Source organism: Sphingobacterium sp. UBA3519 (genome assembly GCF_002377215.1).
GTDB lineage: Bacteria > Bacteroidota > Bacteroidia > Sphingobacteriales > Sphingobacteriaceae > Sphingobacterium > Sphingobacterium multivorum.
The window spans coordinates 562,779-620,449 of record NZ_DFPI01000024.1; the positions used below are offsets into that span (position 1 = coordinate 562,779).

Sequence of the window (57,671 nt, forward strand, 5' to 3'; positions counted from 1 at the left end):
TGTAGCGTAGTAGATGATACCGCCTATCGATGCCAACCAGACTAAAAACAAGGTGGTTGTCAAATAGTTGTTCATTGGTTTTTTCTCGAAGAGAACACGGAGAAGCAAATAGAACAACCCGGCAAAAGGGATAAAAATGGCCAAGAAACCCGCGATCAAAGCGAAAGGTACATCGCTCGGATTCATGAGGTAGAAAGGACCAGAATCGTCCATGACGTCAGGAATTACGTTCACAATAGCCAGTGCAAAGAAGATAAGTCCAATGATCAATCCGATGAGCGTTAACCCGACGATAATAACAAAGAATACGCCGATAACTTTCACAAAGACCTGCAATAATTTAGCAACACCATCTCCGGTGCGGTCCATTCCCCTCGAGAACGAGTCCCTTACCCCGCTCATTTCTTCATCAAAAGAACGTTTGAAGTTCTGAATATTCGGTGCTTCACCACGCATTTCCATCTTATCTGCACGGGTTACAGCGAGCGGCATTACGATCCATAGGATAACATAGACCAATACGCCCGATCCACCGATCACAACAAATAAAGCAAAGAGTAAGCGTACCCATTTCGCCTCAATACCAAAAAAGTGCCCCAATCCACTACATACTCCACTGAAAACTTTGTCATCGGGATCGCGCATCAGCTTCTTCCCTACTTTAAAATCATCTGCATTTGGCTGGCGCTGAAAAGACGCATAACCATCCTCAGACTCGAAATCGCTGACGCTCCCCATTTGCTCGATAACGGCATTAACATCGTCCATATTCAGAACTTCTTTGCTGCCAGCCTGAATCTTCTCGGTAAACATTTCAGAAATACGATTTTCGATGTCCTCCAAAATCTCCTTACTATCTTCCGATTGTCCAAAGTGCTTCTTTATATCAATCATGTAGGAGCGAAGCACCTCATAAGCATCCTCTTCAATATGGAAGACGATACTATTTATGTTGATAATTATTGTCTTATTCATCGTTATTATCTTTAACTGGTTTAGTTGAATCATTGTTTCTACCCACCAATGACGTGTTTACAGCAAACACGAGCTCATTCCAGGTAACATCTAGTCGCGAAAGGACTTCTAACCCTTCTTGGGTAATTTCATAATATTTTCTAGGCGGACCTGAAGTTGACTCCTTCCATATATAGCTTAACAGTCCATTGTTTTTTAGACGTGTTAGAAGCGGATATAAGGTTCCTTCCACAACCAATAATTGAGCTTTCTTCAGTTCGCTGATAATATCGGAGGCATAAATTTCTCCTCGAGAAATTATGGATAGGATACAATATTCAAGTATCCCCTTCCTCATTTGGATTTGTGTATTTTCAGCTATCATAACAATACAAAGATATATGTATTTTATGGTACCATGCAATACATAGTACCATATAAAACAAAACAATATAACTAAACAACTGATTTACAGTGAAATAATTTTTAAATAAATAATATTTTTATTTCTATCAGGAAATTTTTAGATATTTATCGCCATGATTAAAATCTTATTAGACTATAAGTGGTGTTTTATTTGGGCCATAATAGTTATTGTTTTATGCACCCTCCCGGGCAATAATTTTGATGCAGTTCCCGCCTATCCAGGTATGGATAAATTAGTCCATTGTGGGATGTTCTTTGTTTTCTGTACATTGCTATACAACGGTGTAATCCAGCAATTCCATGGGAAACCGACCCGTTGGCTTCCAATCTTTGTCGTTTCCATCCTTGGTTTTTTATTTGCAGGACTGACAGAGTTACTTCAGCTTTATATTTTTACGTATCGCAGCGGTGACTGGTGGGATTTATTTGCAGACAGCATCGGAATCGGCATGGCAGGATTTGCCTATCTCCTAAACTATGTCAACCGACGTCGCAAATAACGTGTTGAATTCGTTTTGACCTGGTCATTACTATTGAAGGCATGGCCTGCTCGTAATAGTGGTTACCGTAATTATTGAAATTCGCTTTATCCGGACGGAGAAGGGTATAAGTTATGGGATAGACTTTCGAACTAGGCTCTTGCCAGCGTAGCAACAGATACCCTGCAATCAACTGCATCTAAGAGTGTCAATGCTGCTGAAACAACCGTTGCTCCCGTGGTCAATACATCGTCAACCACAAGGATATGTACGTTAGCCGGCAACATAGTGCCTTTGTAATCGAAAATATCACTTACATTGTCGTACCGGTCGATCCGCCCCTTACCCGTTTGGCTCATTGTCGCTTTCTTCCTGACTAAAATATCTTCCCGCAAGGGGATTCCCATTGCTCTGGACAACCCTCTTCCGAAGTAAGTGGATTGGTTGTAGCCTCTTTTTCGGAATTTGCTACGGTGCAATGGCACAGGAACAATACAATTGATATCCTGATAGGCCTTTATTTTGATTAATTTTAAGCCGTATAGATAACCAAAATATTCTGCAAGAAAAGGTTGGTTATTGTATTTAATCTGATAAATGAGGCGCTCTACGCGACTATCCTTTTGCAATAATAAGAATGAACAGGCCTCTTCCACAGGAGCTTTCCCCCAGAGCTGTCTTGCGGTATCATTATCCGAATATTCGTGAAAGTTAGTATAAGGCAAATGGAAATCGCATGCTGTACAGACAAACTTTTCCTGATATTTTAGCACACAGCCGCAACAGCCACATTCCCTTGGAAAAAATATGGCTATAAAATCGCTAAAAACCTTATTTAATTCGGATTTCATCTGGTTAATTCCCTATTAAAGATAGGAACTATCCTTCAGATTATGCTTCGGATTCCTCTTTTTCCTTATCTTTAATTGCTAATTGTCCGCAGGCTGCATCGATATCTTTACCACGGCTACGTCTCACATTCGTGATGATACCTTGGCTTTTTAAATAATTTGCAAATACCTCGATTTTATCTGCTTCAGCGTTCAGGAAATCGGCCAGTGCGATAGGGTTGTATTCAATCAGGTTGACCTTACAAGGAACATGTTTACAGAACTTGGCCAGTTCTTTTGCATCCTCCAACTCATCATTGAAATTGTTAAAGACAATATATTCAAATGTAATTGGGCTCTTTGTTTTCGCATAAAAATATTTGAGTGCTTCTGCCAATGCTTTCAGTGAGTTCTGCTCATTGATAGGCATAATTTCATTCCGCTTTTTATCATTTGCCGCGTGCAAAGAAAGTGCTAGGTTAAAACGTACCTGATCATCACCCAATTTCTTAATCATTTTTGCGATACCCGCTGTGGACACCGTGATCCGCTTGGCGGCCATATTCAATCCATCTGGCGCTGTAATGCGCTCAACAGACTTCATCATATTGGCATAATTCAACAAGGGCTCGCCCATCCCCATATAAACGATATTTGTCAGTGGCTGCCCATAGTACTCTTCGGCTTGCTTGCTGATAAGAACGACTTGATCATAGATCTCATCGGCATTAAGGTTCCGTTTACGGTCCATATAACCTGTTGCACAGAACTTACAGGTTAAGCTACAGCCCACCTGTGAGCTGACACAAGCGGTCATTCGTTCCGGAGCAGGTATTAACACCCCTTCAATGATGTTGTTGTCATAGAGCCAAAAACTACTTTTAATTGTTTTATCTGAGCTGATCTGAGATTCTTTGACTGTAACTGCATTGATCGTAAAATTCGCTTTCAGCTTCTCACGAAGGGGCTTACTCAAATTACTCATCTGATCAAAATCTACGCAAGATTTCACCCAAATCCATTCATAAATCTGCTTCGCACGAAAGCCCTGCTCCCCCAACGCGGTAAGTTGATCTTTGATCTGATCCAAAGACAAACTCCTGATATCTATTATTTTACTTTTTTCAATCACGGTACAAAGATAAGAATAAATAAGTGACAAAAAATCCCGTTCTAAGAAATAGAACGGGACAACTGTTATGTATGTGTTTTAAAATAGGTAGGAGCGAGGTTCAATTAGCCATGAATGGCTTCTTTACTTCCGTACGACTGAATTAGCTTCCCTTCAAATTCCAACCACTCCTTCCAACGCTTTTCTACGTCGACGTCTACGGAATATTTGCGTGCAAAATTTAGAAATGTGGTGTAATGATTTGCCTCAGACACCATTAAATCATAGTAAAACTTCGCAAGATCTTTATCTTGAATATTTTGTGAAAGCACTCTAAAACGTTCGCAGCTACGGGCTTCAATCATCGCCGCGAATAATAAACGGTCAATAAAAGCCATATTTCTACTGCCATCTTTTTTAGAGAATTTCATCAATTGACCGACATAATCATCTTTCCGTTCACGACCCAAGGTATAGCCCCGTTCTTTGATGATATCAATAACCATCTTAAAATGTTCCATTTCTTCGATTGCGATTGCTGTCAGCTCATGCACCAAATCTTCGTGTTCTGAGTTGTTGGTAATTAAGGATATGGCATTTGAAGCAGCCTTTTGTTCACACCAGGCATGATCTGTCAAAATCTCTTCTAAATTTCCTTCTGCAATGTTTGCCCATCGCGGATCTGTCAACAACTTTAATCCAAGCATCTTACTCTCTAAAATGATTTACGACACAAAGGTAGCGAATATCTCAGCGTTAAAAAAATGATAATCGCTCTTTAGGCATCTTTATGAAGAGCCTTTCGAATTTCAGGTGCTATTTTCTCACCAAAAATCTCTATAGAACGCAGCATTTCTTTATGCCCAGGGGCGCCCACATCCATATGTGCAGAGAAGCGTGTCAATCCAAATTTCTCCTGTATTTGCAATATTTTATCCACGGCATAAGCAGCATCCCCAACAATGAGGTGCCCTCTCGAAGACCTTCCGAAGTCATATTGAGTCCGTTGATATGGCGGCCATCCACGACTTGCACCGATACGATCCATCTGTGCAGAATAAATCGGATAGTAATAATCTGCTACCTGAGCGCTGTTGTCGCCAAAGAACGCATGCATATGTACCCCAACCTGAAAGTTAGCCATATCGTGTCCATTATCCTCATAAGCCTGACGATACATGTCAAATAAATGATCGAAGCTTTCATACATCCCGCCGATGATGGCAAACATAACCGGTAAGCCCAACTTTCCGGCACGGATCACAGAAGATGTTGTGCCACCTACTGCAACCCAAATCGGTAGTGATCCATTTTTAGGTCTTGGGAAAACTTCCTGATTGATTAATGGTGCTCTAAAATTACCGCGCCAAGTAATTGGATTTTGCTTATTCAGGCGAAGCAAAAGCTCTAGTTTTTCCTCAAACAACTCGGAATAATCTTTTAGATCATAACCAAATAAAGGGAAGGATTCAATGAAGGATCCTCTTCCTGCCATGAGCTCAGCACGTCCATCGGATAAAAGATCGACGGCTGCGAAATCCTGAAATAATTTAACCGGATCGGCAGAACTTAATACCGAAACTGCACTGCCCAATTTAATATTTTTGGTAACAGTAGAAGCCGCAGCCAAGATAATTTCGGGTGCTGCAACCGCATAATCTGCACGGTGATGCTCCCCTATTCCAAAGAAATCCAATCCTACTTGATCCATAAGCTTGATCTCTTCGATAATTTCTTTCATTCTATCTTGTGCTGCCTGGATTTGACCTGTAACAGGATCTATCCTCGAGTCGCCAAACATTCCTATTCCTAATTCCATTTTTATCTATTTTATAAGTCATTCAAAAGTAACACCTTCTTTCCCTGAATTATTTGATCTAGGATAAGAAAATGATACCGCACCATACCCTGGATCACAAAAAAATAAAGAGCTGTCTATTTGGTCGCCTACTTGATCTGACCATCAACAAAGTTATACTAGGCTCCTCGGCTAAAAGAGTGCAACAGTATTCTTCGCGACCTGGTCTGCATTGCCACTAAAATGATGGCCTCCGGGGAGGTATTTTTTTGTAAAATTCTTAAGTGTTATCTTCTGTATCGGGAAATCAGCTTCATCATCACCAAGAATAACGCCCGTTTTGACTGCACCCATTCGATTGATTTCCGCGATCACGTCAAGACTCCGTTTTGTATTACTCCGACCCAAAATATCCGCTATATGGATCTCCAGATCTGTTGACACAGATGGCTCCAGCAGGACAACACTCTTAAGATTCTTCTTAATGACGGGATCCAGGCGATTAATAATAAAAGGAACCGCGTCTGCGCCAAATGAATACCCCACTACAAAAAGACGCATATTTTGCCGTGCTAAGAGTACGTTTTTCAGTGTATTCGAAACATCGGCAGCAATCTCACTCGGGCTTTTCTTTTTCCAGAAATAGGTTTTCGAATCGATCGCTGCCACAGTATATCCTACTCCAGCAATCAGCTCACAAAGCTTGTTAGAGAATGAATTAAATCCACCATCGCCACTCAGATAGAGAACCAAAGGTAATGCAGCTTTATTGTTCCAATATTTCATGTCAATCAAACGCTGTTGTGCAAACGCATGAAACGCCATGCCAGCAATTATTAATAAGGTAGCTATTTTTTTCATCTGTACAGCATCTACATGAAGCTATTCGTTCGGTTTCATTACTTTGACCAGTGCTACAGGAAGTTGTATGAGATCAAAATCATTATCAAATATAAGGTATTTATTTTCCCAAAATGTCGCATACTTCTCTTTAAAGTCGCGCAGGCTATGGTAATGTTTAAAGTTACCCAATCGTGTTGAGGCAAATTTCATAATCTTTTCTGCGGGACTATCTGTCGCCCCCAACCCCGTCATCGGTACCATACCCAAATTTAGATAGACGTACTTTTTGGCCTTAGCATACGCAATAAGCTCAACAATCAATGCATCCATGCTACCACCCGGCGCATCAAGAGACTTCCGAATCATATCGTAGGTGCACTCATCTTTCGCATAGTCGGGGATGATATTCAGAAAGGCTACGATAGTATTCTGCTCATTTTTCAGTACAATGATATCTTGCAAAATAAGCTCATTTTCATCAAACATCCCTTGCGAAAAAACCATTTCCTTTTTATCAAATTCTTTTAACCATTCGTTGGAAATTATCCTTAACTGATCTATAATTGCCTTTTCCTGCGGCGCTTTCAACACTTCTGTTGTAAAACCCTTTTTTTGAATTGCATTAAGTCCATTGCGTAATGACTTACGTTCTTTTCCTTCGAGCTTGAATGTTTCCAATTCTAATACAGCCTCTTGTCCAATGGTGATCTTCTGTTTACGTAGGGATGAAAAATGAACCAAACTATTTTCATCAACACGGTAATAAATGGCCTTTAAACCATTCGCATAACAGTATTGATCGAATTCCTGGACCAACTCTTCCTTATCCCCCTGTTCACAGACAGGCTCATCCAATACAATAGCAAATTCATTCGCCAAGCGATAAGCGGTAAATCCCTCCGAGACTTCTGAGAAAAACAAACTCTTATCTTTTCCCAATTTAAAGAAATCCATGGGAGACTGACCAAACTCAATCAATAATTGTTCTGCACGTTCCAATTCAGATTGGCTGGAGTCTTCATCTGCGAGGAGACGGGGACGAGCTAACGCGTAGATTAGTAGGAGCCAACAAAAAAGTCCAAGTACTTGCGTAATCCGCAGGAATTCTTGTCCAAATGCCGTTTGGGGCATCAATTCATCATCAGCAAACAAGAGGAAGCTTCGTGCTGTATGATAGATAGATTGTCGCCAGGTGAAGTCGACACCGAAATGCTGTTTATCAATGAAGTAGAAGCTCAATACGTCAAACAGGCATATGGCTAGGAGAGCAACAAAAAATGTGATAAACCCGATTCGCACCCAGCGAATATTACTCTTGATCCGATATTGCTTATAGCTCACGGCCAGTAAAATCAAGGTCAATAAAGCAACCGAAGCTTCTTCATAGTCCAATGCCTTAAACACGTGCCCAAAAAGCGACAAGGCGCTAAACACTACGGCGATCCAAAATGCAATTCGGAAACCTTTGATCAAGTAAGCCGAGGTCACCAACAGCCCTAAGCCTAACACTAACACCATAAATTTGGAAGCGTGAATTGCTTCTAAAGGCAAATAGAAACGATCAAGTTTCATCCGGTCGGCCAAAGGAGGCGTCAATACAGATACGAGATTTACCATGCCCAAGAAGAAGATAAGCAGCGCTGGGCCAATACGTGCCAGCAATTGTTTCCCACGCCATGCAAAAGCCAGAAGCCCCAGGACTAAAGGTAACCAAAATTCGAACGCCCGGTAGAGAATTGTAATGCCCAATCCTTCTGCCTGCGAGTAGCCGTACGCTTTAAAAATATACAGCATAGTCAACTCTACAGCCCCAAGCCCCCGTAGAAAAGGAGAAACAATCATCAATACCACCGAAACAGTATAGGCAATAGCCGCAGCCTCGAAAGAGTGGTCCAAACCAAGGGCATACATACTTACAAAAGCATGGGCAATACCGCAGCATTCAACGACCATCGATGCCAGCATGGTACCCAACAAATATTTTAGCTTGACCTCTCCTGAGAATATTTCATCGATATTAGAGGCTACAGCAGGAAATTTTAGTTCAACCCAGCGATAGACGCCTTTGTGTGTTCTAAAAGACCAAACGAGCCAAAATACGACGCCCAGAAGCAGCCCCAAAACCACCAATGAGATCCAGGCATCATCAAAATTTTTATTGTGCCAAATCGTATACAATATAACAGGTACACCGATCAGAAAGACCGTCAGTAGTCCGACATAGCCATACAGCGCCCCTGCTTGATGAATTTGCGTCGTATTCAAATTTCTTTTTCGCAACTGCGTTGTGGTATAGGCCAAAGAACTAATCCCACCCGCAGGCAGAAACACACTGAGTAAATTTCGCTTGAGGAAAAGATCAATAGCGATTCTCAGGTTAATAGAAAGGCCTATCGCTTTAAAACTCTGCACATACATCAATCCCTGAAGTACAATATAGACGAGAGTAATTCCAACGCCGACCAAAACCCAGGTTAGATTGGCCGCACGCAAATGTGGAATGATGGCAGCAAGCTCTTTTCGTTCATTTCTAAAAAATACAAAGGCCAACAAAATAACCAAAACAGCTATTAGTTCCTTCCAATAGGTCTTTGGTGAAAAATGTCGAATTCGTTGCGCAATAGTTTTGGCCATATAATCGTTTAATGATGAATAACCTTGAGTTATAGTATAAACACGAAATAAAGCTAATCGTTTGAAAATGACTAATTGTTAATTTTTCGTCAATTCTTTTCACATTAATCAGTAATTTTCCGGCATGAAAGAGAAAAAGGTTTTGTTCATCGGACTGGTGTGGCCAGAGCCAACATCTTCAGCAGCGGGCTTCCGTATGATGCAATTAATTGAGACGTTTATTAATCGCTCTTATCAGATTACATTTGCTTCTGCTGCTGCCAAATCGCCGTATAGTGCACCTTTACAGTCTCTCGGGATCCAGGAACAGGCCATCGTACTGAATAGCAACAGCTTTGATGAATTTATTGCGCAACTTAAGCCCGACATTGTTGTATTTGACCGCTTTATGGTAGAAGAGCAATATGGTTGGCGTGTTGCACAGCATTGTCCAAATGCACTCCGCGTACTTGACACGGAAGATTTGCATTTTTTGCGTCAGGCGAGACAGACATCCGTCAAAAATAACGGTGATTTTTCCTTTCAAGAGTTATTTACCGATACGGCCAAACGGGAAATTGCCGCGATATTGCGCAGTGACCTCTCGTTGATCATTTCCGAATCCGAAATGAAGATTCTGATCGAAGAATTTCGCATTTCACCCGATATCCTTTATTATCTCCCTTTTCTTGAAGATGAGATCACTGCTGCCGATGTGGAGCAATGGAACACCTTCGAAGAGCGCAAGAACTTATTATTTATCGGAAATTTTATCCATGAGCCGAACTGGCATACGGTACAATACCTAAAAACACAAATCTGGCCGCAATTACGGAAGATGCTCCCAAAAGTAGAATTACACATTTATGGCGCCTATGCAACCCAAAAAGTACTACAGTTAAACAACCCAAAAGAGAATTTCCTGATCAAGGGCCGAGCGGAATCTGCTCGTCTGACCATGGAAAGTTACCGTCTACTGGTGGCTCCAATTCAATTTGGTGCCGGTGTGAAAGGGAAGTTTATCGACGCCATGCAGACAGGTACACCATCTGTCACCACGAAAGTTGGTGCAGAAGCCATGAAGGGCAATTTGGACTGGAATGGCTTTATCGAAGACGATCCCGAAACGTTCTGCCGAAAGACTGTTGAGCTCTACGAAAATGAAGATCTTTGGAAAACGGCCCAAGAACATGGTATCCGTATTATCAACGAACGTTATGAAAAACGAAAGTATCAGTCCGATTTTATGACTAATCTATCTTTATTAAAAGTACAGATTGACAGGCATCGTCAACAAAACTTTATTAGTCAGATATTATTGCACCACACGATGCAGAGCACAAAATATATGTCTTTATGGATCGAGGAAAAAAATAAATAGATCCTTAGTTAACTTCCCGCCACCAAGGCGCGTATACGGTATCTAATTTATTCAAATGGATCATTTCCCCTATTTTTGGCGTAAGCAGTGTGATCTGTTCTTTGTTCGCCGTCTCGTAAAATTTCTCCATGGGTTCTTTCCAATCGTGCATCGCCAACGCGAATTTAGAAGAGTGAACGGGTAAAATAGCTTGGGCCTTCAGATCCTTCGTTTCAGCAGCCCATTCATCAGGTAAAGAATGGATATAATGCCAGGCATCGTTATACTGGCCATTTTCCAAGATCGCTAAATCAAATGGACCGAATTGGTCACCTATTGTTTTGAAGTGCTTACCATACCCACTATCTCCCCCCAAGAAAATGCTGTACTTAGAAGTTTTTAACACAAAAGATGTCCACAAGGTATTATTCCGTGTAAATCTACGTCCCGAAAAGTGCCTTGCGGGTGTGAAGGTTACTTGAAAATCGGGCGCCAGTTTTATCTGGTCATACCAATCACCCTCGATGATCTGATCGGCCTTGTATCCCCAAGATTCAAAATGCGCCCCTACTCCGAGACCACAAATCACCTGACCGACTTTATCCCGCAATTTCACAACAGTCTCATAGTCCAGATGATCGTAATGATCATGCGAGATAAACAAATAGTCAATTTTCGGAAAAACCATCGCCGCATAGTCGACCGACATCTTAAATGCTTTATTGCTACCTGGTATGGGAGAAGCATTTGAGCTGAATACTGGATCTACCACTATTAATTTTCCATCTAACTTCAATAGATAGGAGGAGTGACCAAACCAAATCAGTACGTCATCTGCGGGAAGATGTGCTAAATCGCATTCCATAGCTGGCAATACACTGATAGGTTTTAAGTGGGAATTCTTGTTGAAAAGGAAATCCCACAACAAAGAGACCATATTCACATCGCCTTTCAACGATGGCGTTACTTCGAGGTTATGAAAAATACCATTTTTAAAATTGCGGGACTGTTTCATACGTTCAAGCCGAGCTCCCTTGAAACTTCCACCAAACATTGGATGAACAAAATAATAAAGCACGCTACTGATGAGCGCAATCAATAGCGTCGCTAATACAATCCATCCAATCGTTTTCATTAGAAGTTATTCTTCCACATCATCGACTCCACCGGACGGATGGTCTTGCCATTGTATTTTGCATTACCTTTGGTGTTATAAAATGTCTCGATATCGCCTTCTACAGCAAAATAGATCAATTGTCCAATTGGCATTCCCGCGTAAACCCGAACAGGCTGAGCAACCGAAATTTCCAAGGTCCAGGTATTACAGAAACCGACATCGCCCTTTCCTGCAGTTGCATGAATATCTATCCCTAAGCGACCAGTACTCGATTTGCCCTCTAAAAAAGGAACATGTTTATGCGTTTCGGTATACTCTTGCGTAACACCTAAATAAAGGGTGTTGGGTTCCAAGACGAAACCTTCTTCCGGGATTTCAAAATGCTGAATTTCATTGTGCTTCTTGGCATCAAGTACACGGTCTGCATACGTTGCCAAATATTTCCCCAAATGCACATCGTAGGAATTTGTTCCTAAACATTTACGATCAAATGGTTGAATGACAATGCTGCCATTTTCAATCTCTTCGAGAATTCTTTTATCAGATAAAATCATGTGTATCAAAATAGCAAAAGCATCAGGCAATGCTATACAAATTCAAAAATACAGTTCTCCCACTAATTTTACTTCATTTTTCAAAACAAAAATCTGCGATTTGTTTTTTAAATTTGGGTATGAGTCTAGTGTATCTACGTGAAATTGATAGCCAAACCAAATTTGCAATTTGGCGAATTGAGGAATCGGACGACGATTTACTGTCGAAACTTCAATTGGATGAACGTGAAAAAGCGAAATTAGGGTCTTTCAACAAAGGGAAAAGACGGTTACATTGGCTTGCCACCCGTGTGCTGTTGCGCACCTTATTAAACACATCCCGTTATATAGAATGTCCATCTGATGCAAATGGCAAGCCTTATCTCGCCAATTTCCCCCAAAAAATATCACTTTCACACTCATTTGATTATGCCGCAGCTATGATCAGTACAAAAGGAGAGGTGGGTATCGACATGGAAATCATCAAAACAAAAGTAGAGCGTATCCAACATAAGTTTCTAAAACCTGCGGAGCTTGCATTCATCGCACAGGATGAGAACCGATATGAGCAGCTTTATGCTTGCTGGTGCGCTAAAGAAGCGATTTATAAACTTCAGGGAAATGCAGGGGTCTCCTTCTTGAATAACATGACCATACAACCATTCGACTACCAGGTGCAGGGCATATTAAAACTCGAACTCCACAGCGATCAACATACACATCTATATGACGTACATTACGAGAAGTTCAATGAATATATGCTCGCCTACGCTGTAGAATAGGTCCTTTAAAAAAATAATTTTTCTCAATTTCAATGAATTAGCACACAGACAGCACTTTTTTTTTGTGCTTTTTGAAAAAGCTTCTATATTTGCATCATCGAAAACGATATGGCCCGTTCGTCTAGGGGTTAGGACGCAAGATTTTCATTCTTGAAACAGGGGTTCGATTCCCCTACGGGCTACAAAAAGCGACTTCAAAAGAGTCGCTTTTTTTATTTAAAGCCTATACCGTTTATTGTTCCCTAGCATCCTGAAAAACGTAGTACATATCCAGTGTTATCCTCTTCAAAAGGATACAGCCTAATCTAGTGGCCTTTCTCTTCAAAATTTCCAAGTCGCATCCCCTGTGCGAAGTACGTCAGCTCAGCTTCGCTAAACAGCAAACCAGCATAAGGGAAGTAGAAACTTCCGGTTTACGCAATTAAGCACCGTCGCACTTCAAGCAAAAAAGTCACTCCGGAAAATGGAGTGACTTTCAGATCTACCAAATTGTATATTAGACTATACTTGATGTTGTATTATAGCTAATTTCGGATGTATTTTATAATCCTTTGACATATACTTCTGCTATAGCAGATGAAGGCGGACGATTACTTGCTGTTACCGTACATTTTAAATAACGGGCCTTTGTCGTCGGAACATTCACGGCCAACGTCGATTTGGGACTGTTTGTTCCGAAATCAATCTTCCCTATTGGAACATATGTTTTATTGTCATTACTAGTCGAGAACTCAACGACTTTTAAGTCATTATTCCATAACCTTCTTGTTAATTCAATCATCATCACATTATATTCCTTTCCAAAATCTATTATGACATAATGCGGTAATGGGGGTTCTCCTCCCATCCATACATTATGCCAGTAGGTATCGGGATTCCCGTCCAATATATTTTCCTTTTCACCACCGCCAATCCATTCGGAAGAAGCCGCAATTACTTTCCAGCCACTACGGGGGATATCTGGCGGTTGAAAGGACACTGGAACCAATATTGTCGAAGCATCGGGGTTAATACCATTTTTTGAAACAGACTTAATCCGTAAAGGCAACGCATACTCCCCAAATAAATTGGTTGTTCCATCAATAAGTCCTTTTTTCAGAATAGTGTATGAAAAACTCGTTTTATTCTCCTTTTCAGCAATTTTATAAGGTGCGGGTAAAAGCTGATAGGCCGCTTTTGGTAGTAATTTCAACTTCTTATCGTCTGATACCGTTCCGTTGTAATTGTCCAAAATCACGGGATCCACTTCAATTTCATAGTCAAGATTCCATTGATTGGGATAATTGGTGACCAATGTCGCTTTTCCTACGACCTGTTCAGCTCCTGTGGGGCTCAGTTTGATCTGATCAAGCTGCAGACCCGGTGAAGTGAATTCCAAAAATGGGTCTTTAACATTAGGAATCAACAATGTCGTTGCCATTTCAGGTTTCAGCGCATGTAACACCCCTCCCTCTGCTTCAATGTGGCACGGAAGCACATATAATTCCTTATATTTTCCTTGCAGCACTTTTATGCGCTCAGTATCAAAAGCAACTGCAATATCCTGCAGATAATCCTTTTTTTCAAAGGCTAGTGTTGTATTTGCAATTTTATAGCAGTCAGCAGGAAGCAGCTTATAATTTGTCCCTTGCTGCGCGTTATAGGCTGCTAGGTACGCTTCGTCAATCTTGAAGTTTATCTTTGCTCCCTGTTGTCCAATTCCAGCCTTAACAACAGTTACATTATAATCAAATTTTCCCCAGTCAAATACCGTTATTTTATTCTCTTTGAAATCTCTGAAATAAATGGTGTCGTCGACCATGTTGTTCATTCGATCATCCTTTTGACATCCATTCATCAGGAAAAAGTGTCAACAGGAGAACACAATAGGATATATAATTTCTCATCGTTTTCAGTATTATTTAATAAGTACTACCATCCATAGTTCTGTGTAATGTTGATCATCTCGCTCAGTTGCTTTTGCTGTATCGGGAAGAAATAATGTTTGGCCTGAAAACTTCGCTTTCCAGGAAAAACATCTTTGGTCCGTTCCCAAGAGGATTCATAAGAAGTTGCGGCAACATTACGGGTATAATAGGGCTCATTCATTTCTTCCTCTGCAATCATCCAGGTTCTCAGATCGGGGTAACGATGGCCTTCAAATGCCAATTCGACCATTCTTTCTTTTCGCAGCAATACCCGCAGGAGTTCTTTATTTCCCCGAACCTCTGGATAAGCAACTTCCAAGTCGTTCAAGCCGCTCCGTTTACGTACCAGGTTGATATATTTTAACGCCTCCACTTCATCACGAGCAGGTTTTTCATTGCAAGCCTCCGCGTAGTTTAGATAGATCTCAGCCAGACGATAATATGGCCATGCAAACTGCCCCCAGTTACCTGCTTCGATGTCATTTGTTGGATCACTCATTCTCCGCCACAAGTAACCTGACTTTACGCAGTCCCCTGTTTTCGTATACGAAGATGTTCCGCCGTCAAAGAATGTCACCTGTCTGGGTTGAGGTTTTGGATTGGTCCAATACATTCCATTTGCCAAAATGGATGCGTAGAAACGTGCATCCCTTCCGACACAACTGTTGTGCGCCTTAAAGGAGGCAAAATTGTCTAACGGATGTACATAGTTATCTGTAAATCCCGTTTCTTGGTATCCTGATTTTTCATCAATTATAGGCTGTCCATTACTACTGTAACCTGTAATCGGGTAGCGTCCTGAACTTGCCATCGGATAGCTGTCGACCAGTTTTAGCGAAGGTGCATAACCGCCCCAGCCCATCGTCACAACTCGCGGTGGAGCTGTACGGACGTTATAATTGAAGCCGTCATCAGACCATCTTCCCCAAATAATTTCCGAATTCCACTTATCAAAATAAATACCCATGTAGGATTTAATTGCACGTCGAAAAGAGTTCGTCTCTTTGTTATCTTGGTAAAGTGCATACACATTCAGGTCAATCAACGCTTTGGCAGATTTGGCCGCAAGCTCCCATTTATTGGGATCTGCGGTTTGTGGAAATAAGAATTCACCGCTTTTATTCCTTATCCCTATATAAAGTTTCGCTCCGTTAAATAGCGGCCTAGCCATATACAGCAGTAATTCAGATTTTGCGGCCATCACAGCCCCTTTTGTCAATCGACCATACCAGGCTTGATCAGTTATTTCCTGTGGCAATACGGCACTTGCTTTATCAAATTCAGAAACTATGAAATCCACATTTGTCTGCAAAGACATACGATCTACTGTTGTTGGATCAATTTTACTATCGGGAGCACGATCGCCCCATACAAATATAGGTCCATATCTTTTTAAAAGCAGATAATAAAAATAGGCTCTTAAAAAACGGGCTTCGGCTTTCATAATATCTTTAGTAGCAGCACTCAATTCCACATTTCTATCAATATTTTCAATGAAAATGGTTGCCTGATTAATCCCTTTATAATTCTGTTCCCAAGTTGTATAATCCTGGGTTGTCACGCCCCATGCCCCATTCGCAAAGTTAAGCCATGGAACCCAGGCTACCCATGAAAATAAGGCTTCATCACTCAGCGGAACATTTCCGCCTTCACCATTGAACATATCATGTTCTATAGGCAAATAGCCATACACCTGAGCCAGATACTGTTCCGTGGTTTTCCGTTTATTAAAAACCTCTTCTAAAGTCATTTGATTTTCTAGATCCACGTCGAGATATTTGCTACATGCCCCGAGGGAAAATACCAGTAATAGGCAGGAAATCGAGTATATATACTTTTTCATTATTATCTTTCAGATTAAAGTGTTACACTTAAACCAACATTAAATACACGCATTTGGGGATAGCTGCTTCCTGAAACTGTTTCCAGTTCAGGATCCCACAACTTGAACTTACTGAATGTGAACACATTTACGCCTTGTGCATAAATACGCACGATTGACATTTTCCATTTTTCCGTGAGCTGCTTTGGCAACGTATAGCCCAATTCTAGATTCTTCAAACGGATAAAGCTCATATCGCGTTGCCATAAAGTGGAAGCCTGAGAGTTATTGGCAATATTAAATGAGAGCCGTGGATAAGTTGCATTTGGATTAGGGTTGTCTGCACTCCAGCGGTGATCAGCGACATCCGAATAGATCTGTCCATAGCCCCAGATGTTGCCAGTCTGACCATATAGAGGTCCTCCCGCTATAATCCGGGATATTTGTCCAACGCCATGGAAAAAAGCCGATAGATCAAATCCTTTCCAAGATACACTGGCGCCAAATCCATAATTCCATTGCGGCATATCTGTATCACCTATCGCTACTTTGTCTTCTTCTGTAATTTCGCCGTCTCCATTGATGTCCCGATATTTTACATCACCGGGACGTATCACATCGCCATAGCGTTGAATCGGGCTATGCGCGATTTCCTCTTCTGACTCAAACAGCCCCAAAGCAATTAATCCGCGCTGTTGTCCCCAGCGTTGTCCTATTTCAGACTGATATGCCCATCTTGGAATCGGCTTGTCATCAAATAATTTTTTATTTCGATTGTAAGTTAGATTACCCCGGACCTGTATGCCGACTTCTCCCTGGCGATGATTAAATTCCAAGGATCCTTCGGCCCCTTTATTTTGCATCTGTCCAATATTAACATAGGGTTTTACATTAATTCCCACGATGGAAGGCACACTTTCCTGAAGAATGTAAATTCCATCACGTTTCTCCGCAAAATAATCGGCCTGTATGGTCAATTTGTTGAAAATGCTTAACTCAAGCCCGATATTACGCTTTAATGCACTTTCCCAGGCAACCAGTGGATTCCCTGGATAACCGGTTGCTATACCCTGAAGATAATTTTTGCCACCAATGCCGAAAGAATAGCCACCATCGAGCTTCATTTCTGAATTGTAAGCAAATCGACGTGAACCACCGATTTTATCGCTACCAATCCGACCAATTGATCCCCGAATTTTCAGAAAGTTAACGACAGGCAATAGCGACTTAAAGAACGCTTCATTACTAATAACATAGCCCATAGCCAGGGAAGGAAAGAAACCAAAACGTTTCTTTGGCGCAAAGTTCTCAGATCCATTGTAGCCAAAGTTACCTTCGATAAAATAGCGGTCCTGGTAGGAATAGGTCAAACGTGAAGCAATCCCCGTATTACGATAGGGGAATGCTGCGATATAATCCCGTTCTGGAAAGTTATTTGTCCGCTCGCGCATGGAGAATAAAAATAGTCCTCCGACGCGATGCTTGTTTCCAAACAACTGGTCATACATCAGGGAACTTTCAAAATTAGTCGCACGCTCTCCCGAATGATAGTCGGCTAAAGCAAGATAATCGCTGCCATTACCGTTATCTTTTAAAATAAGATTCCCTTCGCTGTCCCGCGGTTTTGTTTTGTCAACATAATAGGTGGTTGGTGCCTTTCTTTTGTCTAATGTCGAAGAGTTCTTTGCATCCCAGGAAAATTTAACATTCGCTTTTAAACCGGGAGTTATCAACTCCGAAAAATCTTGAGTGATACCAATCAACGACTGCGCATTATTCCAGAAATCCTTCGAGAATCCAGTAGTATTGAGCGAATAATAGGGATTTTGTCCTCCTTGTGGCTGTGCATAGGCGCCATTTGAAAACTGGGTAGGTGTTGCCACTGGTGTGGTGTGGAGCACAATATCATACATATCACCTAAATTTACACCTAATCGGTTTTTTGTTTCGTATTGATTGGAGAGGTTTAGGTTTACTTCAGTCGATCGAGACAGTCTAATATCAACATTCGATCTAAAATTAATCCGGTCGAAATTCACAGATGGATCATAATTCGATGTTTTTCGAGGCTGAAAGATCCCATTCTCTTTCATATAAGAACCCGAAACGTAATATTTAATAAAATCTCCTCCTCCAGTCACATTTACATTCAAACGTTCATTTGATGTTCTCTTTTTAAAGATCTCTTGCATCCAATCCACATTTGGATAGACATCTGGATCTACTTTATTCACATATTTATTTATCTCTTCTTGTGTCAATGGGGCTTTTCCAGAAGCTTCAAAATTGATATCGTTATAATAATCTAACCATTGAGCAGCATTTGCCAATTTCGGTAGGACAACAGGTTCCAACATACCGCGCTCAACACGTGCATTGATACTCGGTTTAACACTTTTCTTTCCCCTTTTTGTTGTAATGATCACAATACCATTTGCTCCCCTTACGCCATACACGGCTGTGGCAGTTGCATCTTTCAAGACAGAGAATGACTCGACATCCTCGGGGTCTACGAGGTCCATGGGACGTTCGATCCCATCCACCAATACCAGTGGACCGGTCCCCCCCGCAAAACTGCTCACCCCACGTATCCAAAATGACGTTGCAGAGCCGGGCTCTCCCGAACCTTGAACCGTAACAACGCCCGCCATCTGTCCCGCCAATGCGCTGCTGATCTTAGCAACGGGAGTTTTTAATTGTTGCGGGGAAACGCTACTAATTGCACCCACTACGCTAATTTTACGTTGCTTTCCATAAGCAACAACTACAGCTTCCTCCAGATCGCTTACCGCAGGCTCCAAAGTGATCTTCAGCTGATTTGACGCACTAATATTCCGCTCAAACGACTGAAATCCTACGAGCGAAAACTGCAGCACCTTATGCTGATCTTCAATTTCCAAGGCAAATTGCCCCTGCGCATCGGTCTTCGTTCCAATAGTTGTCCCCTTAACCGAAACCGTGACACTTTCCAATGGCGCTCCCTTCGTATCAGACACAACTCCTGTTATTCTACGCCGCTGCAAGAACACCGCGGTGCTGGAAGCAACTTGCGGAGAACCCACTTTGGCCATAATCAATACCGTGTTCAGATTCAATTCGTAAGTCAGGTTTCTTTCCGACAGAAACTCTTTTAGGACCTCTTTAAAGTTTTTGTGATTTGCTTTAATAGTCACTCTTTTCTGTTTATTAATCAAACTGTTATTGTACAAAAACTCGTACCCCGTTTGTTTTTGAATCTCATCCAGGACGTCCACCAAACGTCCATTTTTTATATCCAATGTCACTTGTTGACCAAAGCTAGATGCATGAACATGCACCATGGAGATGATGAGGATTAGTATGCATACTTTCATCCTGATAAATGCTTTTACAAAGAATTTTTGTGTAAAAAAGCAACTTTTGCTATTCCTTTTATACATTTGTATAGGTTTGGTGTTAAATGGTTTATAACTCAATTAGGTTTATTTAATTGCTAAACTACGATCGGGAGTGTTGCGAGCACTTCCGATTACTTTTAGCTCAAAGTCTCATTGTTACATAACAAGGACCCTCCCATCCTGAATTTTAAATTTATAATTGGATATTTTTTCCAGCTGCCGGATTAAATCCGAGAGCTTTTTGGTCCGCTTTATCATCCCCGTAAATTTATCGGTGGACGATGAATTCACCTTCACTTCTTTGATATCATACCATTCGCCCACTTTTTGCAAGACAGTCTCGATATTATCTTCTGTAAAGCGGAAGAGGCCATCCCGCCAAGCGAGAACCTCTTTTAGGTCGGCTTCCTGTACGGAAATTTGTTTCGTATGCAGATTGGTTTGTGCTTGCATTCCAGGGCTTAAAATCTGCTGATTATGCCCCGCACTTACAGCAACCTTACCTTTGATTAAAGTGGTCAGGATTTTAGTTTTGCTGAGATCAGAGGCAATATTGAATTGTGTTCCCAACACTTTGACCTGGGTTTGTTTCGTCTGAACAATAAATGGTTTTCTACTGTCATGAGTGACATCAAAATAAGCTTCACCATCCAAGAATACCGTTCGGGTATGTTCATCAAAATGTGTTGGATAGGTCAAGCTCGCGCCCGAGTTTAGTTGAACCTGTGTGCCATCAACCAACTTCACGGTCAATGCGCTACCTTTTGGACTCAGGAAAGTTCTCATCTCAGATTTGCCCTCGACATTATTTTTAACTTGATATACCACTGTACCATCTGTTGCTTTAATGATGCTCAGACCGTTTTTATCCAAGGTTTCAGGATGATCTTCTGAAATTGAATATTGGTCACCATTGGAAAGTTTAAGTATAGGCGCACCGTTTTCTGGCAAGGCGATTTCCCTTGGTGAGACGGCTTGTTGAGAAGTTCCTTCCTTCGCGCTTTGTTGGACCAGAAACAGAATTGAAAAACAAAAGACAACAATTGCGGCAGCAATCCCCCCCCATTTGATGTAGCGCAGCTTTGATTTTCTTCCATCTCCTATCTCTTTATGATGTCCGCCTATTCGACTTGAGATCTGATTTAAAACCTGATCCCTGTTAAATAGCTCCGAGCGTTCAGGAACTCTTTCGCCCATACGTTCAAAAAGATCGGAGAACTCAGCTTCTTCCAGCTGATCTAATTGATCGAGCATCTCTTTCAATTCCGAACGAGAGATTGTATTCCTAAAATAATGGGTTAGCAAATAGCGTAGTCTTTCTTCTTGCATGGTCAAATTGGTTCGTACTTTCTAAGTATTTATTTCAGTACACCGCAAAAACAGAAAAGGACTACAGGAAGAGATATTTTTTTTATTTTTTTTTAGATCCTTATGAAATTGTTATAGGTATAAAATTTCCAATGGAACTTCAGTCCAACTGTTTAGCATATCGATAAGCAGTTGGGAGGATTCCATCAATCCATGAAATCCTTTTCAAAAAAAATAGAAAAATAAGGATAATAGCCGATTTCGTCCAGAACGGACTTGTTTTAAATGTTTCGATGCTCTCGCAAGATGGTTTTTTACTGTGTTCTTAGAAAGATTGAGTTCCGCTGCGATTTGATTGTGGGGTATTCCTTCAATTCGGCTTAATGTAAAAACAAGTTTTTGTTGTTCAGGAAGTTGAGCAAGGTAATTTTCTATTTCATCGGCAAGTTCCTTTCGTTCTATTAAACCATCGGCCCTATCCGAATGATGTTCAATATGGTAATATAGAAGCTCAAAGGCCGAATGAGAACGTTTGATGCTTCTTAGTTTATTGAGACACTCTCTTTTAGTCAATACATAGAGGAACGGCCAGAGATCCACATCCTGTTTTATAGTTTCTCTATTGGTCCACAGTTTCACGAAAACTTCCTGCACAACATCCTCGCTCCAACCTGTATCTTTAAGCAAGTGAAAAGATACATCGAAAATGCGGTCTGCATATCGTTCGTAAAGTTTTGGTAAAACAGCCTGCTTCCCTATAGAGAGCGCTTGGATCAAATTGGCTTCATCATTTTCTTTTCTCATAACTAAAGCTCCCAATCTTCAGTTTATTGGTCATTGTGCTTTTCAGGTAACAATTAGATTACAAGGCCAAGTTAACAATTATTTCTACATATTAATCAAGCATATTAAATTTTTCCAAAGCGATCTTATCGTTAATAGATCGCTTTAGGTTCGGATTTTTCCTGTGCTTCTTTGTAGCGTAATACCTGCGATAGTATAGCTGGATTTTCGATCACTTTAGGCCTAAACTTTGTACTGTTCATATACGTTAAGATAGAGCCCAACAGCTGTCTTGCAACGGGTCTGTTGGCTAGATCTGCCTCCAGATCAAACGAAGCAATCATCAGTTTGCCCGCTCCGACTGTCCCTTCAAAAAGAGATGCTAATCTCCTATTATTAGCAAAGTTGTCAATGAGCTCTACAATTGCATTTCCGCCTTTGATCTCATCCGTAATTAGCGTAGTCGATTTAATTTGGAGATCCCACCATTGCCAGTCTGTGTGATTATCTGTTGGGAAATCGGCAAATACAGGGTGTTTAGGGTCACAAAGCAATCCCATGGTACCGGCCTGTTTTGGAAAATGTACGGGGCTCCAAAAAACAGGAACGAACTTCCCTTCAATACCGTTTATTTTCTTCCAATCGGGATTTAAAAGCACCTTTTTCCCATCTTTCAGCAAGCGCATCGCTTCCGCCAGATCGCGCGTATAACTCACGTCCCCAAAATCAACAGCGAGCTGTTGAGGGTATACCCAAATATTCCAATGATTTTCATAGGATGTACCTTCCAGTTTAAGTTGAATCGTCAATTTCTTCGCCTGTCCAATTGCTTGTAATGGCACTTCTAAATGCCCCACATGCCCTTGATGTCTCTTTCCAATGGTCGACTGGAAATGTCCTTGTTCGATTATTTTCCCCCCATCCTTCAGGAACCAGCTAATCCCCTGATTCTTCAAAACCTCTTGGCCGTAATTACTCACATCGATAGAAGCTTCGAACGTTTCATTGTTGGTATATACAGCTTTCGCAAACTGGAGCAAAGGCACTACTGGAGCGCTAAATTGTCGAAATTCTGCCGCAGGAAGTATATCTTTACTGTCCCAAAAAGCATCTAATAAGCCTACCAGCGCCGTTCCCTCACCAGGGAAATCGTGAAGATCAAGGAGCTGATACCCGCTGATACCAGGTGTCTTCAACGCTCTTTCCATCTCCTCCTTATATAGAATAGCAGCCAATTTTCCTGAAGACATCGTATATGCTTTGGCCTTATGTAATAATCCCTTTTGTTTCAGATCTTCTGCTACAGAAATGAAGTTTAGCGGTTTTAAAACACCTTTATATTTTTTGATTTCGGCGAGATTTGGATAGACAGCATATTGTCCAATTTCATGCGTCACGACCGGAATCGAAATTCCTTCCAAAGAATTGCTGTAATTTTTATTGAATGTGGGTGCTTCGCTATTAAATACACCTTGTCCCCGTACCCAGCCCTTAGCTGTCCACTGGGTAATCAGATAATCATCATAAGGTTCTTCCTTCACACCATGCCCTTGCTGGAATGTAAAAGAAGTTGCCGTATAAAGATGCCGTCTGTCTTTCTGCTTTAGGTGTTTTACCAAAGTATTCAGCGCATTGAAATCACCACTCAACTCATTACCCATACTCCAAAAACAAAAGGACGGATGATTTCCGTAAGTCTGCATTATTCGATCGGCCTCTTCATAGAGAAAACTCATCACTCCTTCATCTTTACCAATATTATTCTCCCAGATTGGCAACTCAATTTGAAGATAGAATCCCAATTCGTCGGCAACAGCAAAGGCCGCCTCCGGAGGACACCATGAATGAAACCGGAGATGATTTAGTCCCCATTCGCGCGCTGTCAGAAAGACTTTCCGCCAACCGGCCTTATCCATTGGCGGATGTCCCGTTAACGGGAAAATACTGCATTCCAATGTTCCTCTCAAAAATAAAGGCTCACCATTGACTTTTAGGATTGTCCCATCAGTAGAAAGCTCACGCATACCTATTGAGGTACACAACGTTGATACGGCATCTGCAGCTTCCAATTCCAGACCGATGTCATACAAATGCGGCGAAAATTCGCTCCAAAGTTTCAGTCTATCCCCAAGAAGGTAGCTTAGGTTGATCGTTGAATCCCCTGGCGAGAGCTGAATAGTTTTTTCAACCGGTGGTAGGGAACCCCTATTGTCTTTTACCGCTATTTTCAGTTTACCGACAATGCCTTTTGCTAGTTTATTACGGAGATTGATCTGCAGATTGATTTCCTTCTTCGCTAGTTTAGGGCTAGCGTACACCGACTTCAGACGCACCGCATCATAGGCCTGAATAGCAATCTTTCCAAGAATACCATTCCAGATAATTTGGGTGTGATCGGTATAAGCATGCGCCATATCATCAACGCTGATTGGAAGCTTCTTTCTGTTATCTACGCGGATTGTCAACCGATGTTTCTTCCCAGTTTTCAGAAGTGAGCTTAGGTCAAACTCATGCGGACTGACAAGGCTACGTTGCTTTTGTACCACTGCTACCCCGTCGATCCAAACCATGGACTCCCAAAGAACACGCTCGAGGGTTAAGATCATCTCCTTACCAGCCCAACTTGCCGGAATTGAAAGTTCCCGCGTATACCATGCTGCCCTAACATAACGATGTGCTCGCGTTAAATGCGAAAGCTGAGGTTTGGCAAGAGCAGGTGTCAACGTATTTAAGGTTCCTAAACCCGCATCATCTATTGTTCCTGGTAATTTGATCGATGTTTCGAACGATTTACCAGCCCAGCCCTGCTCGATACCGACATCTTCGGGATCAAGCCGAACTTTCCACTCACCTGCAAGGTCAAGCCGATTTAGTCCATCTGCCGAGACCATGTAACTTTGAAATAGAATGACGAATACTATGATATAGCGATACATACGAAATTAATTCTTTAAAGAAGTTTCACCTAAGAAAGAATGCATGATAGCCTGGCTCCCCTGGTGATTGGGATCCAACTGCCGAACTTGTGCAAAATAATCCATTGCTAGAGCACGATCCCCATTCCCCAAATACCCCAATCCCATGACATACAGACAATGTATTTTATTCTTATCATCCAGATTTTCCTCCCAAATATCCATATCAGGTAAGGAAACTGCAAAATAATCTATTTTAAAGGGCTTGTCAATAAATAACTTTCCATGATCTATTAAACATTGAAAACGTTGCTCAGCTCGCCCTGGATCACCAAGCTCATGCCAGGCTAAACCTTGATAGAATATCTTATCTGGTTGTGGATCATTATAGAAAAGGGCTTGCTGGGGTTCATCAGCACCTTCTGTTGCTTTATAGAAATAAACCTTAGCTTCTTCTTCCCGACCCAATAAACGATAGACAAGCCCTTTATAATAGTGAATGTCGTTTTGCTCCATGGTAATCAGCTTACCTTCACCAAGATTATGTGGATAATAATCAATTGCCTCTAGCAAGGAAAGCGCCTGCTGCGGTTCATTTTGCAATATCGATTTTTTGGCCAATTCCAGCTGACATATCGTGTATTGACGAGAGACCTTACCTTCTCCTCCTTCCCAGGGCTTAAACTGCCGGGAAGCAAGCAACGTTTTCGCGCGCTCGTATTCGCCCAACAGATTAAACAGGGTGATCCGCTCCAAGAATAGATCATCTCTAAGCGTCACCAAATTTGGATATCGATCGAGTAACGCCAACCTCTCTTTGTAAGGACGGCCCTCCTTTTTGTAAAGCTGATGAAGCTCCATGAGTAAACGTGCATCAGTTTCATCCAATGAAAATGCCTGCTCCAATAAAGTCACGGCTTCCTTCTTCTTACCTATCCGATTATAATAAGCTAAAGCCAAATTGCGAAAAACGGTAGGAAACTCTCCATCCAATTGGATCGCATGCTCCCAACAGTCTGCCGCATCCTGATGCTGTCTTTTTCCATACCAAAGATTGCCCAAATAATACGAGGCTTTTGCGTCAGCACTATTTAAACCGATGGCATGTCGGAGAATTGCAATCTCTTCCAAACGATTTGGAAAACAATAGGTAGGATCCATAGTCATGGCCTGATCACAGTAACTCTTTGCCCTGTCGCGCAAGCCTAACTGGGTCGCAAAATAACCTAGTGTATAATATACCATAGGGTATACTAAGCTTACGTCTTCAATGGTTTTTTCCAGCAGTAACGATGCTTCTTCATACAGACCGGCATGCGCAAAATCCAATGCGTACTCAATCACACTATGAATATTTACACGCGCTAAATCGAGAATAGGAGAAAAAATGGATTCTTCTTTATTTAACAGGTACCATTCGAATCGACAGCCCATATTAAAGGGATCCAATTCCATTGATTCCTGAATAAATGCTAAAGCGGCATCTTTTACCCCAAGTTTTCTTAAAATAGAGGCCTTCAGCTGTCGTCCTTTGTGGTGATACCAGTTTCGGCTCAATGAGTGATCTATTTTTTCCAAAGCAGCTTTCCAATCGCCTCTCTTTGCATCAATTTGTGCCAAACCAAAATAGCCAGAGTCCTTCCAGGCTGCATTCCATGTTGCTTTGTAGAAAGCTGAATAAGCTCCATTCAAATCCCCAGATAGTTGCAGAGCTACACCTAGGTTGTAATAAGGTTCTCCATCATAAGGATTGGGATTACGCTCCGTAGCGCGTGCGATAGCGGTCTCAAAATAAGGAATAGACTCCTTTATCTTACCGCTTCGCAACAAGAAAACACCCATTGCATTATTACATCGGATATCGTTCGGTTCACGTCGCAGCGCTTCCTTATAATAATCCAATGGATTATAAGTTGCATGTCGGTACTGTTCCAAATGCTGTCCCGTCAAAAACAATTCTTCGATAGAACGAATATCTTCGGGTAGCAATGCTGCCTGTGCTGGTTTGGGTATGTCTTTAGCATCCTTTGCCTCCTCTTGCTGGTAGAACAATATTTCATGGTTATTTTTATCGTACACAGTCAATAGGAGTTCGGTTGGATCACTGTCCAATCCAGCAACACTTTGGGTATAAATATTCCGAGGAGAACAGTCCGTTTGTTCGTCCAAATAGATTTTACCTGCCGTATTGCGTAACAAAATACGTATACCTTCATACGTCCCCGTTGTATATAAGACAATGCGAGCGGTCTGCTCCCTAACCTCCATATTGAGCACCACACCTTTTGTTGCATTTTTCACCTGTCCGACTTCTGCGTAAGGCATAAAATACTGAGACCAGGATTTCACTTCATAAGGTTGTAACCAAGCAAAATCAGGCTGATTATCGGTATATACACCGGCCATCAATTCAATGTACGGTCCATTTTCATCGGTCAAATTTCTATCCCAGGCGACACCAAAATCACCATTTCCCCAGGTCCACTGTTTTTTCCCGGGTGAAATGTGATGATCGGCCACATGCAACATCCCCGCATTGGTCTCACCGGCCTCATAGCCGCCAACGAAATTGTATTTCGATTGAATGGCCATATAGGATGTCGGAACAGGAATATTCTTGTATTGTGCTATATCAACACCAGCTGAGTAGTCGTACTTGTAGTAGGTCCCCGTAGCAATCGGAAAAGAGGAAACCTCTCGCTTTCCATGATCAAAAACGGCATTGACATCGGGAGGGAAGACGGAAAAATAGTCATCATTCACAACAACAGCCGGATTGGCCCACCACAGAAAGGTTTGTGGCAATGCTGTCCGATTATATACCTGAACCTTAATTTCTAGATATGCTTTATCGGGATGCAAAGTAAATCCCTGCATGGCCTTCATCCGAAACATACGTTCGATTTCGTTGCACCAAACCGTAATGCTTCCGTCGCTATTGTGTTCGATTAAATGCTCTGTTGGCATAAAAGTAGTCGGTCGATGATGCTGTGGCCAATTAAATTCAATCCCTCCCGAAATCCAAGGGCCAGTAAGCCCTACCAGAGCCGGCTTGATCACTTCGTTATAGTATACAAAATGCCGTTCTCTGACTTTATCATAAGCCATATGAACCCGCCCACCTAAGGCTGGAAGAATCATCACCTTGATATATTCATTTTCAAGAAATAGCGCCTGATAGATCTTGTTTCGCTTCTGATCGCTAATTTTCTCTATGATTGGATAGGGATATACTCCCCTGAGCTACCTTGATATACGCGTTTTTCTGCAAATATGGGATTCTTCTCCATCGTTCCAATCTCGTATGTTGGAATAGCAACTTGCTCCTCCCATGCTTTTACGATCCCTTTTTGATCCACTGTTGATTTTATGAGGTAACGAGTCAATTCTGTCATTTTCTTAATACGCTAATAGGTTTATATAGGTCGAGTTGATTCAGTTGATTATCCGGGTGCCAATTATCCTTCCAGTTCCTGTTCAATTTCTTCTAAGCTTTTTCCTTTGGTCTCTTTCAATCGGCTCCATAGAAACAGACAACCGATAAAACAGACTCCACCATACAGCCAGAATGTACCAGCTGCTCCCAGGTTTTGATTCAGTAAAGGAAACGTATAGGTGAGCACAAAACATGCAATCCATAATAACGATGTTGCAATCGCCATGGCCTGCGCCCTTACAGCGGTAGGGAATATTTCGGCGATAATTACCCAAGTTACAGGAGCCAAGGTCATCGCATATACCGCAATTCCGGCCAGTACAAGGAGAAGCACAAAAATGCCCCTGCAATTGAAATAATAACATGCTCCTAAGGCAATATAAATCACAAAAAGGCCTGCTGATCCGAAAAGCATCAATGCGCGACGACCAATTCGATCAACCAGATACATGCCAATGAATGTAAAAATGACATTGATCACGCCAGTGATAATAATATTGAAAAGCATCCCCGAAACCGTATATCCAGCAGCTGTAAAGATTTCCTGGGCATAATTAAAAATAACATTAATCCCACACCATTGCTGAAAAACCGCAATAAAGCTTCCTAGCAACAACAACCGTAGCAGCTTCCCCTGAAATAAATTTCTCTTTCGGGATTTAGCCTGACTTAGTTCAGCCGCCTCGGCAATAGAACGTATATTTTCTGCTGCATACTCCTCTCCACCCATGCGTAAAAACACACGTTTTGCCTGTTCGTGCTTCCCTTTTGTATATAACCAGCGCGGACTTTCAGGAATCAGGAAAAGTAGCAATAAAAAAATAACCGCCGGGATCGCTCCTGCCCAAAACATCCATCTCCACCCCTCTTGCGCATTCCAGGTTTCTAGCATAGATTCTCCGCCTAAAACCGGCTTTGCAATGAGCCAATTGACCACTTGTGCTGCAAGGATGCCCAGTACAATGGTCAACTGATTGATCGATACAAATTTCCCTCGACTTTCTGCGGGGGCGATCTCAGCAATATACATCGGTGCCAAATTGGAGGCTACACCAATACCTATCCCGCCCAAAATCCGATAGATAATAAAAGTGTCCAGTTCGGACGCCATACCGGTTCCCACTGCAGACATTATAAATAAAATTGCAGCAGTATAAATCAGCGGTTTTCTGCCATAGCGATCGGCCAATCCCCCCGAGAGTAGTACACCAACGAAGCTTCCCACAATCGCCGAAGACATGGCCCAGCCCTGCAATGCAGGATCGGACTCCAAATGAAAATAAGCCTCGTAAAATGGCTTTGCACCACCAATAACTACCCAATCATACCCAAATAGAAATCCACCGATAGCAGCCACAAAAGTGATCAATAGCAGATAGGTCGTCGCAGTCTTTTGCATAAGAGTTTACATATTTAGATTTACTTAGGTAAAATTAATGGAATACTTGGGGAGAATCATGTAAGTGAACACGATAAACATGTAAAATATTACTATTTTTATACGAATAACCAAAAATAAGCCCGATTTATGAAACAAAACCAAGATGTCATCGCTGAAGGATTCAAAGGAGAAAAGGCGATTGTCCTTCCCTATGCCGTATGCAATTACCTGACAAGCAACAACATCACATCAAAATTACACATCACACATATCGGCTATTATCCCAATGCTAAAAAACACTACCGTGATCGTCAAGAAGGATGTAAGGAATATATTCTGATTTATTGCGAAGAAGGAAGCGGTTGGATAAAACAGGATAAAACAACGCACAACCTTAAAAGAAACGATATATACATTATCCCGAGAGATAGCGCTCATTGCTATGGCGCAAAATCAAATGACCCCTGGAGCATCTATTGGATTCATTTCGACGGCACAGATGCAGTTCTTTTTCAACATATCATGGGCGAAGTGATTCATATAGATGACGCGGATTCAAACAAACATGCCAACCGCATCCAGCTCTTCGAGAGCATCTACAAAAACCTGGAAATGGGGTATAGTCCAGAAAATTTGGAGTATACGAGTTTTTGCTTTCAATATTTTTTAGCGTCCATTCAATATCAGGCTCATTTTAGAGAAGGTAACCGAATTCAAGTAGATAATATCATACAGGACATCATTATATTTATGAAAGACAATCTGGAAAACAATATCAACTTGGATGATATTTCAGCACATTTCAACTATTCCAAGTCACATCTTATTAACTTGTTCAAGCAGAAAACATCTTACCCACCCATGGTGTATTACAATCAACTCCGTATGCAAAGGGCTTGCTCCTATCTGCAATTTACCCTACTTAAGATTAAAGAAATCGCATTCAAACTCCATTTTTATGACCCCTTTCATTTTTCAAAAGCGTTTACACGGGAAATGAAAATGTCGCCACAGGAATATCGCAAAAAATATCAAAAATAATGTCGGTTAAAGCTTTCTGATTCAGATTCATGAGCCATCTTAACCAATGCCGCAAAACGATTGGCGCTCAATCCGAACCTCCTTTCTTGGTCTTATTTTACCTCTTCATCGATACTCAAACCTGACAATACACGGCGTATGGCGTTTCACGAATTACAGCGGCATTATTCAAAATTGGGTGTCCTTTTCGCTAAAAATGCGGAAACACCTTCTTTGAAATCTTCTGTTCCGAACAGATGTCCGAAAGCATCCATTTCCACCTTACTCCCGTTTTGTTGTTTATCTTCAGCAGCGTTAATAGCAGTAATAGCATTTGCCACTGCAACGCGAGAGCGCGTAAATATCTTATGGAGTATTTCCTCCGCACGGGCAATTAGTTTATCCTGTGCGATCACCTCATTGACCAATCCTAGTTCATAGGCTCGCTGCGCGTCAATCATATCACCCGTTAAAATCATTTGCATAGCCTGTCCTTTTCCGATCAACTTGGGTAAACGCTGCGTACCACCATAACCCGGAATCAGTCCCAAAGAAACCTCCGGCAGTCCCATTTTTGCATTGTCAGACGCTATACGAATATGGCAGGCTAAAGCCATCTCCAGCCCTCCGCCTAAAGCATACCCATTTATTGCAGCAATAACTGGCTTCGGAGAACCTTCAATAAGGTCCGAAAAAATAATATGTCCTCGTTCACTGAGCCACCGTGCTTGAATTACAGATAAATCCATAAATTCCTTAATGTCTGCCCCTGCAGCGAATGCTTTAAGCCCAGCGCCTGTCAGGATAATACCTCTTACGTGGTCATCGGCATTGAAATGCATGAAGATATCTTGCAATTCGTCAAGGGTTTCCTGATTCAACGCATTCAGCTGGGGTTCGCGATTAATGATAACATAGCCGATGCTATCTTTAATCACATAATTTAAATTTGAATATTGGACCATAATTGCTAAAAATTAAAATGTAAGGATGCTGTAAAGGTATCAGAAGGTATGCCTTCACCACCACTATAGCTTAATCTCTTTTTATACTCTAATCTAATCAATTTAAAGATATTATCCACCCCCACTAGCCCTTCTACATACGGTTTGTTACGCACTGCTTTTGTTTGGATAATACCATTTTTGTCCGCTTCAAACTGAATATTTTCGGGCGTTACAAAGGGGTTGTTGGCATCGCTTAACTTTCCATAAAAAGCCTTAAATCCCGTCACTTCACGCCATTTTAACCGCCTGAACAACGGAATTCTATTGAAAAAGAAACCATTCCAGTTGTGGTAATAGGTCAGTTTCAAAAACTGGTCTGAAACAAATTCCGAGGTAGCCATCAAGTCAAAATTCACCAACGGTCCCTGCTTATCTCTATTGACATCAGGGAGTTCCAGTAAGGTATAAGGCAGATGTTTCCCCCAAATTCTTCCTCCTGAAAACTCAAAATCCGCCTGCCCCGCTGGGGATAAAAATAGTCGTTTGAAAATGCTAAAGCGTAATGCATCATAACTATAGTCTGCGCCCCAAAATCCTTTCAGTCCTTTATTATATTGCAGGGTAAAAATGGGATATTTGTTTTCTACGGTTCCTCTGTCGAGATTATGATAAGTAAATTCTTCATTCGGAGCCCAACGTAAAATCAGCTGTAGGTCATTTGTATTGACTTGTCGGACAGTATCAGGTAAAGGTAGGCTATTGATATAAAACAAGTCAGCGCGCGGTTGTCTGCGGGTATGCGTAAACGCCGTTCCTACGCTAACATGGTTCCCAAATTCGATCAGATGATCGATACGATAGATATCATTAAATTGCCATTTATTAGGCCTGTTTTTCCCAAAAGAACGGAAGAAACCATCCCCTTTTAAAAAACCCAAACCTCGCCCCGGTTCCATGACGTCATGCTGTACTGTAAAGCGTAAATAATTTGCCGGAAACTGAACAATACGTTCTCCATTTAAAGTAAATGCCGTACTCAGGTAGTACTTTAGCTCTTTGTCCTTATCGCCATAGGCTGTGTATCCTTCAATGTAGGCTTTTTCCGAAAATAAACGCGTCGTCCGACCACTCAGGCGCACACGATTGCCCTCGTAATTATTGCGGCTATAAAGATATTCCAGTGGACCAAACTCAACTTTCCCGGCATTATAATATCCCTTTGCTAACAAATAACCCAGTGCTACTAACTGATTAAAAGAACGCATATTCTGTACCGAATCAACCTTTTGATAGGCTCCTAATTCAGCATGGCTTAACGGAGTTGGTCTAACCCCTACAATGGGTACCTGCGGTGCGGACTGGAGGAGATACCTCTTTTCAACTGGTACACCAGCAAAATTCTCATTCGAAATAGAATCTGTGCGATGTCCCAAGTATTGGGTTTCCCTGCGTCCATACAATACATCTGACTTGCTCCCACCAAATAACATTTTTAGATCTGCACGAACAGGGAGCATGCTACCATTTTTAAATTCACTATAGCTGAGATCTATTTGCACGTCATTGATCCAATTGATATTTGCAGAACGTCCGATATTCAAAGTTGCGCTATGAACAGCATACCTTGTATCATCTGAGATCAGAAGATCACCGTAGAAGAGCAGATCAATAGCCGATTTACCTTCAAAATGGAGCTCAATATAATCCTTGCCTTCGATCTTGACCGTATCTTGAATTTTGTACCTATAAAACGCTGTAGCACCTGCAGCAATTGGGCTCAAGACTCCTTTGTTTGTGATCTGAATTGTATTATCATAGAGATCAACATCACGGAGTATCGTTTGAAACCGCGTCTGCCAATTGTCATTGTTAAAAAAGCGTGGATTTAATTCGGTCTGATTGTGGCTGATGACAATCTTCTTACTACGATCTGGATTATGGGATGAATAGATATTGGCATAGTTTTCTTCCAAATAAAAGGGTGCAATGGTCTGCCCCCTAAAAGCTGTAGAATCGACATTTTCAAAGAGGAATCGGAATGGTTTCGGAAATTTTTTCGCTTTATCCTCAGGATTGACAAAACCAAATTGCGTCTTCTCATATTCGTCAAAACGAATTTCAGGTATACGGGTATAATGATTTTGTGGTCGATGTGCTATCACCTGTTCGATCAGTGCAATAGCTGGATCTTTAGGCTTTTTGTTTCTTCTATTGACCACGACCTCCTCTAATGTATTATTCGAGGCAATTAAGTGCACGGTCAGCATTGAATCCTGTAAACGACGAACATCCACCGTACGCCGCTCATACCCCACCGCTCCAAAGACAAGCTGTCTGTATTTCTTGATATCCAGAATCTTAAAAAACCCAAGGGTATCGCTGCTACCACCGCTATCTCCATCAAGCCAGTTAATTGAAACCCTTGAAATACCCTTGCCTGTTTGTGCATCAATGACCTTTCCACGAATAAAGTCCTGTGCAATTACTTTTCCACCCATACAGAAGAATAGTAACACACTTAAAACACGAATCGAAAAAGATTTAACACACACTTTAAACGCCATCTGCAATTTGATAGGATTTCTTTTTTACAATATACAATTTGTATGCAAGAGTTATACCAATAAAAATAAAAAAAGCACAGCGAAATCGCCATGCTCTAATAAACAACAAGTATTTTAACAGAAACTTTATATTAATTTTAAAAGGCAGTCTGGATATACCCCAATTAAGATTGTAAGCGCTACGGCAAGGAATAATACAAATGAATAATTCCACTGTACATTGACACAGGATTCGTCACTGTCTCTAAAGTACATCGCAACAACAACTTTCAAGTAGTAATACACGGCAATTCCTGCATTGATTACAGCCAATACAAGCAAAACAATATGATAATTTTCCATAACAGAAGAAAACATCATAAACTTACCGATAAATCCAGCTGTCAGTGGTATACCCGCAAGAGAAAGCATTGCTATCGTGATGGCAAATGCGAGCAAAGGATTTCTCTTGCCCAAGCCATTGAAAGCTTCAAAATGTTCGGAGCCGGTCGTTTTCTTGACTAGGATCAATCCTGTAAAAGCAACAATGGTGGCTAGAGAGTAGGCAAGGCCATAAGCAAAGATACTATTAGCCGAGGTAGCCCCAACTGCTACAATCGCAAATAACATATACCCGGCGTGCGAAACGCTCGAATAAGCAAGCATACGTTTGAAGGAAGACTGCATTAATGCAGAAATATTTCCAACAAATAAGGTGAGAATGGCGATCACTAAGAAAACCGGAGTCCAAAAATCTTGTAAAGGCAATAGACTATAACTGAATAAACGTAACAATCCAGAAAAAGAGGCAACTTTAACCACGGTGCTCATATAACTGGTAATCAATATCGGAGCCCCATCATAAACATCTGGTGTCCAGAAATGAAAGGGAACAGCGCCCACTTTGAACGTCAGTCCCACAATGAGAAGCAATATACCTCCATAAAACAAAGGCGAAATTGCCTGTGGGTTATTGACAACATAGTCTTTGATTTCACTTAAATCAAATGATCCTGTGGCCCCGTACAAAAGGGCAATACCAAACAATAGAAAGCCCGTAGAGAAAGCCCCCATCAAAAAGTACTTTAATGCAGCTTCATTTGATGCTTTGTCTCTTTTACGTATACCCACCAAAATGTAAAGCGCTACAGACATAATTTCAATACCTAAAAAAAGCATTGAAAAATTATGATAACTATTCACAAGAACAGCACCTGTGAGGGAGAAAATTAATAAGGAATAATATTCCGCAATTTGTCCCTCCTCATCAAAATAGCCCTTTGAGATAACAAAAATGCACAAGGTAACTGCGATACATAAGATTGAGAAGGCAATAGCAAAATGATCAAAATGAACCATCCCACTATAGAGCGGTCCACTGGTCGAAGTCCAATCATTCCATAAAAAACCAATAGCGACCAAGAAGCCAAGAATAGAAACAGGCAGTAGCATAGATTTCATCTTGAATAAACCAAGATAAAGGACGACTAATGCTAATATCGAAAGTGTAATTATTGCACCCATACAATTAAATATATCTATTATCTGCCTAAAAATGTACTTAAAACTTCCACGGAACCTGCAGAAAGGTTCAATAGGAAATTAGGGAATATACCAATATAAAGGATCAAGACGGAGACAACCGTCAATACAATAAGTTCCGTTCCTTTTACATCTTCAAATTGTACAGTTTTTTCGGTCGTTTCCCCCAACATCGTTCCTTGGTAAAGCCTAAGGATATAAACTGCGCCCAGAATTAAGGTTAGACCCGCGAAAACAGCAAACCAAAATCCATACTGAAAAACGCCTTTCAATAATAAAAACTCACCAATGAATCCATTCGTCAATGGTAACCCCACTGCCCCCATACAAATAATCATAAAGAAGATGGCCAAACGAGGCGCCTTGCTTGCTATTCCGCCAAGCGCTGTGAGACTACGCGTCTGTGTGCGCTGCTGTATAATATCCAACACATAAAAAAGCCCGATCACAGAAATACCGTGATTTAACATTTGAATAGTTGCTCCACTCAGGCCATTCGTATTCCATGTGAAGACACCGGCACTAATTAAGCCAACGTGGGCTATTGAGGAATACGCGATCAATCGCTTCACATCGTCCTGTTTAATTGCGATAATGGAAGCATAAACGATCCCAATAACGCATAAGATCATTGCAAAATGCCCATACAGCGCAACACCAGTTGGTGCAATAGGCAATAGCCAACGCATTAAACCGTAAACCCCCATTTTGAGCATGATACCTGCCAACAACATCGTGCCCGCTGCAGGTGCGTTTGTATACGTATTGGGTTGCCAAGTATGAAAAGGAAAAATTGGTATTTTGATAGCAAAAGCAACAAAAAATGCCCAAAATAACCACCGCTGCGTATTTTCTCCCAAATCTAAGGCAATAAATGAGGTCCATTCAAAATCACGGTTGGGCACTTGTTGATAGAGATAAAGAATACCGATCAACATCAAAAGGCTACCCAAAAAAGTATAAATAAAAAATTTTAAATTGACACGAATACGATCTCCTTCACCCCAAAGCGCGCAAATAAAATAAATCGGTATCAAGGCAATCTCCCAACCCACATAAAAAGTAAAAGCATCCAGGGCCATAAATACGAGCAATAAGCCCGCTTGCATAAAAGCCATTAATGCATAAAAGTTTCCTTTATACTCCTTCTTAAAGGTTGTAGCAATGATTAAAGGCATCAATCCATTTGTCAATAAGATCAACGGCAAGCTAATTCCATCAACGCCGATATGAAAATGAATATGCAACGAAGAAATCCATAGCCAATTTTGTTCAAATTGCATTCCGCCATTTGCGTCAAAAGTACAGAGGAACGGAATAGTCAAAGCCAAAGACAGTAATGATAAAATCAAGGCAATAGACTTTGCAGCATTGGTCTTTAAGAACGTTAGAATCAATGCGCTTATTAACGGCAATAAAATAAGTAAAAACAAGTTATCCATCGATTATACCAAAATTAAAGACTCAACAATCCATAGATGAAAATGGCAATCACCCCAATTACCATCATCAATAAATAAAAACCAACATTACCATTCTGGAGCAAACGCAATACCTTTCCCGTATCAAATGTTGCCTTACCGGCCCCATTAACAACACCGTCAATACCACGTTGATCCACGACATTTCCGAAGAAAGCCGAGAGCCAATTGATGGGACGTACAATGATGCTATCATAGAGCTCATCCACGTAAAACTTATGGTAAGAAAGATTGCCCAAGAAACCACGCGTACCTTCGCCCTCTTCCTGTAACTGTTGTCGTTTAACGTATTTATGAAAAGCCAAGGCAACCATAATCAATACTCCAACAACAGAAATGCCCATGAGTAAATATTCCGTACTATGTTCCAAATGATGAGTTGCAGGCATTATCGCTTTTCCCTCTGAAAACACTGGCGTCAGGAAATCCTCAAGCCAATGGTTACCACCTAAAACAGCTGGTAAATTGATCACTCCTCCGATCACAGAAAGTATAGCCAATACGATGAGTGGCACTGTCATACTCTTTGGAGATTCATGCAAATGATGTTTTTGCTCTTCCGTACCACGGAATGTTCCAGAAAAGGTCATAAACAACATCCTGAACATATAGAAAGCCGTCATTAATGCACCAATAAAACCTAAACCCCATAAAACTGGACTCGCAGCAAATGCCCCCGCCAATATTTCGTCTTTGGAAAAGAAGCCGGAGAAGGGTGGAATTCCTGCAATCGCGATTGTCCCCATCAACATCGTCAGATAAGTAATAGGCATTGCTTTCTTCAAGCCCCCCATTTTTCGCATATCCTGTTCTTCACTCATACCGTGTATAACAGATCCCGCCCCCAGGAATAGTAACGCTTTGAAAAAGGCGTGCGTCAATACATGGAAAAACGCTCCCGTAAATGCTCCGACACCAAGGCCAAGGAACATATAGCCCAATTGCGAAACGGTGGAATAAGCCAATACTTTCTTAATATCATTTTGTGTCAATGCTATCGCAGCAGCCAATAGGGCTGTACAAATAGCGATCACAGAAATGAGCTGCAAGGTAAACGGTGAAAGGATAAACAGTACATTGGAACGTGCAATCATATAAATACCGGCCGTAACCATCGTTGCCGCATGGATCAGGGCCGACACGGGGGTTGGGCCAGCCATGGCATCTGGCAACCAGGTAAATAAAGGTATCTGCGCCGATTTACCTGTTGCAGCAATAAACAACAAAATGGTAATGCTAACGACTGTGATATCACCAACAGCAAAATTCTTGGCCGCAGGAAATACAGTCGAAAATTCCAAGGATCCAAAAGTTCCAAGGATTAAAAATACCGCAAGTAGAAAACCTAAATCACCTATTCTATTCATCACAAATGCTTTTTTTGCCGCATTTGCATACGAACTATTCTTATACCAAAAGCCGATCAATAAATAAGAACATAGCCCTACACCCTCCCAGCCGATGAACATGACCAGGTAATTGGATCCCAATACCAATAGCAACATAAAAAAGATAAAGAGATTCAAATAGGCGAAGAACTTACCAAATCCACGATCATGATGCATATAACCAATCGAATAGACATGGATAAGGAAACCAATCCCTGTAACGATCAGGAGCATGATGGCACTTAGTGGGTCTACCAAAAAGGACAGACCGATCTTGAGATTGCCCACCGCAATCCAGTCAAATACATGTTGTTCTATAATACCTGCTTGTCCAGCTTGCCTCGCTTGGTAGACTTCGGAGAAAAGAATACAGCTGCATACAAAAGAAATAAGCACTACAGCGCTGCCAACAGCACCTATCATACCTTTGGAGAAGGCATTCCTACCCAATCCGTTCACAATAAACCCGATTAAGGGCAAAAGGGGAATCAACCAAACTAATTCACTCATCGTATTTATTTCTTAAGTTCTACCAACGAAGTTTATTTAAGGAATCGATATCCACAGACTTCGTATTCCGATATACCATAATAATAATCGCTAGGCCTACGGCAACTTCTGCCGCTGCCAATGCCATGATAAAGAAGACGAAGACCTGTCCTGACGAATCGCCATGCTGCACTGAAAAAGCAGCTAAAAGAAGATTCACCGCATTCAGCATCAATTCAATAGACATCATAATAATAATGACGTTACGGCGAATAAGAACACCGATAACACCAATAACGAAAATAATCGCACAAAAAATCAGATAATGATTTATTGGCACCCCCTGCAACTGTTGAACAACTGTTTCCATTAGATTTGTTTAGGTTCTTTCTTAGCTAATAATATTGCTCCTATCATTGCTGTCAATAACAATAATGATGATAACTCAAAAGGAAGCAAAAATTCGTTAAACAACACCTTACCCAGATTCTTAACCAACCCTATTTCCGGATTAACAACAGTTAAGGGATTAGAAATGTCAAATACGCGGTATACACCGAAGAAAGTCACCAATAGGCAACAACCGGCGATAGCACCCATAAACTTAACCAGATTGGATTTCATGGGTTCGGTATCCTTGTTCAGGTTGAGCAGCATCAGTACAAATAAAAACAACACCATGATGGCTCCCATATATACGATGAAATTCACCACAGCCAAAAACTGTGCATTCAAAAGAATATAATGTATTGTAAACGTAAAAAACGTAATGACCAGATACAGTACACTGTGTACAGGATTTTTTGTAAAAATGGTCAGCAGCGCAAAGAAAATAGACAAGAAGGCTACAAAATAAAATACTGTCATAATTTCCTGGTTTAGCTCTTTAATTTGGTAATATCAAAAGTTGGTTCTACCAATTTATCTTTTCCATAGATAAAATCCTTACGGAGATAATCTGCTGTCACATGCGGTCCATCCAGATAAATCGCTTCTTTAGGACAGGCCTCTTCACATAGACCACAGAAAATACAACGCAACATATTGATTTCATATACCGACGCATACTTTTCCTCGCGATAAAGATTCTCTTCACCTTTTTTCCGCTCGGCGGCAGTCATTGTAATCGCCTCTGCCGGGCAGGACAAAGCACATAATCCACAGGCTGTACAGCGCTCACGCCCTTCCTCATCACGTTTGAGCGAGTGCTGCCCCCTGAAGTTTTTCGAATAAGGTCTTATTTCCTCCGGATATTTAATGGTTGGAATTTTCTTAAAAAAATGCCTTAATGTAATGCGCAAACCTTTGATAATAGCCGGAAAGTATATTCTTTCCGAAAATGTCATCGGTTTTTGTTCAATTACTTTTTTACGATTGGTTAGTTGCATAAAAAGTCCTTTCTTATGAGAAATAAGTATCTTTAATCAATGTAAATACACCTGTGAGTACAATATTGGCAATTGCCAATGGAATCAGCATCTTCCAGCCCAGATTCATCAATTGATCGTAGCGGAAACGTGGTAAAGTCCAACGCACCCACATAAAGAAAAAGATAAACAGCAATATTTTAATGAAGAATACCACTACCCCGATGATCGTGATCATATTGGCCGACCATCCCAGATCATTCATAAAGGGGAAATTATAACCGCCAAAATAAAGTGATGCCATCAATGCAGAGGAAACGAACATGTTAATATATTCGGAAAACATATAGAGTCCCAATTTCATGGAGGAGTACTCCGTATGGTAACCACCGACAAGCTCTGTCTCACATTCCGGTAAATCGAAAGGAACCCGATTACATTCGGCAAAAGCACAGACCATAAAAATGATAAACCCTAGCGGCTGCGCCCAGATATTCCAATTGACAAAACCCGACTGCTGCGCAACGATTTCCTTTAAGGAGAGACTTTGTGTCACCATCAATAAAGCGATAATTGAAAGTCCCATGGCGATCTCATAACTGATGCTCTGCGACGCAGCGCGAATAGCACCCATAAGTGAGAATTTATTATTGGAAGCCCAGCCGCCCAACATAATACCATATACACCTAATGCGATCACACCAAACATATACAATATCCCAACATTAACATCGGCCACCTGCAAGGAAACGACCCGTCCCCCAATTTGCAATTCCTGTCCCCAAGGGATAACCGCCGAGCTAATACAGGCCGTAATAATGGCAATAGTAGGCCCTAAGATAAAAAGTACCTTGTGTGCCCCTGCAGGGATAATTTCCTCCTTAAAGAAGAATTTACCACCGTCACAAAGCGGTTGCAAGATACCAAAGAGACCAGCCCGGTCAGGACCATATCGATCCTGCATAAAACCTGCAATTTTACGCTCAGCAAGTGTCGAATACATCGCAATCACCAGGGTGACAACAAAAATAACAGACACCAGTATTAATTTTTCTATGACAAAAGACCACTCCATGTTTGTGATTATTTCAATTTTTCCGTTCTAGCTAACTGTTCCCGATTTTGTTCCTGCAATATTGGATTTTCTTTAATGACTTTTGGCGGATTAAATAACTCGTAGTGATTGGCAGAAATAACAGAATGTGGATCTATTTCTGTTGGTTCCTCCAAAATCCAATCGCTTGTTTTTTTCTGATCAAAGCGGCAGGTATTACAGATAAATTCTTCCACTTCACCAAACTCATCCTTTCGAGCAGTTACCCGAATGACTTCTTCTCCCTTATACCATAAGGTTACTTTACCTGAACATGTCGGACAATCGCGATGTGCATCGACAGGCTTTGTAAACCATACCCTGTTCTTGAAACGGAAGGTTTTATCCGTCAAAGCTCCCACAGGACAAACATCAATAACATTTCCGGAGAAATCATTGTCGATGACATTTTCAATATAAGTCGATATTTCGGCGTGATCTCCTCTTCCTAGGATACCGTGTACACGCTGGTCGGTCAACTGATTGGCGACATAAACACAACGGTAACATAAGATACAACGGTTCATATGCAATTGGATCTTATCGCCCAGATCAATGCGTTCGAAGGTACGTCGATCGAATTCGTAGCGTGTATGAGCACTACCGTGTTCATATCCAAGATCCTGCAATTTACATTCACCAGCCTGATCGCAGATTGGACAATCTAAGGGATGGTTAATCAATAAGATTTCAACAACACCTTTTCTTGCTTCCACCACCTCTGGCGAAGTAATATTTTGTACTTCCATACCGTCCATCACCGTTGTACGACAAGAAGCCACCAATTTTGGCATCGGCCTCGGATCTTTTTCAGATCCCTTGGAGACTTTGACCAAACAGGTACGGCATTTACCGCCACTTCCCTCCAGTTTGGAGTAGTAACACATTGCCGGAGGGACTATATCTCCACCGATCTGTCTCGCTGCATTTAATATGCTTGTCCCAGGAGCAACCTCTACCGGTATACCATCGATGGTGACCTTAAACTTTACATCTTCCGCTTCTGCCATGATATAATTAATTTATCGTTACAGCTTCTATTATGATACTATTGGTTGTAAAGGATCAGCATAATGTGCCAGTCCATAATTCCGTGTTTGTGACTCTTCCGGATGAAGGATATGCCATTCAAATTCATCCCTAAAATGTCTTATTGCTGCTGCCACAGGCCATGCCGCAGCATCCCCCAATGGACAGATTGTATTCCCTTCAATTTTTCGCTGCACATCCCACAGCAAATCAATGTCTGACATCGAGCCGTGACCGCTCTCGATCTTATGCAGCACCTTCTCCATCCAACCTGTTCCTTCACGACAAGGCGAACACTGCCCACAGCTTTCATGATGATAAAAACGTGCAAAATTCCAGGTATTACGCACCACGCACTGATCCTCATCAAATACGATGAAACCACCCGACCCGAGCATTGTCCCTGTTTGGAAACCACCATCCGCCAATGACTCATAAGTCATCAACCGGCTATTTCCTGCCGCAGTTTTCAAGATCAAGTTAGCGGGTAGGATTGGAACCGAAGAGCCTCCAGCTACGACAGCTTTCATTCGTTTCCCATTGGCAATACCACCACAATATTCATCCGAGTAAATAAACTCTTCCACAGGCAGACCGAGTTCGATCTCATAGACCCCTGGTTTTACAATATTTCCGCTAGCGGAAATTAATTTTGTCCCGGTACTACGCTCCACGCCGATTTTAGCATATTCTTCACCGCCCAAATTGATAATGGGCACTGTGGTCGCAATAGACTCCACATTATTCACCACTGTCGGGCAGTTATATAAACCTGCTATCGCTGGAAAAGGCGGTTTAATACGCGGATTACCCCGTTTACCTTCTAAAGATTCTAATAAAGCCGTTTCCTCACCACAGATATACGCTCCACCTCCCGGCTGAACATAAATCTCCAGATCATAGCCCGAGCCTAAAATATTTTTACCCAAAAAACCTTTTTCCTTGGCTTCAGCAATGGCCCGCTCCAGAATTCTGATTTGCGGCATCATCTCTCCACGCACATAGATATACGATGTATGAGCTCCTAAGGCGAAGCTGGATACAATCATTCCCTCAATGAGCGCATGTGGGATGTGCGTCATCAAATAACGGTCTTTGAATGTTCCTGGTTCAGACTCGTCGGCATTACAGACCAAATAGCGTGGCACCCCTTCAGGTTTAGCCAAAAAGGACCATTTCATGCCCGTAGGAAAACCAGCTCCCCCACGTCCACGTAATCCAGACTTCTTAACCTCTTCAACAACATCCTCAGGAGACATTGTCTTTACTACTTTTTCAACAGCAACATAACCACCTTTTTGTCGATAGACCTCAAAGGTATTGATGCCAGGAACATCGATATGAGTCAACAAAAGTTTACGTGCCATATTATTCTGTTTTAGCTTTTAAATTATCAATCAATTCGTCGACTTTATCTTCTGTCAGATTCTCATAGAATGTATATTCAGGGCCGATCTGTAAGACTGGTCCAAAACCACAGGCGGCCAAACATTCTACACCCCGCCAAGAGAAAAGCCCGTCAGCGGTGACCTGACCTTCCTTTACGCCGAGCTTTTGCTCTAAATGCCCCATGATACGCTCTGCACCGACCAAACAACAAGGTCCGGTACGACAAATCTCCAGTACATATTTTCCTTTAGGTTGCAACAGGAACATGGTATAGAAGGTTGCCACCTCATACACCTCAATAGGCAATATATTCAGGTAAACAGCAACCTTATCCATCGCATCTGCGCTTACCCAGCCATATTCCGCCTGAACCAGATGTAAAATGGGCAATAAGCCTGATTTTTGCTTTCCTTCGGGGTAACGACTTACCACTTCTCCAAACTTGGCTAACAATTCTGGAGAAAAGTTTACGTTTTCATTATGTTGTTTTACACTAAGCATCTAATTCTCCGGCTATAACGTTAAGACTACTCATATTTATAATGGCATCTGAAATCAGCATTCCTGCACTCATTGGCGCGAACATTTGATAATTGACAAAAGAAGGTCTTCTAAAGTGAAGACGATAAGGTGACCGTCCACCATCATGAATCAAATAAAAACCGAGTTCACCATTTGCCCCTTCGACCGCATGATAAACTTCAGCTTTAGGTGTATCCACCTCACCCATGACGATTTTAAAGTGGTAAATTAGAGCTTCCATATTGGTATACACCTGTTCTTTCGGAGGTAAATAGAAATCAGGAACCTCCGCATGGAAGACGCCTTTAGGTTCTTTCTCAATTTTCGCTAATGCCTGTTCAATAATCCGAAGTGATTGCCACATTTCGGCGTTCCGAACCATGAAACGATCGTATACATCACCTGTCGTGCCAACAGGCACATCGAAATCAAATTCTTCATACGAGCAATAAGGATTCTGTACACGCACATCGTAATCTACACCTGTCGCCCGTAAAATAGGACCAGACCAGCCATAATCCAGGGCATCTTCTGCTGTTACAGCAGCAACACCCGACGTTCGTTCAATAAAAATGCGGTTACGAACAAACAACTCTTCAAATTCTTGCAACACCGGAGGATAGCGTTTCAGAAATTCACGTATTTTCTCAAAGGCTATAGCATTGAAATCACGCTCGAAGCCTCCAATACGACCAATGTTCGTTGTCAAACGAGCGCCACAGATTTCTTCAAAGATTTCATAGATAAACTCGCGTTCCTGCATCACATACAAAAAGCCGGAAAAAGCACCCGTATCTACCCCCAAAATACCATTACAAATAATATGATCCGCAATACGGGCAAGCTCCATGACGATAACACGCATATATTGCACCCGCTTAGGAATCTCTATCTTGAGCAACTTTTCAACGGTCATATGCCAGCCCATATTATTGATTGGAGACGAGCAATAATTTAGACGATCAGTCAAAGGCGTTATTTGATAAAAAGGTCGATGTTCAGCAATTTTTTCAAATGCGCGGTGAATATAACCGATCGTGGACACACCACTCACAATACGCTCGCCATCGATTTGTACCACGTTCTGAAATACACCATGCGTAGCGGGATGCGTGGGACCAATATTTAGGGTAATCAACTCGTCTTGCGGATCGTTGTCTTCGAAGACAGGCTGATTAGATGTTATCTTGCTTATAAATTCGCTCATATCGTATAAATTAACGGCCGAAATACAAATCTTTCTTATCTACGCGATTTGGATCTTCCAAAGGATATCCCTTACGCATTGGAAACACCTCCATATCATCTACATTCAAAATCCTTCTCAAATCGGGATGCCCTATAAAATTGACACCAAAAAAATCAAAAGTCTCACGCTCCATCCAGTTCGCGCCTTTCCAAACGACGGTTGCTGTTGGAATCTCAGGATTCGGCCCATACAAAAAGACCTTCACTCGGATTCGGATATTATGAACGAGACTATGAATATGATAAACCACAGCAAACTCCTTTTCTAAATGCGGATAATGCACTGCCGTAATATCCGTGAGATGAATAAACTGCAACTCCTTATTCGATTTCAAGAAACGAAGTACATCAATCACATCTTCCGTATCCACGACAATCGTCAATAAATTGTGTGCATCTTGAATTTCGTTAATCTTTGCCGGAAAATTTCCTTGGAGCTTATCCAATAAAAAACTGTTTTCCATCATCTATTTATTTGTATGTATTCCGTACTTCTCAAGCAGCGCTTTGTATTCGGGTGTATTTCTCCGGTTCAATGATTCATTCTTTACAATATCCTGTAGACGCAACACGCCATCCAAAATTGCTTCTGGACGGGGAGGACAGCCAGGCACGTACACATCAACCGGTATAATTTCATCTATTCCTTGTAAGACAGAATACGTATCGAAAATACCACCACTAGATGCACAGGCCCCTACAGCAATTACCCAGCGCGGCTCGGCCATTTGCACATACACCTGCTTTAACACCGGAGCCATTTTCTTAGCAATGGTACCCATTACCAATAGCATATCTGCCTGACGCGGTGAAAAGCTCGGGCGCTCGGCACCGAATCTAGCCAAATCGTAAGTAGAGCCCATCGTTGCCATAAACTCGATACCACAGCAGGATGTGGCGAAGGGCAAAGGCCATAACGAGTTGGCTCGGGCCAAGCCAATGGCTTTGTCCAAACTTGTCGCAAAAAAACCTGCGCCTTCTACTCCCGGAGGAGCTTCTGCCAATTTTATATCACTCATGAAAAGTCGATTTATAGGTTTAAGTATTGCTGGCCCAAAGAGCCAACCATCACGGGAATATCTAATCCCAACTCAATGCTTTTTTCTTGATCACATAGATAAAGCCCAACAAGAGCAGTCCCATGAAAATAAACATCTCGATCAAGCCTTGTAGTCCCATTTCCCGGAAGTTGACTGCCCATGGATACATGAAAATAACTTCAACATCAAATATGACAAACAGGATAGCGACCAAAAAATATTTTATGGAGAAAGGCTGCCTGGCATTTCCGACAACTTCAATTCCCGACTCAAAAGCTCCAAGCTTGTTTTCCGTGCGGACTTTCGGTCCGATAAGATGTGTAATAATTATGGTACCTACTCCAAATCCAACAGCAACAAGAAGCTGTATAAATATAGGCAAGTAGTCTATCGGCATACTATTGGCTTGCTCCATCTCAATTAAAATTTATATTGGTAACTATCTCTAAATATAGAGATTTCAAGGTAAAAATCAAAACAAAAAAGGCGTAGATATTACTATCTACGCCTAATTTAGAATGATTTTATTTAAGCTTATTTCAGGCCCTCTAAGTAACCTTTAACAGCTTCATTTGCCGGATCTATAGCCAATACTTTTTGGAAGCTCTCCTTCGCTTTAGGAAGATCTTGCTTCACGTAATAGTAAAGTCCGATATATGTATTTGCATCGATCAAATAATTTTTATTCTTCTCTTGTGCGCCACGTTGATTGATGGTTTCGATCAATTTTTGGAATGGTGCAACGAAATCACCTTTAGGTTGCTCCAAGTTGTCCGCGGTTAAGGCAGCAAAAGCTTTATAATAAAGCGCATTGATCAAATATTTATCTTGTGCTTCTTTATTGTCTGTCGTTTCAATAACAGATAAGAAAGTCTGTGCTTTTTGCAAATCAGCAATTGCTTTATCTCTCAATTCTTGATTAACGACTACTTGTTCTTCATTCTTACTAGCAGCATCTTCCTTTGCACCGATTTGATAGTAAGCTTCACCTGCATAGTAGTTTGCATCGTATAAATACGTTTTATTATCTTTGTAAGACGCCACCAATTCAAATAAAGAGGCTGCTGTCTGCAATTCTTGCTCTTGGTATTTAGCAAATGCCAACTCAGCTGTTTCGCCCAACAATTCTTTGTCTAAATCAATTGCTTTCTTAATATCGGCAATACCCTTTTGAATATTCGCCGTATTCTCTGCTGTCAATACCGGAGCCGCAGTAGCCGTGCTATCTGCACCAGCAGCCGCTGGCTTAGGGCTATTTGCTGCAATCTCAGACATACCTAGATACATATAATCCAATGGAATTACACGATCTTTTTCCATTTTGCTAAACATCTGGTTTAAGTACTCCAATGCTTTCGGATAATCTTTAGCTTTTTGGAAGGCGATATACCCCAAATAACGATAAATTTTTGGATCTACAGAAGGGTTTTGAGCTAATTCCTCAGAAACTACCTTCAAATCGTCGTATTGACGCGCGTAAACCAAGAAATCGGCATAACGGATTTTAGCTTCCAATGAATTATCACCCGCAACTTCCAGGTATTTTTTGTATTGCTCAACACCTTTTTTATTTAACTCGACATATTTCTCGTCAGAAGTACCCGGCAATCTAGACCATTGGTTATATGTTTCAGCCAACTCACGGTAAGTAGGTGCATATGCCGGAGTTTCCGCCGCAATAGCTTCCAATTGTGTGATAGCCTCATCAAAAGCCTGCGCACCACGTACGATCACAGCCTGTCCAACTTTCGCTTGTACTGAATTTGGATCGATATCAGTCGCTTCACCATAGCTTGTATAAGCTAATGAACCTTCTTTTAAACCACGGTATGCATCACCTAATGCGATAGGAATTGCAACATCTTTTTTGTTTTTCTCTTTCGCTTGCGTTAGGTATTCCAAAGCTTTCGCATAATCAGGCTCAGGCGTTTTTATATATGCACGTCCAATTTCCAATAATGGTTCATAATCTTTTTTACCTAATTTTGCGGTTGCCAAAGCGAATTTAGATTCAGCGCTCGCTTTATCCTTTTTCATTAAGTCAACATAGCCCAAACCTACATTGTTGATTGTAGCCTTTGGATCAGCAGCCAAACCTTGGTTGAAAATCGCAGCGGCAGAATCCGCTCTGTCGTTTACCAAATAAATTTGACCCAAATAGAAATAATTATCTCCATTCTTAGGTTGCTTAGTCACTAACTGTTGAAGGATAGTTTTCGCTTTACCATAATTTTCAGCCTCGATGGCTGCTCTAGCATCTTTCAAACTTTGTGCACTTACTGTGCCCACAGATCCCGCCAATAAAAGACTAAATAATAATTTACTGTTTGTCATAATCTATTTTTGTACTATTTATTATCTATTTAATATAACTTTCATCTCTAATAATGATCTCTCGTCCAGGCATTGTAGCAGGAACCAATCCAGCTTTCAATACAATACGTTGTCCACGATCTCCTGTCAAAAAGGCACTGAAGCCTAAACCTAAGCCCATATTCGGCTGATAGTTCATAATGTAGACAGGTCTTATAAAAGGATATAAGCCGTCGGCGATAGTCGATTGGGATGGTCTATAAAAACTGACCTTTTCGCCCTCCTTACCAACACTTTCGATGCTCAATGTACGAATTTTATCCAATAAATTCGAATTTTTTTCTACAGCTTTTAAATACCAATTATAACCAATAACGCCCACTGTATTTGCATTCTCGCTCACATATTTCATCACATCTTCACTATCTTTCAAAGCAGAAACAGCTTTCGGATCGATTTTGTTCAATTTGAAATAATCTTTCAAATAGCGCAGTGTGCTTGAATTAGCATTGTCAAAGATCAGTCGTTGTCCTGCTAAGTTACCTTCCAACAAAGACTTAACGTCTTTTTGAGGCATTATAGTATCAGCACTGTTACGATTATTGATCAATACCACGGCATCCGACGCCATTTGGAATATTTTAGGTTGAATCCCTCGCTTTTTAAAGTAGCTATCTTCCTCATTTGTCAGCTTGCGCGTCAACACAACCACATAGGCCGAATCGCCAAGCAATGCATTCACCGCTTTAATTTCGGGACGAGCAATAAGCTCCAAACTCGAATTTGGATAAGAACTCTCAAACACATCCGCAGATTCTTGGATAATAGGCAACAAAGTTTGATCCACAATAACGGGTAGCTTACCCGTTAGAATATCATCGCTCTCTTTCTTTTGCTTTGTTTTATTTTCGCAGGAAACAAAAATGCGCATACAGATGCCAAGCATCACAAGAACCATTTTATATTTTCTCATATGATACATCATAAAATAAGACAGTTTAATTAAAAAATAGTTTAATTTTTGAAGAGAGAATTGGTTGTAGCCAAAAAGAAGAGGGCAGTTAATTAAAAATTATTTTGCCAAAGCCGTACAAACCGCATAAAAGAATACAGGATCAATACGACACCAAAGATTGTTTTGTAGGTTGGATTAATCTCAATGGGAAAATTGTCCCAGAATATAATCAAAAGGCCCAAAACAAAATAAAAGCCAAACATAAATAGTCCCAAAATAGACAGAAACCGCTTCAGAGGCGATTTCTGTCTATAATTTGAACTATTATTCGAATTAAAATTTGTCATTCTAATTTTGAAGGTTCAATCGAATTGGTAAAGTGTACGCTACACGAACTGGACGACCATTTTGAATACCAGGTTTCCATTTCTTCGCTTTCTTAAGCAACCTTACGGCTGCATCACCAGTACCATATTTCAAATCGCGTTTGATATTGATGTCTGTTAAGCTACCATCTTTTTCTACAACGAAAGATACCTCAACGACACCATTTACACCATTTTCAGTTGCCGCAGCTGGATACTCGTAGTTTGAACCTACCCAAGACATAAATGCTTGCATACCGCCTACAGGCATTGGCTGAACCTCGATGGCATTAAATGGAAGAATTTCATCTCCATTACCATTTGGATCGCCTTTTGCAGCACCAGTGATTGCGCCATCTTGTTTCTTCGAACCAAATTCACCACGTGCAACAGAAGTACCAGTCGGGCTACCTTTCAAAGTAATACGCGCTGGAGTTTTATTTGGGTCTTTCAACTCTTCCTGAGAAGCAACTTCTTCCACAACTTTGTTTGCAGGAGCTACTTTAGGTTCAGGGAAACGAACCAAATCTTCTTTCGGTACATCCATAGCCACTTGTTGAGGTTTTTCTTCCGGTTCTTGCGGAAGCGGCTCCTCTTCTTCAGGCTCTGGTGGTTTAATTTCTTCAAGGTCTTCCAAAGTAACTTCAGTTACTGCAGGAGGAGCCTCAACGGCTTTCTTCGGGAACAGCTTACTTCCATAAACACTAAGGAAACTGGCTATGACTACAATGCCGATAACGACAAGAAGTCCCCTGTTAGTCGCTTTAGGCGCTAGCTTACGAAGCTCATAAGCTCCGTACTCCTTATTGCGGCCTTGAAAAACGACGTCAAGCCATTCTTTCTTAAAAATATCTAATTTTGACCCTATCATATTATTTTAGTTTTTTGTGTCAATCTAATAACTAATCATTATAGATATTGTCACGTTTTAACACGTCCACTTCCTCTGGAGTAATCTTTCCGATCATATAGCGTTTTACGTCTACAATTTTCATCTCGTCAAGAATGTCAACAAGATTACGTTGTGTACATTTATCACTCGGTCTTATGATTACGATCATGTCTTTACCGCCTGAAACGCGAGGTACATATGCCTTTTTCTCCATCAAAACCTTACGAATCCCATCCGCACCGTAACCAGCAACAGTAGGACCTTCGATCGGACGAGCAACTTGACCATATACCCAAGAGACTTTATTGTCAGAACCCAATAAAATTGTAAGTGAACGATTATCTGCTGTAAGCAATTCATCGCTTTGTTGCTCCTTAATTTTATTTTTGTCTGGCATAGCCACATCCATCGCTTGCGGTTTATTTAAGGATGTGGTCAACATGAAGAAGGTAATCAACAAGAACGCCAAATCCACCATCGCTGTAAGGTCGACCTTACCGCCATTCTTCTTGGATCTTACTTTCCCGCCTTTGCCTTTTTTACCACTATCCTGATTTAATTCTGCCATTGTTTGTTCTTATTAAATCGTCAATTATTTCTCCTCAGCACGCATGCCTGTTATGAAACTAAATTTGTTTTGCTTTTGATTGCGCAACGTTTCAATAACTAAATTAACCGAAGGATATTTTTCATTCGCATCTGCTTTGATAGCCATCTTTAAAGGTCCTGGATGCACGAAATTTTTATCAGATGCTTCTTTTTCCTTATTTACCTCCTCAGCTGCAAGACGGGCATTTTGAACCCAGTAATACAACTCATTTGAAGTATTCTCTGTACTATCAACCGGGATACCAGTTTGCAGACCTTTCTCTGTACGCTTACTTCCATCCAGAGCCAATAATCCTTTCAATTTAGACATTGGTACACCAAAGTTTTCCATCAATTTGAAACGATCATAATCTTCTTGTGAAAAGCCAACGCCATATTTTGCTGACATTCTTTCTAGTGCTTTTACGCGAACCTGCTGATCAGTCGTACCGAAGAAAACTTTACCTTGATCGCCTATTGTGATCATACCTACATTTGAATCAGGTAACTTATCTTTTGTAGTCGATGCTGGGGTATCCACCGTCAATGCTTCCGGTTGGCGCGCAGTCGCCGTTAAGACGAAGAACGTAAGCAGTAAGAACGATACGTCACACATCGCTGTCATGTCGATCGACGTACTGGCTCTTTTTACTTTTGCTTTACCCATTTTAAATTCTTCTTTTTAAATTAAAAACTCAATCTTCTATCCTATGATGCTTTTGATTTTTGATTTCCATAAAATAAAATCAAAAACTTTCATCATAGTTCTTATTTGTGGTTTGCAGCGTATGTTTGTACGATTGAGAAACCAGCTTCGTCGATAGAGTAAGTTAATTTATCGATTTTTGCAGTAAAGATGTTATACAATACGATAGCGAATGTTGAAGTCGCGATACCAGTTGCTGTATTGATCAAGGCCTCAGAGATACCGTTTGCCAATTTAGCTGAATCTGGAGCACCACCTGTTGCCAATGCCGAGAAGGCTTTGATCATACCTGTTACCGTACCCAATAGACCACATAATGTACCGATAGAAACTAATGTAGCGATAACGTTTAAGTTTTTCTCTAACATTGGCATTTCTAATGCTGTAGTTTCTTCGATTTCTTTTTGAATTGCAATAGCAGCTTTTTCGGTGTTTACTTCAGGATCTGCAGATACTGATTTGTATTTCAATAAACCAGCTTTTACAACATTTGCTACTGAACCTTTTTGTTTGTCACACTCAGCGATAGCTGAATCGATGTTTCCACCATTAATCAACGTTTGAATTTTACGAACGAAGTTTCCTACGTTACCATTACCAGAAGCTTTGTTAATAACGATAAAACGTTCTACTGAGAAAACCCATACCATCAAGAATAAACCAAGCAAAACAGGTACGATAGCCCCAGCATGGTAAACCATTCCTAAGTAGTTACCTGGATTTGGAGCATTTTCAGGATTGTTGTCAACGAAGTTAGTTGGATTGCCCATCACAAATTTCCATACACAGAAACCCACGATGAAACAGATGATGATTGCAGCTTGAGCAAAGAAAGATCCTCCGTTGTTGCTCTCTTGTTTTGCAGCAGTTTTAGGTGCGTTTGCCATTTTTCTAATTTTTAGTTTTTTACTGTTGTTTAAATATATAATGTTGTTTAAATTATATGCACTCTTATTCGCTTTTGAAACCAATTTTGCAAAGCAAATTTAATATTTAATGTCAAATTTAAAATATTCATCTCAAATATATAAAAAAAATCAAATTTGTTTTTTCAAACTGAACACACCATTAATCAGTGTTATTTTTCTCAGCAGTTCCCGTTATATAATCATTATTACTCTATGCTAAATCGCTTATTCGCAATAATTATTTTACAATGAAAGCCATTTTTTTTTTGATATGCAAAAAAATCAAGGATTTTAAACGACAAAAAGTAAGTGATTACTCATGTTTCTGAACAACTAGGCATCCTACACTCAAAGCATACTTGCCTAATAGACAATTCATTAGATTTACCACTATTATCCCTGATATACTTGTTTAACCACCAACTAATTTTACGCGATACCCCTCTTTAAGTAACAAATCATAGATCTTTTGTTTAAACTCTCCCTGAATGATGACCTCCCCATCCTTCACTGTTCCACCCACTCCGCACTTCGTTTTCAACAATTTACCTAAATTCTCCAAGTCTTCCGCTTTTCCAACAAACCCCGTAACCAACGTAACAACTTTCCCCTTCCGCATTTTCCGGTCAAGCTGCACTTTTAAGTTTTGCTGATTTACAGGTAACGTATCTGCTTCCTGAAAAAAATCAGCCAGCTGATAGCTGAAGCTGTCGTCTGTTGAATATACAACGCCCTCATAGGACTGTTTCTTATTTTTACTCATGATCTTAACAAATTATCTTTAACGCTTTTGGCATAATGGAAATATCCAATTTATCGCCAAGTTCGATCGGCTCCCCATCCACATGAACCGGTGACACCTTATCAATCTCGATCTGTATGTTCTTTCCAGGAATGATCTCGACATAACTGGATTGATCTGCCGATTTATTAAAAAGATGGAAAATCATCTTTGGCAAAATGTAAAGCGGAAATTTGTGCACGATACAGACATCTAAAATGCCATCGTTAACCGAAGCCTGTGGTGCGATATAGGCATTATTTCCATATTGGGGAGAGTTCGCTACGCTGATCATAAACGCTTGCCTTTCGTATACCTTTCCATCAATCGTCAATTTGTAATGTGCCGGCTGATACTTGCTGAGCACATTAAAAACGGACTTCATATAGCCCAAAGGTCCGCGAATATTTTCATTCGCAAAATTTTCACTTACAGAGGCATCAAAACCTAAACCCGCGATATTAAAAAATCGTCTATCATTAATTACACCACAATCCACCTCTATCGATTCAAAACGATTAATCCGACGGATAGCAGCAGCTTCATTCATTGGAACCCCCAAGTAAAGCGCCAGGCCGTTACCAGAACCTTCAGGAATAATCCCCAATGGAATTCCAGATCCTACCAAAGCGGAGCCCAGTTCATTGATCGTCCCATCACCACCGACCGCGATAACTGCATCATAGCCATCTTTGACCGCTTTCAGCCCAATTTCGTAAGCATGGTTCGGTCTCGCGGTCTGCTGAAAAGTAGGATCAAACTTCTGCAGATCAAGCACATCCAGCACTTGTTTTTTAAAAGAAGTTTTATTTTTCCCCCCTGAAATAGGATTAATAACAAACAGTATTTGTTTACGTTCTGACATATCCAAAGATAGCGGAAATTACCAATTTCTTAAAATAATGTAATCTTTATACTAATTAACGCACTTCCCTATGCTTTTAAAAGTTAAAATATAAATTTGATTTTAAATAATCCTCAAAGTATTGTAGCTTTGTCGCACAAAAAATAGAATGTGGACTGATTTGCGTGCTGTTGCGTTACAAGGCAACGACAAGGAGATTGCAACCACAGTAAAAAAGTGCTAAAAACCCTTCGCTATCACGGCTCTTATCACTTTGCTGTTATTTCATTCTAGAGCAAATCCAATATTAAAAATTACGTAAAGCATGGCTTATTTATTTACGTCAGAATCTGTTTCTGAAGGGCATCCAGACAAAATTGCGGATCAAATTTCAGATGCATTAATAGACAATTTTTTAGCATGGGACGAGGATTCTCGCGTCGCTATTGAAACACTAGTAACCACAGGACAGGTTGTCCTTGCCGGGGAAGTTAAATCAAACATATACCTCGATGTTCAGAAAATAGCCCGTTCGGTGATCCAAAAGATTGGCTACACCAAGTCTGAATACATGTTCGAGGCAAATTCCTGTGGCGTTCTTTCGGCGATTCACGAGCAGTCTGCTGATATCAACCAGGGCGTAGACCGCAAGACAAGGCAAGAACAAGGTGCGGGCGACCAAGGTATCATGTTCGGTTATGCAAACAACGAAACTGAGAATTTTATGCCTCTGGCATTGGACCTATCGCATCGCTTACTTTATGAATTGGCCGAGCTACGTCGCGAAAATAACGAAATCAAGTATTTGCGCCCGGACGCAAAATCTCAGGTTACCCTTGAGTATAGTGACGATCACAAACCAAAAAGAATCGAAGCAATCGTAATCTCCACACAACATGACGACTTCGATACGGAACAAGTTATGTTGGATAAAATTACACATGACATCAAAACGATCTTGATTCCTCGTGTTAAAGCACAATTGAAACCAGAACTTCAGTTGTTATTTAACGATGAAATTAAGTTTCATATCAATCCAACTGGAAAATTTGTTATCGGTGGACCTCACGGAGATACAGGACTTACCGGTCGCAAGATCATTGTCGATACCTACGGCGGCCGAGGTGCACATGGTGGAGGGGCTTTCTCAGGAAAAGATCCATCTAAGGTAGACCGTTCTGCTGCATACGCAACGCGCCATATTGCCAAAAACTTAGTGGCAGCAGGTGTTGCAGATGAAATTCTCGTACAGATTTCCTATGCAATTGGTGTAAAAGATCCGATGGGAATCTATGTAAATACCTATGGAACGAGCAAAGTAAATTTGACCGATGGTCAGATTGCTGAAAAAATTGCTCATTTGTTTGATATGACTCCCTACGGAATTGAAACGCGTTTGGGTCTGAGAAATCCAATTTATTCAGAAACGGCTGCCTATGGACACATGGGAAGAACACCAAAAAAAGTAACCAAGGAATTCGAGAGCTCAACTGGCGAGAAAAAGCAAATTGAGGTTGAACTTTTTACTTGGGAAAAACTGGATTATATCGATAAAGTGAAAGAAGAGTTTGGTTTGTAAGAACCTACCCTCCATAAAAAGATAAAAGGAAGACATGATGTCTTCCTTTTTTTGTTTGTTAAAAACGCCTATTTTTCATTAAACACAAAAAACCTTTTCTCACGATGAGGGTCATTGGTATTGGTGAATTCACGAAGGTTTTGTATCTTAAAGCTTCTAAACCGTTTCAATCATGAAAAGACGCAACTTTCTTCTAGCACCCATGGTGCTCGTAACTGCTCCCACATGGGCAAATACAGTTCAATCGGATGAGGCTATCGAGTCCAGCACCATTGTACACGTTGTCAATTTTTGGCTAAAAAAAGATCTCAGTGAAAAAGAAAAAAAGAATTTTGTTGGATTTTTTGAGGACCTTCGAAAAATCGACATCATCAAAACGCTCAATTATGGAGTTCCGGCGCAGACAAACCCGAGACCTGTCGTAGACAACAGCTTTGACTATACATTGATTGTCACTTTCAAAAACCTTAAAGATATTACAACGTACGAGACACATCCGATTCATTTAAAAGCGATCGAAAAATATCAGCATTTGTGGACAAAAGTAATGGTCAAAGATACCTCCATCATTAAATAAGGCCACGTGCCTTAATTTCCAAATATTTGTTGATGGAGTTAATGGTCAGGTTTTCCGGTGCTGTATAGATTGTCTGAAACCCATTGCGAATCAGTTCCTGTACGATAAGTTGTTTCTCATAGATAAACTTTTCAGCAATGACCTGGTTGTAAATATCTATTGTCTTTTTCGGCGTACTCTTCGCTAAATCCTCTATTTCTACGTTTTTAAAAACAACAACGACTATAATGTGGCTTCTATTTAACATCGACAGGTAATTTAGCTGACGTCTTAAGGAATCTAAGGTCTCA

General features: G+C 41.0%; 50 protein-coding genes and 1 tRNA gene (2 of these 51 cut by a window edge). 7 read left to right on the top strand and 44 right to left on the bottom strand.

Going from position 1 to position 57,671, the window contains the following annotated elements:
* Positions 1–975, bottom strand: partial view of a PspC domain-containing protein gene (locus B3297_RS14885; RefSeq protein ID WP_286779075.1) — the 5' portion only. The gene continues 690 nt to the left of window position 1, outside the view; only the first 975 of its 1,665 coding nucleotides appear in the window; it begins with the start codon at positions 973–975; its stop codon lies beyond the left edge, outside the window.
* A complete protein-coding gene (locus B3297_RS14890) occupies positions 968–1,339 on the bottom strand; it encodes a PadR family transcriptional regulator (protein WP_046673104.1) in 372 nt (123 codons plus the stop codon). Before B3297_RS14890 ends, B3297_RS14885 begins: the two co-directional genes overlap by 8 nt.
* 154 nt (positions 1,340–1,493) lie before the next feature.
* On the opposite strand from B3297_RS14890, the gene B3297_RS14895 reads away from it, so the two are divergent.
* Positions 1,494–1,880, top strand: a complete 387-nt coding sequence (locus B3297_RS14895) for a VanZ family protein (RefSeq protein ID WP_083295776.1) — start codon at positions 1,494–1,496, stop codon at positions 1,878–1,880.
* A 131-nt stretch (positions 1,881–2,011) separates the two neighbouring features.
* Here the strand turns inward: B3297_RS14895 and B3297_RS14900 are convergent, their stop codons facing one another.
* The 6 genes from B3297_RS14900 to B3297_RS14925 all read right to left on the bottom strand — a co-directional run bounded on the left by B3297_RS14900 (position 2,012) and on the right by B3297_RS14925 (position 9,075).
* Positions 2,012–2,710, bottom strand: coding sequence for a ComF family protein (locus B3297_RS14900; RefSeq protein ID WP_115046362.1), 699 nt, complete (start codon positions 2,708–2,710; stop codon positions 2,012–2,014).
* 40 nt (positions 2,711–2,750) lie between these two features.
* Positions 2,751–3,851, bottom strand: a complete 1,101-nt coding sequence (gene rlmN / locus B3297_RS14905) for a 23S rRNA (adenine(2503)-C(2))-methyltransferase RlmN (RefSeq protein ID WP_376746599.1) — start codon at positions 3,849–3,851, stop codon at positions 2,751–2,753.
* Positions 3,852–3,925: 74 nt separating this feature from the next.
* Positions 3,926–4,507 carry a tRNA-(ms[2]io[6]A)-hydroxylase gene (locus B3297_RS14910; RefSeq protein ID WP_046673102.1) on the bottom strand — a complete coding sequence of 194 codons (582 nt, stop codon included), beginning with the start codon at positions 4,505–4,507 and terminating at the stop codon, positions 3,926–3,928.
* 71 nt (positions 4,508–4,578) lie between these two features.
* Positions 4,579–5,619, bottom strand: a complete 1,041-nt coding sequence (locus B3297_RS14915; protein ID WP_115046360.1) for an Atu2307/SP_0267 family LLM class monooxygenase — start codon at positions 5,617–5,619, stop codon at positions 4,579–4,581.
* Positions 5,620–5,790: 171 nt separating this feature from the next.
* On the bottom strand, positions 5,791–6,459 hold the full coding sequence (locus B3297_RS14920) for an AcvB/VirJ family lysyl-phosphatidylglycerol hydrolase (RefSeq protein ID WP_286779076.1): 669 nt from the start codon (positions 6,457–6,459) through the stop codon (positions 5,791–5,793).
* Between the two features lie 21 nt (positions 6,460–6,480).
* A complete protein-coding gene (locus tag B3297_RS14925) occupies positions 6,481–9,075 on the bottom strand; it encodes a phosphatidylglycerol lysyltransferase domain-containing protein (RefSeq protein ID WP_286779077.1) in 2,595 nt (864 codons plus the stop codon).
* 124 nt (positions 9,076–9,199) lie between these two features.
* Between B3297_RS14925 and B3297_RS14930 the strand changes: the two genes are divergently transcribed.
* Positions 9,200–10,435, top strand: a complete 1,236-nt coding sequence (locus B3297_RS14930; RefSeq protein ID WP_286752808.1) for a glycosyltransferase — start codon at positions 9,200–9,202, stop codon at positions 10,433–10,435.
* A 4-nt stretch (positions 10,436–10,439) separates the two neighbouring features.
* On the opposite strand, the gene B3297_RS14935 is transcribed toward B3297_RS14930, so the two are convergent.
* Positions 10,440–11,549, bottom strand: a complete 1,110-nt coding sequence (locus tag B3297_RS14935) for an MBL fold metallo-hydrolase (protein ID WP_286779078.1) — start codon at positions 11,547–11,549, stop codon at positions 10,440–10,442.
* The gene (gene dcd, locus B3297_RS14940; protein WP_046673098.1) at positions 11,549–12,085 is read right to left on the bottom strand and encodes a dCTP deaminase; all 537 of its coding nucleotides are present in this window, start codon (positions 12,083–12,085) and stop codon (positions 11,549–11,551) included. The genes B3297_RS14935 and dcd overlap by 1 nt, the downstream gene beginning before the upstream one ends.
* 119 nt (positions 12,086–12,204) lie before the next feature.
* Between dcd and B3297_RS14945 the strand changes: the two genes are divergently transcribed.
* Together B3297_RS14945 and B3297_RS14950 are read left to right on the top strand one after the other, a co-directional pair.
* On the top strand, positions 12,205–12,846 hold the full coding sequence (locus B3297_RS14945) for a 4'-phosphopantetheinyl transferase family protein (protein ID WP_112375444.1): 642 nt from the start codon (positions 12,205–12,207) through the stop codon (positions 12,844–12,846).
* Positions 12,847–12,956: 110 nt separating this feature from the next.
* A tRNA-Glu gene (locus B3297_RS14950) sits at positions 12,957–13,028 on the top strand.
* 359 nt (positions 13,029–13,387) lie between these two features.
* On the opposite strand, the gene B3297_RS14955 is transcribed toward B3297_RS14950, so the two are convergent.
* The 9 genes from B3297_RS14955 to B3297_RS14995 all read right to left on the bottom strand — a co-directional run bounded on the left by B3297_RS14955 (position 13,388) and on the right by B3297_RS14995 (position 29,793).
* Positions 13,388–14,656 (bottom strand): BT_3987 domain-containing protein, encoded by a 1,269-nt coding sequence (locus tag B3297_RS14955; protein ID WP_286779079.1) that lies wholly within the window; start codon positions 14,654–14,656, stop codon positions 13,388–13,390.
* A gap of 101 nt (positions 14,657–14,757) precedes the next feature.
* Positions 14,758–16,596 (bottom strand): RagB/SusD family nutrient uptake outer membrane protein, encoded by a 1,839-nt coding sequence (locus B3297_RS14960; protein WP_286779080.1) that lies wholly within the window; start codon positions 16,594–16,596, stop codon positions 14,758–14,760.
* Positions 16,597–16,610: 14 nt separating this feature from the next.
* Entirely contained in the window at positions 16,611–19,928 is a 3,318-nt protein-coding gene (locus B3297_RS14965; protein ID WP_286779081.1) for a TonB-dependent receptor, read from the bottom strand.
* Between the two features lie 180 nt (positions 19,929–20,108).
* Positions 20,109–21,281, bottom strand: coding sequence for a FecR family protein (locus tag B3297_RS14970; RefSeq protein ID WP_286779082.1), 1,173 nt, complete (start codon positions 21,279–21,281; stop codon positions 20,109–20,111).
* A gap of 204 nt (positions 21,282–21,485) precedes the next feature.
* Positions 21,486–22,064 (bottom strand): RNA polymerase sigma factor, encoded by a 579-nt coding sequence (locus tag B3297_RS14975; protein WP_112375096.1) that lies wholly within the window; start codon positions 22,062–22,064, stop codon positions 21,486–21,488.
* A gap of 131 nt (positions 22,065–22,195) precedes the next feature.
* Complete coding sequence (locus B3297_RS14980; RefSeq protein WP_286779083.1) at positions 22,196–24,979, bottom strand: sugar-binding domain-containing protein; 2,784 nt, start codon at positions 24,977–24,979, stop codon at positions 22,196–22,198.
* Between the two features lie 6 nt (positions 24,980–24,985).
* On the bottom strand, positions 24,986–28,177 hold the full coding sequence (locus tag B3297_RS14985) for a tetratricopeptide repeat protein (RefSeq protein ID WP_313158242.1): 3,192 nt from the start codon (positions 28,175–28,177) through the stop codon (positions 24,986–24,988).
* The gene (locus B3297_RS14990; protein WP_286779084.1) at positions 28,171–28,353 is read right to left on the bottom strand and encodes a hypothetical protein; all 183 of its coding nucleotides are present in this window, start codon (positions 28,351–28,353) and stop codon (positions 28,171–28,173) included. Before B3297_RS14990 ends, B3297_RS14985 begins: the two co-directional genes overlap by 7 nt.
* A gap of 63 nt (positions 28,354–28,416) precedes the next feature.
* A complete protein-coding gene (locus tag B3297_RS14995; protein WP_112375099.1) occupies positions 28,417–29,793 on the bottom strand; it encodes a sugar porter family MFS transporter in 1,377 nt (458 codons plus the stop codon).
* 129 nt (positions 29,794–29,922) lie between these two features.
* Here B3297_RS14995 and B3297_RS15000 point away from each other — a divergent pair, with 129 nt between their 5' ends.
* Entirely contained in the window at positions 29,923–30,816 is an 894-nt protein-coding gene (locus B3297_RS15000) for an AraC family transcriptional regulator (protein ID WP_286779085.1), read from the top strand.
* Between the two features lie 164 nt (positions 30,817–30,980).
* On the opposite strand, the gene B3297_RS15005 is transcribed toward B3297_RS15000, so the two are convergent.
* From B3297_RS15005 to B3297_RS15120, 24 genes are all read right to left on the bottom strand, one after another.
* A complete protein-coding gene (locus B3297_RS15005) occupies positions 30,981–31,733 on the bottom strand; it encodes an enoyl-CoA hydratase/isomerase family protein (RefSeq protein ID WP_312129259.1) in 753 nt (250 codons plus the stop codon).
* A gap of 32 nt (positions 31,734–31,765) precedes the next feature.
* Entirely contained in the window at positions 31,766–34,240 is a 2,475-nt protein-coding gene (locus tag B3297_RS15010) for a DUF5686 family protein (protein WP_286779086.1), read from the bottom strand.
* A 192-nt stretch (positions 34,241–34,432) separates the two neighbouring features.
* Positions 34,433–35,809 carry an NADH-quinone oxidoreductase subunit N gene (locus B3297_RS15015; RefSeq protein WP_286779087.1) on the bottom strand — a complete coding sequence of 459 codons (1,377 nt, stop codon included), beginning with the start codon at positions 35,807–35,809 and terminating at the stop codon, positions 34,433–34,435.
* Between the two features lie 17 nt (positions 35,810–35,826).
* Positions 35,827–37,269: a complex I subunit 4 family protein gene (locus tag B3297_RS15020; RefSeq protein ID WP_286767462.1), complete on the bottom strand. Its 1,443-nt coding sequence runs from the start codon at positions 37,267–37,269 to the stop codon at positions 35,827–35,829.
* Between the two features lie 14 nt (positions 37,270–37,283).
* The gene (gene nuoL, locus B3297_RS15025) at positions 37,284–39,206 is read right to left on the bottom strand and encodes an NADH-quinone oxidoreductase subunit L (protein WP_286779088.1); all 1,923 of its coding nucleotides are present in this window, start codon (positions 39,204–39,206) and stop codon (positions 37,284–37,286) included.
* A 19-nt stretch (positions 39,207–39,225) separates the two neighbouring features.
* On the bottom strand, positions 39,226–39,555 hold the full coding sequence (nuoK, locus tag B3297_RS15030; RefSeq protein WP_046673084.1) for an NADH-quinone oxidoreductase subunit NuoK: 330 nt from the start codon (positions 39,553–39,555) through the stop codon (positions 39,226–39,228).
* Positions 39,555–40,052, bottom strand: a complete 498-nt coding sequence (locus tag B3297_RS15035; RefSeq protein WP_070560985.1) for an NADH-quinone oxidoreductase subunit J — start codon at positions 40,050–40,052, stop codon at positions 39,555–39,557. The genes nuoK and B3297_RS15035 overlap by 1 nt, the downstream gene beginning before the upstream one ends.
* An 11-nt stretch (positions 40,053–40,063) precedes the next feature.
* Positions 40,064–40,573 (bottom strand): NuoI/complex I 23 kDa subunit family protein, encoded by a 510-nt coding sequence (locus tag B3297_RS15040; RefSeq protein WP_070560982.1) that lies wholly within the window; start codon positions 40,571–40,573, stop codon positions 40,064–40,066.
* 13 nt (positions 40,574–40,586) lie between these two features.
* On the bottom strand, positions 40,587–41,627 hold the full coding sequence (nuoH, locus tag B3297_RS15045; protein WP_286779089.1) for an NADH-quinone oxidoreductase subunit NuoH: 1,041 nt from the start codon (positions 41,625–41,627) through the stop codon (positions 40,587–40,589).
* Positions 41,628–41,635: 8 nt separating this feature from the next.
* The gene (locus B3297_RS15050; RefSeq protein ID WP_286779090.1) at positions 41,636–42,655 is read right to left on the bottom strand and encodes a 2Fe-2S iron-sulfur cluster-binding protein; all 1,020 of its coding nucleotides are present in this window, start codon (positions 42,653–42,655) and stop codon (positions 41,636–41,638) included.
* Positions 42,656–42,685: 30 nt separating this feature from the next.
* Entirely contained in the window at positions 42,686–44,041 is a 1,356-nt protein-coding gene (gene nuoF / locus B3297_RS15055; RefSeq protein ID WP_070560976.1) for an NADH-quinone oxidoreductase subunit NuoF, read from the bottom strand.
* A 1-nt stretch (position 44,042) separates the two neighbouring features.
* A complete protein-coding gene (nuoE, locus tag B3297_RS15060; protein WP_112375107.1) occupies positions 44,043–44,564 on the bottom strand; it encodes a complex I 24 kDa subunit family protein in 522 nt (173 codons plus the stop codon).
* Entirely contained in the window at positions 44,557–45,792 is a 1,236-nt protein-coding gene (locus B3297_RS15065; RefSeq protein ID WP_075990306.1) for an NADH-quinone oxidoreductase subunit D, read from the bottom strand. The genes nuoE and B3297_RS15065 overlap by 8 nt, the downstream gene beginning before the upstream one ends.
* 10 nt (positions 45,793–45,802) lie before the next feature.
* Positions 45,803–46,300, bottom strand: coding sequence for an NADH-quinone oxidoreductase subunit C (locus tag B3297_RS15070; RefSeq protein ID WP_239468777.1), 498 nt, complete (start codon positions 46,298–46,300; stop codon positions 45,803–45,805).
* Positions 46,301–46,852 carry an NADH-quinone oxidoreductase subunit B gene (locus B3297_RS15075; RefSeq protein ID WP_075990308.1) on the bottom strand — a complete coding sequence of 184 codons (552 nt, stop codon included), beginning with the start codon at positions 46,850–46,852 and terminating at the stop codon, positions 46,301–46,303.
* Between the two features lie 61 nt (positions 46,853–46,913).
* On the bottom strand, positions 46,914–47,288 hold the full coding sequence (locus B3297_RS15080) for an NADH-quinone oxidoreductase subunit A (protein WP_088163316.1): 375 nt from the start codon (positions 47,286–47,288) through the stop codon (positions 46,914–46,916).
* Positions 47,289–47,407: 119 nt separating this feature from the next.
* Positions 47,408–49,207 carry a tetratricopeptide repeat protein gene (locus tag B3297_RS15085; protein ID WP_112375108.1) on the bottom strand — a complete coding sequence of 600 codons (1,800 nt, stop codon included), beginning with the start codon at positions 49,205–49,207 and terminating at the stop codon, positions 47,408–47,410.
* A gap of 25 nt (positions 49,208–49,232) precedes the next feature.
* A complete protein-coding gene (locus tag B3297_RS15090) occupies positions 49,233–50,159 on the bottom strand; it encodes a PstS family phosphate ABC transporter substrate-binding protein (protein ID WP_286779091.1) in 927 nt (308 codons plus the stop codon).
* A 330-nt stretch (positions 50,160–50,489) separates the two neighbouring features.
* Positions 50,490–51,377 carry an energy transducer TonB gene (locus B3297_RS15095; protein ID WP_088163319.1) on the bottom strand — a complete coding sequence of 296 codons (888 nt, stop codon included), beginning with the start codon at positions 51,375–51,377 and terminating at the stop codon, positions 50,490–50,492.
* Between the two features lie 31 nt (positions 51,378–51,408).
* Positions 51,409–51,966, bottom strand: coding sequence for an ExbD/TolR family protein (locus B3297_RS15100; protein WP_075990314.1), 558 nt, complete (start codon positions 51,964–51,966; stop codon positions 51,409–51,411).
* Positions 51,967–51,990: 24 nt separating this feature from the next.
* Complete coding sequence (locus B3297_RS15105) at positions 51,991–52,653, bottom strand: ExbD/TolR family protein (RefSeq protein ID WP_075990315.1); 663 nt, start codon at positions 52,651–52,653, stop codon at positions 51,991–51,993.
* 101 nt (positions 52,654–52,754) lie between these two features.
* Complete coding sequence (locus tag B3297_RS15110) at positions 52,755–53,579, bottom strand: MotA/TolQ/ExbB proton channel family protein (protein WP_075990316.1); 825 nt, start codon at positions 53,577–53,579, stop codon at positions 52,755–52,757.
* 433 nt (positions 53,580–54,012) lie between these two features.
* Positions 54,013–54,363 (bottom strand): translation initiation factor, encoded by a 351-nt coding sequence (locus B3297_RS15115; RefSeq protein ID WP_075990317.1) that lies wholly within the window; start codon positions 54,361–54,363, stop codon positions 54,013–54,015.
* 4 nt (positions 54,364–54,367) lie between these two features.
* Positions 54,368–55,246: a diacylglycerol/lipid kinase family protein gene (locus tag B3297_RS15120; protein ID WP_201639977.1), complete on the bottom strand. Its 879-nt coding sequence runs from the start codon at positions 55,244–55,246 to the stop codon at positions 54,368–54,370.
* Positions 55,247–55,550: 304 nt separating this feature from the next.
* On the opposite strand from B3297_RS15120, the gene metK reads away from it, so the two are divergent.
* Together metK and B3297_RS15130 are read left to right on the top strand one after the other, a co-directional pair.
* A complete protein-coding gene (gene metK / locus B3297_RS15125; RefSeq protein WP_088163322.1) occupies positions 55,551–56,804 on the top strand; it encodes a methionine adenosyltransferase in 1,254 nt (417 codons plus the stop codon).
* Between the two features lie 172 nt (positions 56,805–56,976).
* A complete protein-coding gene (locus B3297_RS15130; RefSeq protein WP_201639976.1) occupies positions 56,977–57,381 on the top strand; it encodes a Dabb family protein in 405 nt (134 codons plus the stop codon).
* Here B3297_RS15130 and B3297_RS15135 read toward each other — a convergent pair.
* Positions 57,374–57,671 carry the final stretch of a DUF58 domain-containing protein gene (locus B3297_RS15135; RefSeq protein ID WP_286779092.1) on the bottom strand. The gene runs 1,031 nt beyond the window's last position, so only the last 298 of its 1,329 coding nucleotides appear in the window; the start codon falls outside the window, past its right edge; the stop codon is at positions 57,374–57,376. The two genes, B3297_RS15130 and B3297_RS15135, sit on opposite strands and share 8 nt — an antisense overlap.

Coding starts and splice junctions, on each gene's coding strand:
- B3297_RS14890 (WP_046673104.1), bottom strand. CDS start 1,339: ATGATAGCTGAAAATACACAAATCCAAATGAGGAAGGGGATACTTGAA.
- B3297_RS14895 (WP_083295776.1), top strand. CDS start 1,494: ATGATTAAAATCTTATTAGACTATAAGTGGTGTTTTATTTGGGCCATA.
- B3297_RS14900 (WP_115046362.1), bottom strand. CDS start 2,710: ATGAAATCCGAATTAAATAAGGTTTTTAGCGATTTTATAGCCATATTT.
- B3297_RS14910 (WP_046673102.1), bottom strand. CDS start 4,507: ATGCTTGGATTAAAGTTGTTGACAGATCCGCGATGGGCAAACATTGCA.
- B3297_RS14915 (WP_115046360.1), bottom strand. CDS start 5,619: ATGGAATTAGGAATAGGAATGTTTGGCGACTCGAGGATAGATCCTGTT.
- B3297_RS14920 (WP_286779076.1), bottom strand. CDS start 6,459: ATGAAAAAAATAGCTACCTTATTAATAATTGCTGGCATGGCGTTTCAT.
- B3297_RS14925 (WP_286779077.1), bottom strand. CDS start 9,075: ATGGCCAAAACTATTGCGCAACGAATTCGACATTTTTCACCAAAGACC.
- B3297_RS14930 (WP_286752808.1), top strand. CDS start 9,200: ATGAAAGAGAAAAAGGTTTTGTTCATCGGACTGGTGTGGCCAGAGCCA.
- B3297_RS14935 (WP_286779078.1), bottom strand. CDS start 11,549: ATGAAAACGATTGGATGGATTGTATTAGCGACGCTATTGATTGCGCTC.
- dcd (WP_046673098.1), bottom strand. CDS start 12,085: ATGATTTTATCTGATAAAAGAATTCTCGAAGAGATTGAAAATGGCAGC.
- B3297_RS14945 (WP_112375444.1), top strand. CDS start 12,205: ATGAGTCTAGTGTATCTACGTGAAATTGATAGCCAAACCAAATTTGCA.
- B3297_RS14955 (WP_286779079.1), bottom strand. CDS start 14,656: ATGAACAACATGGTCGACGACACCATTTATTTCAGAGATTTCAAAGAG.
- B3297_RS14960 (WP_286779080.1), bottom strand. CDS start 16,596: ATGAAAAAGTATATATACTCGATTTCCTGCCTATTACTGGTATTTTCC.
- B3297_RS14965 (WP_286779081.1), bottom strand. CDS start 19,928: ATGAAAGTATGCATACTAATCCTCATCATCTCCATGGTGCATGTTCAT.
- B3297_RS14970 (WP_286779082.1), bottom strand. CDS start 21,281: ATGCAAGAAGAAAGACTACGCTATTTGCTAACCCATTATTTTAGGAAT.
- B3297_RS14975 (WP_112375096.1), bottom strand. CDS start 22,064: ATGAGAAAAGAAAATGATGAAGCCAATTTGATCCAAGCGCTCTCTATA.
- B3297_RS14980 (WP_286779083.1), bottom strand. CDS start 24,979: ATGTATCGCTATATCATAGTATTCGTCATTCTATTTCAAAGTTACATG.
- B3297_RS14990 (WP_286779084.1), bottom strand. CDS start 28,353: ATGACAGAATTGACTCGTTACCTCATAAAATCAACAGTGGATCAAAAA.
- B3297_RS14995 (WP_112375099.1), bottom strand. CDS start 29,793: ATGCAAAAGACTGCGACGACCTATCTGCTATTGATCACTTTTGTGGCT.
- B3297_RS15000 (WP_286779085.1), top strand. CDS start 29,923: ATGAAACAAAACCAAGATGTCATCGCTGAAGGATTCAAAGGAGAAAAG.
- B3297_RS15010 (WP_286779086.1), bottom strand. CDS start 34,240: ATGGGTGGAAAAGTAATTGCACAGGACTTTATTCGTGGAAAGGTCATT.
- B3297_RS15015 (WP_286779087.1), bottom strand. CDS start 35,809: ATGGGTGCAATAATTACACTTTCGATATTAGCATTAGTCGTCCTTTAT.
- B3297_RS15020 (WP_286767462.1), bottom strand. CDS start 37,269: ATGGATAACTTGTTTTTACTTATTTTATTGCCGTTAATAAGCGCATTG.
- nuoL (WP_286779088.1), bottom strand. CDS start 39,206: ATGAGTGAATTAGTTTGGTTGATTCCCCTTTTGCCCTTAATCGGGTTT.
- nuoK (WP_046673084.1), bottom strand. CDS start 39,555: ATGGAAACAGTTGTTCAACAGTTGCAGGGGGTGCCAATAAATCATTAT.
- B3297_RS15035 (WP_070560985.1), bottom strand. CDS start 40,052: ATGACAGTATTTTATTTTGTAGCCTTCTTGTCTATTTTCTTTGCGCTG.
- B3297_RS15040 (WP_070560982.1), bottom strand. CDS start 40,573: ATGCAACTAACCAATCGTAAAAAAGTAATTGAACAAAAACCGATGACA.
- nuoH (WP_286779089.1), bottom strand. CDS start 41,627: ATGGAGTGGTCTTTTGTCATAGAAAAATTAATACTGGTGTCTGTTATT.
- B3297_RS15050 (WP_286779090.1), bottom strand. CDS start 42,655: ATGGCAGAAGCGGAAGATGTAAAGTTTAAGGTCACCATCGATGGTATA.
- nuoF (WP_070560976.1), bottom strand. CDS start 44,041: ATGGCACGTAAACTTTTGTTGACTCATATCGATGTTCCTGGCATCAAT.
- nuoE (WP_112375107.1), bottom strand. CDS start 44,564: ATGCTTAGTGTAAAACAACATAATGAAAACGTAAACTTTTCTCCAGAA.
- B3297_RS15065 (WP_075990306.1), bottom strand. CDS start 45,792: ATGAGCGAATTTATAAGCAAGATAACATCTAATCAGCCTGTCTTCGAA.
- B3297_RS15070 (WP_239468777.1), bottom strand. CDS start 46,300: ATGATGGAAAACAGTTTTTTATTGGATAAGCTCCAAGGAAATTTTCCG.
- B3297_RS15075 (WP_075990308.1), bottom strand. CDS start 46,852: ATGAGTGATATAAAATTGGCAGAAGCTCCTCCGGGAGTAGAAGGCGCA.
- B3297_RS15080 (WP_088163316.1), bottom strand. CDS start 47,288: ATGGAGCAAGCCAATAGTATGCCGATAGACTACTTGCCTATATTTATA.
- B3297_RS15085 (WP_112375108.1), bottom strand. CDS start 49,207: ATGACAAACAGTAAATTATTATTTAGTCTTTTATTGGCGGGATCTGTG.
- B3297_RS15090 (WP_286779091.1), bottom strand. CDS start 50,159: ATGAGAAAATATAAAATGGTTCTTGTGATGCTTGGCATCTGTATGCGC.
- B3297_RS15095 (WP_088163319.1), bottom strand. CDS start 51,377: ATGATAGGGTCAAAATTAGATATTTTTAAGAAAGAATGGCTTGACGTC.
- B3297_RS15100 (WP_075990314.1), bottom strand. CDS start 51,966: ATGGCAGAATTAAATCAGGATAGTGGTAAAAAAGGCAAAGGCGGGAAA.
- B3297_RS15105 (WP_075990315.1), bottom strand. CDS start 52,653: ATGGGTAAAGCAAAAGTAAAAAGAGCCAGTACGTCGATCGACATGACA.
- B3297_RS15110 (WP_075990316.1), bottom strand. CDS start 53,579: ATGGCAAACGCACCTAAAACTGCTGCAAAACAAGAGAGCAACAACGGA.
- B3297_RS15115 (WP_075990317.1), bottom strand. CDS start 54,363: ATGAGTAAAAATAAGAAACAGTCCTATGAGGGCGTTGTATATTCAACA.
- B3297_RS15120 (WP_201639977.1), bottom strand. CDS start 55,246: ATGTCAGAACGTAAACAAATACTGTTTGTTATTAATCCTATTTCAGGG.
- metK (WP_088163322.1), top strand. CDS start 55,551: ATGGCTTATTTATTTACGTCAGAATCTGTTTCTGAAGGGCATCCAGAC.
- B3297_RS15130 (WP_201639976.1), top strand. CDS start 56,977: ATGAAAAGACGCAACTTTCTTCTAGCACCCATGGTGCTCGTAACTGCT.